51 protein-coding genes and 3 tRNA genes (2 of these 54 cut by a window edge) are annotated in these 57,671 nt (G+C 65.8%); 25 read left to right on the top strand and 29 right to left on the bottom strand.

The features are described from left to right. The 6 genes in view from eccB to M1248_RS05435 are tightly spaced (at most 12 nt apart) and all read right to left on the bottom strand, a layout consistent with a single transcriptional unit that may run on beyond the window. Positions 1 to 169 carry the start of a type VII secretion protein EccB gene (eccB, locus tag M1248_RS05460; protein WP_317147772.1) on the bottom strand. Its footprint begins 1,313 nt before the window's first position, so 169 of the gene's 1,482 nt are visible here — the first part of the coding sequence; it begins with the start codon at positions 167 to 169; its stop codon lies off the left edge, out of view. A gap of 2 nt (positions 170 to 171) precedes the next feature. Then, positions 172 to 1,893: a type VII secretion AAA-ATPase EccA gene (eccA, locus tag M1248_RS05455; protein WP_317147771.1), complete on the bottom strand. Its 1,722-nt coding sequence runs from the start codon at positions 1,891 to 1,893 to the stop codon at positions 172 to 174. Beyond that, positions 1,886 to 2,317, bottom strand: coding sequence for a YbaB/EbfC family DNA-binding protein (locus M1248_RS05450; RefSeq protein ID WP_163732715.1), 432 nt, complete (start codon positions 2,315 to 2,317; stop codon positions 1,886 to 1,888). Before M1248_RS05450 ends, eccA begins: the two co-directional genes overlap by 8 nt. 12 nt (positions 2,318 to 2,329) lie before the next feature. Next, positions 2,330 to 3,190 (bottom strand): ESX secretion-associated protein EspG, encoded by an 861-nt coding sequence (locus M1248_RS05445; RefSeq protein WP_317147770.1) that lies wholly within the window; start codon positions 3,188 to 3,190, stop codon positions 2,330 to 2,332. Beyond that, complete coding sequence (locus M1248_RS05440; protein WP_163732710.1) at positions 3,187 to 3,507, bottom strand: ESX-1 secretion-associated protein; 321 nt, start codon at positions 3,505 to 3,507, stop codon at positions 3,187 to 3,189. The genes M1248_RS05445 and M1248_RS05440 overlap by 4 nt, the downstream gene beginning before the upstream one ends. Further along, entirely contained in the window at positions 3,494 to 4,171 is a 678-nt protein-coding gene (locus M1248_RS05435) for an EspA/EspE family type VII secretion system effector (RefSeq protein WP_163732707.1), read from the bottom strand. Before M1248_RS05435 ends, M1248_RS05440 begins: the two co-directional genes overlap by 14 nt. Positions 4,172 to 4,645: 474 nt before the next feature. Between M1248_RS05435 and M1248_RS05430 the strand changes: the two genes are divergently transcribed. Continuing rightward, positions 4,646 to 6,121, top strand: coding sequence for a MinD/ParA family protein (locus tag M1248_RS05430; RefSeq protein WP_317147769.1), 1,476 nt, complete (start codon positions 4,646 to 4,648; stop codon positions 6,119 to 6,121). Between the two features lie 7 nt (positions 6,122 to 6,128). Here M1248_RS05430 and M1248_RS05425 read toward each other — a convergent pair whose 3' ends face one another. Continuing rightward, entirely contained in the window at positions 6,129 to 6,848 is a 720-nt protein-coding gene (locus M1248_RS05425) for a transcriptional regulator (protein ID WP_163732701.1), read from the bottom strand. Positions 6,849 to 7,206: 358 nt separating this feature from the next. On the opposite strand from M1248_RS05425, the gene M1248_RS05420 reads away from it, so the two are divergent. Beyond that, complete coding sequence (locus M1248_RS05420; RefSeq protein ID WP_163732699.1) at positions 7,207 to 7,500, top strand: WhiB family transcriptional regulator; 294 nt, start codon at positions 7,207 to 7,209, stop codon at positions 7,498 to 7,500. Positions 7,501 to 7,545: 45 nt separating this feature from the next. Here M1248_RS05420 and M1248_RS05415 read toward each other — a convergent pair whose 3' ends face one another. Then, positions 7,546 to 9,114 carry an acyl-CoA carboxylase subunit beta gene (locus M1248_RS05415; protein WP_317147768.1) on the bottom strand — a complete coding sequence of 523 codons (1,569 nt, stop codon included), beginning with the start codon at positions 9,112 to 9,114 and terminating at the stop codon, positions 7,546 to 7,548. Between the two features lie 78 nt (positions 9,115 to 9,192). On the opposite strand from M1248_RS05415, the gene M1248_RS05410 reads away from it, so the two are divergent. Together M1248_RS05410 and M1248_RS05405 are read left to right on the top strand one after the other, a co-directional pair. Continuing rightward, positions 9,193 to 9,690: a MarR family transcriptional regulator gene (locus tag M1248_RS05410; RefSeq protein ID WP_317147767.1), complete on the top strand. Its 498-nt coding sequence runs from the start codon at positions 9,193 to 9,195 to the stop codon at positions 9,688 to 9,690. Positions 9,691 to 9,695: 5 nt separating this feature from the next. Next, positions 9,696 to 10,106, top strand: a complete 411-nt coding sequence (locus M1248_RS05405) for a DUF5313 domain-containing protein (RefSeq protein ID WP_163737983.1) — start codon at positions 9,696 to 9,698, stop codon at positions 10,104 to 10,106. On the opposite strand, the gene M1248_RS05400 is transcribed toward M1248_RS05405, so the two are convergent. Next, positions 10,103 to 10,345, bottom strand: coding sequence for a hypothetical protein (locus tag M1248_RS05400; protein ID WP_083127782.1), 243 nt, complete (start codon positions 10,343 to 10,345; stop codon positions 10,103 to 10,105). The genes M1248_RS05405 and M1248_RS05400 overlap by 4 nt on opposite strands. 83 nt (positions 10,346 to 10,428) lie before the next feature. Between M1248_RS05400 and M1248_RS05395 the strand changes: the two genes are divergently transcribed. Both M1248_RS05395 and M1248_RS05390 read left to right on the top strand, forming a co-directional pair. Continuing rightward, positions 10,429 to 10,857, top strand: coding sequence for an EVE domain-containing protein (locus M1248_RS05395; protein ID WP_317147766.1), 429 nt, complete (start codon positions 10,429 to 10,431; stop codon positions 10,855 to 10,857). 334 nt (positions 10,858 to 11,191) lie between these two features. Beyond that, entirely contained in the window at positions 11,192 to 12,175 is a 984-nt protein-coding gene (locus M1248_RS05390; protein WP_317147765.1) for a pirin family protein, read from the top strand. Here M1248_RS05390 and M1248_RS05385 read toward each other — a convergent pair. After that, the gene (locus tag M1248_RS05385; RefSeq protein ID WP_317147764.1) at positions 12,172 to 13,227 is read right to left on the bottom strand and encodes an MBL fold metallo-hydrolase; all 1,056 of its coding nucleotides are present in this window, start codon (positions 13,225 to 13,227) and stop codon (positions 12,172 to 12,174) included. The two genes, M1248_RS05390 and M1248_RS05385, sit on opposite strands and share 4 nt — an antisense overlap. 35 nt (positions 13,228 to 13,262) lie before the next feature. On the opposite strand from M1248_RS05385, the gene M1248_RS05380 reads away from it, so the two are divergent. Both M1248_RS05380 and M1248_RS05375 read left to right on the top strand, forming a co-directional pair. After that, a complete protein-coding gene (locus M1248_RS05380) occupies positions 13,263 to 13,559 on the top strand; it encodes a GNAT family N-acetyltransferase (RefSeq protein WP_163732681.1) in 297 nt (98 codons plus the stop codon). A 28-nt stretch (positions 13,560 to 13,587) separates the two neighbouring features. Further along, a complete protein-coding gene (locus M1248_RS05375; RefSeq protein ID WP_317147763.1) occupies positions 13,588 to 14,436 on the top strand; it encodes an acyl-CoA thioesterase domain-containing protein in 849 nt (282 codons plus the stop codon). A 4-nt stretch (positions 14,437 to 14,440) separates the two neighbouring features. On the opposite strand, the gene M1248_RS05370 is transcribed toward M1248_RS05375, so the two are convergent. The 5 genes from M1248_RS05370 to M1248_RS05350 form a co-directional block, all read right to left on the bottom strand. Beyond that, entirely contained in the window at positions 14,441 to 16,258 is a 1,818-nt protein-coding gene (locus tag M1248_RS05370) for a serine/threonine-protein kinase PknH/PknJ (RefSeq protein WP_317147762.1), read from the bottom strand. A gap of 108 nt (positions 16,259 to 16,366) precedes the next feature. Continuing rightward, positions 16,367 to 17,329 carry a ferritin-like domain-containing protein gene (locus tag M1248_RS05365; protein ID WP_163732674.1) on the bottom strand — a complete coding sequence of 321 codons (963 nt, stop codon included), beginning with the start codon at positions 17,327 to 17,329 and terminating at the stop codon, positions 16,367 to 16,369. Positions 17,330 to 17,447: 118 nt separating this feature from the next. Beyond that, positions 17,448 to 17,927 carry a nitroreductase family deazaflavin-dependent oxidoreductase gene (locus tag M1248_RS05360; protein ID WP_163732671.1) on the bottom strand — a complete coding sequence of 160 codons (480 nt, stop codon included), beginning with the start codon at positions 17,925 to 17,927 and terminating at the stop codon, positions 17,448 to 17,450. 7 nt (positions 17,928 to 17,934) lie between these two features. Further along, positions 17,935 to 18,432, bottom strand: a complete 498-nt coding sequence (locus M1248_RS05355; protein WP_163732668.1) for a pyridoxamine 5'-phosphate oxidase family protein — start codon at positions 18,430 to 18,432, stop codon at positions 17,935 to 17,937. A gap of 12 nt (positions 18,433 to 18,444) precedes the next feature. Next, entirely contained in the window at positions 18,445 to 20,697 is a 2,253-nt protein-coding gene (locus tag M1248_RS05350) for a molybdopterin-dependent oxidoreductase (RefSeq protein WP_317147761.1), read from the bottom strand. Between the two features lie 137 nt (positions 20,698 to 20,834). Here M1248_RS05350 and M1248_RS05345 point away from each other — a divergent pair, with 137 nt between their 5' ends. Further along, a complete protein-coding gene (locus M1248_RS05345) occupies positions 20,835 to 21,422 on the top strand; it encodes a TetR/AcrR family transcriptional regulator (protein ID WP_317147760.1) in 588 nt (195 codons plus the stop codon). A 331-nt stretch (positions 21,423 to 21,753) separates the two neighbouring features. Here M1248_RS05345 and M1248_RS05340 read toward each other — a convergent pair whose 3' ends face one another. Next, complete coding sequence (locus tag M1248_RS05340; RefSeq protein WP_317147759.1) at positions 21,754 to 23,529, bottom strand: hypothetical protein; 1,776 nt, start codon at positions 23,527 to 23,529, stop codon at positions 21,754 to 21,756. Then, positions 23,526 to 24,302 carry a hypothetical protein gene (locus M1248_RS05335; protein ID WP_317147758.1) on the bottom strand — a complete coding sequence of 259 codons (777 nt, stop codon included), beginning with the start codon at positions 24,300 to 24,302 and terminating at the stop codon, positions 23,526 to 23,528. Before M1248_RS05335 ends, M1248_RS05340 begins: the two co-directional genes overlap by 4 nt. 1,662 nt (positions 24,303 to 25,964) lie before the next feature. Here M1248_RS05335 and M1248_RS05330 point away from each other — a divergent pair. The 3 genes from M1248_RS05330 to M1248_RS05320 all read left to right on the top strand — a co-directional run bounded on the left by M1248_RS05330 (position 25,965) and on the right by M1248_RS05320 (position 29,673). Further along, a complete protein-coding gene (locus M1248_RS05330; protein WP_317147757.1) occupies positions 25,965 to 26,789 on the top strand; it encodes a hypothetical protein in 825 nt (274 codons plus the stop codon). 164 nt (positions 26,790 to 26,953) lie between these two features. Further along, entirely contained in the window at positions 26,954 to 27,121 is a 168-nt protein-coding gene (locus tag M1248_RS05325) for a hypothetical protein (protein ID WP_317147756.1), read from the top strand. Then, the gene (locus M1248_RS05320; protein ID WP_317147755.1) at positions 27,118 to 29,673 is read left to right on the top strand and encodes an AAA family ATPase; all 2,556 of its coding nucleotides are present in this window, start codon (positions 27,118 to 27,120) and stop codon (positions 29,671 to 29,673) included. Before M1248_RS05325 ends, M1248_RS05320 begins: the two co-directional genes overlap by 4 nt. 665 nt (positions 29,674 to 30,338) lie before the next feature. On the opposite strand, the gene M1248_RS05315 is transcribed toward M1248_RS05320, so the two are convergent. After that, on the bottom strand, positions 30,339 to 32,825 hold the full coding sequence (locus M1248_RS05315; protein WP_317147754.1) for a DEAD/DEAH box helicase: 2,487 nt from the start codon (positions 32,823 to 32,825) through the stop codon (positions 30,339 to 30,341). Position 32,826: 1 nt separating this feature from the next. Then, entirely contained in the window at positions 32,827 to 34,563 is a 1,737-nt protein-coding gene (locus M1248_RS05310; protein WP_317147753.1) for a site-specific DNA-methyltransferase, read from the bottom strand. A gap of 491 nt (positions 34,564 to 35,054) precedes the next feature. Here M1248_RS05310 and M1248_RS05305 point away from each other — a divergent pair, with 491 nt between their 5' ends. Genes M1248_RS05305 through M1248_RS05295 form a run of 3 tightly spaced genes read left to right on the top strand, consistent with a single transcriptional unit; the run spans position 35,055 to position 38,101 of the window. Further along, entirely contained in the window at positions 35,055 to 35,756 is a 702-nt protein-coding gene (locus M1248_RS05305) for a hypothetical protein (RefSeq protein ID WP_317147752.1), read from the top strand. Further along, on the top strand, positions 35,725 to 36,849 hold the full coding sequence (locus tag M1248_RS05300) for an XRE family transcriptional regulator (protein WP_317147751.1): 1,125 nt from the start codon (positions 35,725 to 35,727) through the stop codon (positions 36,847 to 36,849). The genes M1248_RS05305 and M1248_RS05300 overlap by 32 nt, the downstream gene beginning before the upstream one ends. Before the next feature lie 46 nt (positions 36,850 to 36,895). Beyond that, complete coding sequence (locus M1248_RS05295; RefSeq protein WP_317147750.1) at positions 36,896 to 38,101, top strand: Shedu immune nuclease family protein; 1,206 nt, start codon at positions 36,896 to 36,898, stop codon at positions 38,099 to 38,101. A 256-nt stretch (positions 38,102 to 38,357) separates the two neighbouring features. Here the strand turns inward: M1248_RS05295 and M1248_RS05290 are convergent. Then, positions 38,358 to 38,440: transfer RNA gene (locus M1248_RS05290), tRNA-Leu, on the bottom strand. Between the two features lie 259 nt (positions 38,441 to 38,699). On the opposite strand from M1248_RS05290, the gene M1248_RS05285 reads away from it, so the two are divergent. From M1248_RS05285 to pknB, 7 genes are all read left to right on the top strand, one after another. After that, the gene (locus M1248_RS05285) at positions 38,700 to 40,142 is read left to right on the top strand and encodes a DUF3662 and FHA domain-containing protein (protein WP_163732660.1); all 1,443 of its coding nucleotides are present in this window, start codon (positions 38,700 to 38,702) and stop codon (positions 40,140 to 40,142) included. A 152-nt stretch (positions 40,143 to 40,294) separates the two neighbouring features. Next, entirely contained in the window at positions 40,295 to 40,762 is a 468-nt protein-coding gene (locus tag M1248_RS05280; protein WP_163732657.1) for an FHA domain-containing protein FhaB, read from the top strand. Then, positions 40,759 to 42,342 (top strand): PP2C family protein-serine/threonine phosphatase, encoded by a 1,584-nt coding sequence (locus tag M1248_RS05275; RefSeq protein ID WP_317147749.1) that lies wholly within the window; start codon positions 40,759 to 40,761, stop codon positions 42,340 to 42,342. The genes M1248_RS05280 and M1248_RS05275 overlap by 4 nt, the downstream gene beginning before the upstream one ends. Then, entirely contained in the window at positions 42,339 to 43,751 is a 1,413-nt protein-coding gene (locus M1248_RS05270; protein WP_317147748.1) for an FtsW/RodA/SpoVE family cell cycle protein, read from the top strand. Before M1248_RS05275 ends, M1248_RS05270 begins: the two co-directional genes overlap by 4 nt. Continuing rightward, positions 43,748 to 45,223: a D,D-transpeptidase PbpA gene (gene pbpA / locus M1248_RS05265; RefSeq protein ID WP_163732648.1), complete on the top strand. Its 1,476-nt coding sequence runs from the start codon at positions 43,748 to 43,750 to the stop codon at positions 45,221 to 45,223. The genes M1248_RS05270 and pbpA overlap by 4 nt, the downstream gene beginning before the upstream one ends. Next, a complete protein-coding gene (locus tag M1248_RS05260) occupies positions 45,220 to 46,569 on the top strand; it encodes a protein kinase domain-containing protein (protein WP_317147747.1) in 1,350 nt (449 codons plus the stop codon). The genes pbpA and M1248_RS05260 overlap by 4 nt, the downstream gene beginning before the upstream one ends. Continuing rightward, positions 46,566 to 48,440 carry a Stk1 family PASTA domain-containing Ser/Thr kinase gene (gene pknB, locus M1248_RS05255; protein WP_163732642.1) on the top strand — a complete coding sequence of 625 codons (1,875 nt, stop codon included), beginning with the start codon at positions 46,566 to 46,568 and terminating at the stop codon, positions 48,438 to 48,440. Before M1248_RS05260 ends, pknB begins: the two co-directional genes overlap by 4 nt. Here the strand turns inward: pknB and M1248_RS05250 are convergent. Then, complete coding sequence (locus M1248_RS05250; protein WP_163732639.1) at positions 48,418 to 49,092, bottom strand: aminodeoxychorismate/anthranilate synthase component II; 675 nt, start codon at positions 49,090 to 49,092, stop codon at positions 48,418 to 48,420. The two genes, pknB and M1248_RS05250, sit on opposite strands and share 23 nt — an antisense overlap. Before the next feature lie 28 nt (positions 49,093 to 49,120). Beyond that, entirely contained in the window at positions 49,121 to 49,870 is a 750-nt protein-coding gene (locus tag M1248_RS05245) for a DUF881 domain-containing protein (RefSeq protein WP_163732636.1), read from the bottom strand. Between the two features lie 82 nt (positions 49,871 to 49,952). On the opposite strand from M1248_RS05245, the gene crgA reads away from it, so the two are divergent. Next, positions 49,953 to 50,216: a cell division protein CrgA gene (gene crgA, locus M1248_RS05240; protein ID WP_163737982.1), complete on the top strand. Its 264-nt coding sequence runs from the start codon at positions 49,953 to 49,955 to the stop codon at positions 50,214 to 50,216. A 155-nt stretch (positions 50,217 to 50,371) separates the two neighbouring features. Next, entirely contained in the window at positions 50,372 to 50,788 is a 417-nt protein-coding gene (locus M1248_RS05235; RefSeq protein WP_317147746.1) for a PH domain-containing protein, read from the top strand. Between the two features lie 3 nt (positions 50,789 to 50,791). Here M1248_RS05235 and M1248_RS05230 read toward each other — a convergent pair whose 3' ends face one another. After that, entirely contained in the window at positions 50,792 to 51,319 is a 528-nt protein-coding gene (locus M1248_RS05230; RefSeq protein WP_163688787.1) for a peptidylprolyl isomerase, read from the bottom strand. A 105-nt stretch (positions 51,320 to 51,424) separates the two neighbouring features. Here M1248_RS05230 and cwsA point away from each other — a divergent pair, with 105 nt between their 5' ends. Then, entirely contained in the window at positions 51,425 to 51,856 is a 432-nt protein-coding gene (gene cwsA / locus M1248_RS05225) for a cell wall synthesis protein CwsA (RefSeq protein ID WP_163732630.1), read from the top strand. A gap of 192 nt (positions 51,857 to 52,048) precedes the next feature. Here cwsA and M1248_RS05220 read toward each other — a convergent pair whose 3' ends face one another. From M1248_RS05220 to gyrB, 6 genes are all read right to left on the bottom strand, one after another. Beyond that, positions 52,049 to 52,996, bottom strand: a complete 948-nt coding sequence (locus tag M1248_RS05220; RefSeq protein ID WP_317147745.1) for a YncE family protein — start codon at positions 52,994 to 52,996, stop codon at positions 52,049 to 52,051. 237 nt (positions 52,997 to 53,233) lie between these two features. Continuing rightward, positions 53,234 to 53,306 (bottom strand) — tRNA-Ala (locus M1248_RS05215). 141 nt (positions 53,307 to 53,447) lie between these two features. After that, a tRNA-Ile gene (locus tag M1248_RS05210) sits at positions 53,448 to 53,521 on the bottom strand. Positions 53,522 to 53,588: 67 nt separating this feature from the next. Continuing rightward, the gene (locus M1248_RS05205; protein ID WP_317147744.1) at positions 53,589 to 54,638 is read right to left on the bottom strand and encodes a DUF3566 domain-containing protein; all 1,050 of its coding nucleotides are present in this window, start codon (positions 54,636 to 54,638) and stop codon (positions 53,589 to 53,591) included. Between the two features lie 41 nt (positions 54,639 to 54,679). Continuing rightward, on the bottom strand, positions 54,680 to 57,187 hold the full coding sequence (gene gyrA / locus M1248_RS05200) for a DNA gyrase subunit A (RefSeq protein ID WP_163732624.1): 2,508 nt from the start codon (positions 57,185 to 57,187) through the stop codon (positions 54,680 to 54,682). Positions 57,188 to 57,220: 33 nt separating this feature from the next. After that, positions 57,221 to 57,671: the 3' portion of a DNA topoisomerase (ATP-hydrolyzing) subunit B gene (gene gyrB / locus M1248_RS05195; protein ID WP_163732621.1), read on the bottom strand. It continues 1,577 nt past the right edge of the window; 451 of the gene's 2,028 nt are visible here — the last part of the coding sequence; its start codon lies beyond the right edge, outside the window — the gene reads right to left on this strand; its stop codon occupies positions 57,221 to 57,223.

Here is a 57,671-nt window from a genome sequence, read left to right as displayed (position 1 = left end):
GGCAGATCAGGACGGCGATCACGATGCCTGCCGAGACCGCGCGGCTGTAGAACTGCAGCGGGTCGTCGAACATGCGGGTGTCCCGTCGCACGATCGCGTGCTCCACCCTGCGCAGCAGGAAGCGCCAGCCGCTGACCTGCACCTTGGTGGTGAGCCGGAAACTCGCCATGCTTACTCGCCGATGCTCAATCGGGCGTGCACAGCGGCGATGGCGGCCGCCATGTCATCGCCGCTGATCTGGCTCAGCTCGTCGACCCCGAGGCTCTCGAAGTCCAACGACCGGGCCAGGCGCATGTCGCGGTTCTGCTCACCGGCCTCGACCAGCTGGCGGGCGTAACGACCGTTGCCCGCGATGTCCAGCGCCGGCTTCCCGTTGAGCGCCCGCTGACTCAGTAGCGTCGCGGCTTCGAGCACCCGCTTGGCGGCCTCGTCGTCGAGGCTCGAATCATTGTTCTGGGCAATCACTTTCGCGATTTCCACGATCTCACTCGGCAGATAGGAGTCGAACTCGATTCGTGTCGCGAAGCGTGAACGTAAGCCGTCGTTGGATTCGAGCAGCCGGTCGATGTCGTTGCTGTATCCGGCGATGATCACGACCAGCCGGTCTCGGTCGTTCTCCATGCGGGCAAGCAGCGTGTCCAGCGCTTCGGTGCCGAACGGGTCCGCCCGGCCGTCGCGCTCTTGCACGAGCGTGTACGCCTCGTCGATGAACAGCACGCCGCCGATGGCGCGGTCGATGGTGCGGCTGGTCTTCACCGCGGACTGACCCTCGTACTCGGCGACGAAATCCTTGCGTGAGGACTCGACCAGCTTCGGTTCGCCGATGACGCCGAGCCCCGCCAGGATGTTGGCCACCACCCGGGCGATGGTCGTCTTACCGGTACCGGGCGGGCCCGCGAAGATCATGTGCTTGGAAGCCTGCGCGACCTTCATGCCGCGGGCCGCCCGGATCCTGGCCATTTGCGTTGCCGCGCGATACGCCTCGATCTGTTCCTTGACGCGGGTGAGCCCGATCTGCCGGTCCAACTCGGCTTCTGCGTCGGCGAGCAGCTTCTCGCGGCCCGAATTGTCCGCCTCGACGCTGGACGCGTCCCACGGATCCTTGCGCGCAGCGATCTTCTCGGCGGTGGTGGTCTCCAGCCGGAAGTTCGGATCCTTGAGCGCCGCGGCGACTTTCGGCTCGGGGTGGGTTGCCTGCAGCCACTCGAGCAGTCCTATTGCCGACTCTTCGTTGCCCTGTCCGCGTCGCGTCATCGCCAGGTACCACGCAATGGCGGGCGCACATGCCTCACCGGCAGGAGACGAATTCGACTCGGTCAGACGTCGTTCGGCCTCGGTGAACAGACCCAAGTTCGCCGCGGCCACGCCGTGGGCGACACCGGCGGCGGCCGCGAGGAATTTGTCCGGCCAGGCACCGGCACCCTTGACCTCGTCGATGACGTGGGTCCAGCGTCCGGCGGCGCCGTAGATCACCGCCTTCACCCAGGACACCAAATGCTCCGCACCGTTTGACGGAACGTCTTCCAGCGCCTCTATGGCGTCGGCGAAGTTGCCGACCGCAGCCTCGTGGACGGCGAAGCCCATCGTGATGGCCAATGGCGAGTTGACCGGGTAGGTGATGTCGCCGAACTGGCCGCCGATCGGCACGCGGGCGTTGATGCTGTTCATCGAGATCTCGGCGGATCCGGCCAACTGCCCGAAGTTCGCGCGTGAGTACCAGGCGCGGAACAGCGTCACGCGGTCGGCGTCACCGCAGCGGATCCGTCCCACCCATGCGTCGCAAGCGGTTTCGTCCATCGCGGTGATCTCGGAGAAGATCTCGAACGATCGCGCGGGTGAGCTGGGCAGCATCCCGACCGCGCTGCTGAAGAGGTTAATTAGGTGTTCAGTCATCGTCGCCCCCGTACCGGGTCGCGAAGATCTGCGCCCGTGCCGCTCTTGCTTCCTCGGGCGACGGCAGGCCCAGGTCGCGGGTGAGGAAGTCGCGGGTCGCCGCATCGTCGTTGCCCTGCCCGCGCATGCCCTCGAGCATCAACGAGTACTGGGCCGACTTCGCTTCCTGCGTGGCAAGGCCCGCGATGACGACGATTTCGTCGGCGAGCTCGGGTTCGGTCATATCGGTGGTCCTCGAAGACAATTCGATCTGCTTGACGCGGCCATCCATGTACGTCGTGACGGTCACGGAGCCCGGTGGATTGGTCACGGTGAAGATCGGCACCGGTACGGCGTCGTCCTCGCCGTGGTCAGGACGGGAGAAATCGAGCGCGTCCAGGTCGTCGCGCTCGTCGGGATCGTATGGCTGATGCTCAGCCGCCATGTGGTGCTTTCCTCACTGCGCTTCGGCTCCACCGGCTTGGTCGGTCGAGGTCTGGTCGAACCACTTACCGGAGGGCAGGAATCCGATCAAACCGTCGAGCGCGCGCGCAAGGTTCTCCGTCGTGCCCGGCAGAAAGCTGCCGTACAGCTCGCCGTTCACGCGACGCGGTATCGACACGATTCGGCCCTGCCGGGAATCGAGCACCCCGGCCGCGACATCGGCCTGTGTGAACGTGCCACCGGGGTGGCGTTCGACCGCGGTGATCTCGACCCAGCTCTCCGGGTTCGCGATGATGTCGGCGTAGGCACGCGCCGACGTGGGTGCGATGCCGTACTTCAGCAACTGGTTCGCGTCACGGCATTCGCCCAGCTGACTCGCGACACCGGTCAACGGTTCGACATCGGCGGGGTTCGCTGCCCCGAGGACCGTGGTCACCATGCCCGCCAGGCCGACCTGAGGGGCGACGCGCTGCAAGACGATCATGTCGCCGTCGCGCGCCGCGATGACATGTCGATCTCCCTTGCGGCACACCACGAAACGGATCATCTTGCCGCCGACGTCGCGACGCCACCAGCGTCCCTCCAGGGTCCGATCGGACCGACTGAGCGTGTCGACCATGGCCGCCACCTCGGGGTGGGGTCGGCCGAACACGTCCAGCACACCCTGCGCAGTCAGGTCACGCGCGACCTGCTCCCAGACGATTTCGCGCAGTTCGGGCTGAGGGATGTTGAGCCGGATGCCCAGCGCCGTCGGAAACTCCGAGTGCCCAAGGCGATCGGCGATGACGAGCATCCCGTCGATCGTCACCTCGACGCCGACCACGTCGTCGATGTGCGTGGCATCGGGATGCGCCGCCTGCGCATTGCGGCTCATCGTGGCTCCACCTGCCCATCCAGCACGCGGCCCATCGCGTCGTCGGCGTGGTCGTAGCGCCGAGCGGCTTCGTGCAATTTGTGCCCGAGGTCGTCGGAGATCGCGGCGATCTTCATGCCCGCGGCGCGACGCGCCGCGACGATGTCGCTGACGGCGCCCGCGGTCGCCGACGCGATGACGCCGTGGGTGGATCGCACCGCGGCGTCCACGCCGTCGACGAGAATGGCCGCGGATCTGGTTTCTGCGGCGGCCCGCACCTGTCGGCCGGCGAGTTCGTCAAGGTGCGCCGTTGTCACGCGCACGTCATCCCCCGACATGGACCCCTTCTCCGAACTCGGTTTCTTGCGGATGCACGCTATCGAGCATCGGAGCCGCGAGCCCAGTCGGCGCCGGCCCGGCATCGTCGGCGACTCCGGCGTATCGGCCGACCGCCTGGGAAAGCTCTGCGGCGTTGGCCGACACGTCGGAGTGCAAGTCCTGCAGCGCCTGAGCGCTGGTGAGAAGCGCGCCCGAGAGTGCAGTGGACTCGAGGGCCAGCCTGGCGGCCTCGCCGTAGCGCGGGATGAACTGCAGGGGGAGGGAAGCGTGGCTCGTCTTGGCGAGAATGTCCGACTGGTCGTCAAGAGTGTCCCGACGCAGCTTGATTTGAACGGCTTCGCGGACCAGAACGGAGAAGACGGCCTGATCGGCATCGGCCATCGTTTCGGTTCGCACTTGTTGCCGGGTGTTCTGGTCGGCGTAGGCGCGCGCTGCGGCGCTGTCCCACCGATCGTCGGCGGCCGCCGACCCTAGCGTCTGGCCGGCCATGCTGAATTTTTTGCGTCCCTTGTCGAACTGCGCGCCGTCGTCGGGCTCACCCTCGCCGGTCGTCGACCTCATGCCCGCGATGATCACCTGGCCGAAATCCAGGAGGTCCGAGCCGACCGCATGGCGCAGCGATGTGTCGGGCGTGTCAGCGGACGCCTGCTTGCCGGGCGTCACTGGCCACCAACCACCGACCATTTGCCACGAACCACACGCATGCCATTCGACCCCTTCTGCCATCCCCTGCGCTGGGTGAAGCGTACCAGCGGTCCGGGGGCGCCGATGTCACCAATTTCTGGCTCGGCGACGGCTTGCACGGGGGCCCTCTCAGACCCGTTCAGCAATGGTTGCACAGTGGATAGCAGCATCTCCAGACAGTTCTGACGCGTCATGGCGAACCGGCAACCCGCTTGGAACGGAGTCCGAACTCTGCCGGTGTCCGGGGCCGGACACGACTCGTCGACGCCGGCCCGATGCGTACCCGACGGCGCCTCCGGACACCGCCGCATGGGGATCGCTGAGCGGATAGTCGGATTTGCTAGCCGCGTCAATAAATCCGGTCGTCGACGCGTCTTCGCTGCAAATCGCGGATTGGTTGATACTTGGAAGGGGCCGCCACACGCATGACACGACATTCCGAGGAGACGCTCAGTGACCGACCGCGATGACGAATTGCGGAGAAAGCTCGGATGGACCGGTCCCGAAGACACCGATTTCGAACCGTCAGCCGACCCGGAACCGACACCACCGTCACGGCCGGCCGCCCCACCCGCGTGGGGGGCGGCGGCGCCGCGCCCTCCCGTCGACTACATCCCTCCATCGTCACCGTCCGACACCAGGAACACCGAGGAGGAGAGCCTCTGGAAGACGACGGAAGTCAGCCGGGCACCGCTCGCGCCGACGGCAGAGGCGAGCGCACCCCCACATTTCAGAGAGCCCGAGCGGCCAGGCGGCAATTTCCGTCAACCCGATCCCCGGTACGGCCCGCCGCCGGGAACGCCACGCGAGACGGGGCCTCTGCCGCCCACCCGCGGCGACACCGCGCCGTGGAACACGCAGCCCCCGCAGCCGGATCGTCAGCCGCCGCACGGCCCACGGCCGCCGGCCCCTGGCGGTCCGCCCGGGCCGCAGTGGACTCCCGGCTACGGCCACGCAACGCCAGGAGCGCAGGCGCCGAGCGGTTCATACGCGGACCGGATCCGCGCCGACGAGCTCGTGCCGCAGCGGCGCACCCCGCCGGGCGGCGGGTGGCGTCTGGCGCTGTACAAGGCCACATTCGGTCTGGTGAACCTCGGCCAGAGCCCCGATGAGATCCGCCAAGCCCAACTCGAGGCCAAGGTCAGGTCGGGACTGCGCGGCCACTTCAAGGTCGGCGTGATGGGCAAGGGCGGCGTCGGGAAGACGACGGTGTCGGCCAGCATCGGATCGGTCTTCGCCGAACTGCGCCAGGACGACCGCGTGGTGGCCATCGACGCCGACACCGCGTTCGGCAAGCTCGGCAGCCGCGTCGACCCCCGGGCGCAGGGCTCCTATTGGGAGCTGGCGGCCGACCAACACCTGGAGACCTTCGCCGACGTCCGCAGCCGCATCGGCAACAACGCAGCGGGGCTGTTCGTCCTCGCCGGCGAGGGAACGCCCGCGCGTCGACGGGTCCTGGATCCGGCAATCTACCGAGAGGCGACCTCGCGGCTCGACCGGTACTTCACCATCTCGATCGTCGATTGCAGCTCCACCATGGACACCCCGGTCACCCAGGAGGTGCTGCGGGACCTCGACGCGTTGGTCGTGGTCTCATCGCCGTGGGTCGACGGTGCGGCGGCGGCCGGCCAGACACTGGACTGGCTGGCGGCCCGCGGGCTCAACAGTCTGCTGCAGCGCACGGTGATCGTTCTCAACGACTCCGACGGGCACGCCGACAAGCGGACGCGTTCGATTCTGGCGCAACAGTTCTCGAGTCAGGGACAGCGGGTTGTCGAGGTGCCCTTCGACGGGCATCTGCGGCCGGGCGGCGTGATCGACCGCACGGGCGAGATGTCACCGGCGACGAGGCGGCGCTTCATCGAGATCGCCGCGGCACTGGCCGACTTCTACCCCACCCACGACGACCGAAACCGCGAACGCTACTGACGCTGCCTCACAGCTGTTCGATCAACGATTCGATTTCCTGGACGGCCGCCGCTGACACGGGCTCTTCCGCCTCCGCGGCTATCACGTCCTCTTCGGAAACCCCTGCCGCTTGGGCAGTTTCGAAGATGGTCAGGTTCGCGCCGCGCCGCGCGGCGTACAGCCGCTGGCCGACGGTGGCTTGCGGCGCGCGGGCGGCCCGGAGCATGAGTTCGTCGTAGCGGGTGCGCACCGCGCTCAACGCCTTGATCAATGCCGGTGACACCTTGCTGATGCGGGCCGCCCGAGCGGCGACGGCCTCGAGCTGACGCAAGTCCGCGAGTATCTTCGTCGCGCGGGGCGTGAACTCCGGATCGTCGACGGGTGGCAGGGCCTCAACCGCGGTGGCGAAGGTGTTGACCGCAGTGACGAGAGCCTGTGCAATCAAGGGAATGTCGTCGCCGGTGTCGGCGCGTGTCTCGACGCGCGGCTCGGCCGCGGCAGGCTCGCCCCGCCGCAGCCGCGCGATGGTCCCCGGCGGCCATTGCAGCACCTCTTCAAGCTTTGCTCGAGTGCGTTCGCGCGGCCAGCTGCGGCCCTTCTCGAACGCGATGAGCGCGCCGGCGTTGATGATCCCGTCGGTCGCCAGGCTGCGCTGGCTGATGTCGAGTTCGCGACGACGGGCCGCCGCGGCCGCACCGGCACGCCGCATCCCCTCGTCGAGCACCTCGATCGACTCCGGGTCGGTCATCAACGGGCATTCCTCGAGAACTCACGGGGCGGAGCGGCGACGCAATCCTATCGGCCGCCGGACGCACCGCTACGACTTGGGGCCGCGTGGTGCGCGTGGATCTGTGGCAAAGCTATGTCTTCAAGACCACCCGCACCGCCCTGCCGCTACGGTTTTGCGACGGTCCGGTCCAGCGATCGTAACGTGTTTCTACGCTGATCAGATCGTGTTCTGCAAGGCGGGCGCGCATCGCTCCGCGGGCGCCAAACACCGCGCCAACAACCTAGTCGTAGCGCTAACTGTTGCATCGCTACGGTTTCTACGCTAGCTTGGCGACATCGCGGTGCAGCAGCCGCAGAGCGGACAAGGAGGGGTTCGGATGAACTCAACACACTGGGACGAGACACCCGTCGGCGCCTGCACGCGGGACCCCGAGCGGTGGACGACGTCAGCCGACGAAGAGGCGAAGGCGATCTGCAGGGCATGCCCCAGACGCTGGCTCTGCGCCCGTGAAGCGTGCGAGCTGCCGCGGGCAGAAGGTCTGTGGGCGGGCATCGTCATTCCCGAGAGCGGGCGCGGCCGGACGTTTGCCCTGCGCCAGCTGAAGTCACTCGCCGAGCGCAACGGAGAAGTGGTGCGGCCCCGCCGCTATTACTACGCGGAGATCGCCTGACCGCTGATCTCCCGCTGCCGCGTTCGTGGGGTCGGCAGGGGGCGATCACCAGGTGTCGACGAAACGTCGATCCGTCCGGCGCGGTTCATGCATGGTGGCGGCGTTCAGCGTGTCGATGATGAGCCTGCGAGTGTCAGCCGGGTCGATGACGTCGTCGATCTCGAAGAGCTGAGCGGCGTTGAGCGCCTTGGCATTCTCCTGGGCCGCCGCGGTGGCCTGGCGCACCCGTGCTTCTCGTTCCTCTTCGTCGGCGATCGCCTCGAGTTCCTTGCGGAGCCCCAACCGGACCGCACCTTCGAGGCCCATCGGCCCGAGATGTGCTCCCGCCCAAGCCATTGTGAGCACCGGTTCGTGCAGGCTGCCGCCCAGCATCGCCTGAGCGCCGAGGCCATAGCCGCGGCGCAGCACGACGGCCACGAGGGGCACGCTCAGCGCGGCCCCGGCGACCAGCATGCGCGACGCACGGCGCACCAGCGCTTCGGCCTCGGCCGCCGGGCCCACCATGTAGCCCGGGCAGTCGATCAACGAGACGACGGGCAGTCCGAACGCATCGCACAGTTGCAGGAAGCGCGCTGCCTTGTCCGATGCGGCTGCCGTGATGGCGCCGGCCATCACCATGCTGTTGTTCGCTACGACACCCACCGCTCGACCGTTGATGCGTGCCAACGCCGTGACCATCTCGGCGGCGAAGCGTGGCCGAAGGAACGTCACCGACCCTTCGTCGGCCAGCGTCTCGATGACCGGCGCCACTGGAAACGCGCGACGGGCCCGCTCGGGAACCATTGTGCGCAAGGCTGTTTGGTCGCTCTCGGCACCCGGCGCCGTCGCGCCCTGGAAGTAGGAGAGCAGGCGTTTGGTCACGGCCACGGCTTCGGCCTCGTCGGCGACGACGACATCGACCACGCCGTTTGGCTCCTGCATGCTGATCGGGCCGACCTCGTCGGGGTGGACGTCGCCGAGTCCACCGCCCGCGATCATCGCCGGCCCGCCCATTCCCAGCGAGGTGTCCTCGGTGGCGACGATCAGGTCCGAGCTGCCCGCGATGACGGCGTTGCCCGCGAAGCAGCGGCCCTTGACGACCGCGATGCGCGGCACCAGACCCGACAGCGCCGCCCACAGCTTGAATGCGCGGGCGTCGAGCGCGGAGACGGTCGGGTAGTCGGTGTCACCGGGACGCCCGCCGCCGCCCTCGGCGAAGAAGACGGTAGGTAGCCGCATGCGCGCGATGAGTTCGAAGAGGCGGTCCTTCTTGCGGTGGCCCAGCGCGCCTTGGGTACCCGCGAGAACCGTGTAGTCATACGACAGCACGGCGCAGGCGGCGCGCTCGGCGCCGAATAGGTCGCCGTTGATGCGGGCCGTGCCCGCCACGAGTCCGTCGCCGGGGGTGCGGGCGATCAGGTCGGCGACGTCACGACGGTGGCGCTGGGCGGCGATCGCGAAGCGGCCGTATTCGACGAACGAGTCCGCGTCGACGAGGTCGGCGATGTTTTCCCTGGCGGTGCGGCCGTTGCGGGCGCGCCTGCGCTCGACGGCGTCCGGGCGTGCAGCGTCCTCGGTCAGGGCGCGGCGCTGCAACAACTCCGCATGGTCGGCGCGGATCGGCTCGTCAGACATGGCGTGGTGATGCTAACAAGCTGTGATATGTCGCACCCGATTAGTTAGTGGCCTATCTAATAGGCGTATGGTGGGGGCATGACGGTCGTCGACGCAGACATCGATCCCCTGGCCCTCGAACGGCAGGTGTGCTTCGCGCTGGCCGTGACCAACCGCGCGGTGCTGGCCGTGTACCGCCCGCTGCTCGAACCGCTGGGCCTCACCCATCCGCAGTACCTCGTGATGCTCGCCCTGTGGGACAACCACAAGTCCGATGCCGATCGGCCGATGTCGGTCAAGGCGATTGCCACTGCGCTACAACTGGATTCGGCGACCCTCTCACCGATGCTGAAGCGGCTGGAAGCGCTGGGGTTGATCACCCGCACGCGCAGCGCGGCCGATGAACGCGCGACCGACGTCGGCCTGACAAAAGCGGGGATTCAGCTGCGCCGGCGAGCCCTGAAGATTCCGCCGGCGGTCGTGGAGCGGCTCGGGGTCGGGCTCGACGAGCTCGAGCGGCTGCACGACGTACTGACCCGGGTCAACGCCGCGGCGCTGGCGGCGGGCGCGCTCGACGAAGGGAAGGAATCCCGATGACCCCGATGAAGAAGCCTGGCCCTCTGCAGTACATCGCGTACTGCTACGGGAAGCGGCTGCCGGACTCCATGCGCGAGTGGGTGGCTCACGATCTCGCCGACCACGGCGCAGTCCGCCGACACATGATCCGCATGGCGATCCCGCCGCTGCTGGTGCTCGGTCCGTTCTGGCTGCTGCCCGCTTCGCTGTATGTGCATATGGAGATGACGGCGCCGATCTACATCTGGGCGATCCTGATGTCGCTGGCGCTGAACAAGGTGTGGCGCAGACACCGGCTCGCGCAGCACAATCTGGACCCCAACCTCGTCGACCAGATCAAGCGCAAGAGGGACGCCGCCATGCACGAGGCCTACGCCCGCAAGTACGGGCCGCGCCCGGAAGAGGCACGCTGGCAGTCCAACAGCAGCCCGTTCTAGGCGTACAGCGCCTCGACAGCGCGGGTAGCGGTGGCCAGATCGACGTTCATCTCTTCCCGGTAGGCCTTGATGGCACCGATCTTGTTCCCGGCCGCGACCAGTTCGCGGACACGAGGCGGCGCTTCGTTACGGGCGATCGCCGCAGGGTTGGGCATCGGCACGCCCGTCTGCTCGTAGAGGTGCTTGACAAGCTGCTCGAGTACGCCGAGGCGCTCGTAGATGTCGTTGGTCGTGGTCACCGGCACAGTGTGTCACCGCAGTTATCCACAGGCAGCGCAAACCAGTACCGGATCTGTCAGCACCCGCACTTAGCGTGCAAGTCATGACGAACTGGATAAACACGGTCAGCCGTGGCCACGTCGAGCGCGGGGTGCGCGGGCGCTTCACGCAGGCCAATCACGGCAGGCCGCACATGTTGCGCAAGGTGGCACGCGGCGACTGGATCATCTTCTACTCGCCGAAGACGGACTATCCGGAGGGCGATCCACTGCAGGCCTTCACCGCGATCGGGCAAGTCGTCGACGACGAGCCGTATCAAACCGAAGTGACGCCGGACCTCCAGCCGTGGCGCCGCAACGTCGACTTCCTCGAATGCACCGAGATCCCCATCCGGCCCCTGCTCGAAAAGCTCAACTTCATCGAGGACACCTCGCGGTGGGGCTACAAGTTCCGAGCAGGGGTGTTCACCATCGACGATCACGACTTCGCGGTGCTCCGATCGGCGATGACCAGCCCGAATGGCCTCGGCTGACGCCCTCGACAAAAATCTCGGTTTGATGACGTCGCTGCCGGGTACATACAGGTAGCAATTGGGGGACGCTGTTCGGACGACTGCTTCGCTGGTCGTGCGCGCGACGGGGGTCCCGGACCGGGAGAAGGACGATATGGGCACCAGCGCCGACATAAGTAGTGGACGTTTCACCATTTGTCCGGCATGCGGATACCCGAGCGCCGGCCTGTGCGCCCCCTGCAGCCAGATAGGTTCGGCCATCCAGATCGGTCTGCACCGCACTGTTCCTGTTGTGACGCAAGCCAATCCAGCTGCCTAACTGGGCAACGGTTGAGGTGCGGCCTACTCTGGTCTGGTGAGCAACACCGACCCGGCCCCCGCCGAAGTCGCCTGTGCGCCATCGCCATTCACCGGAGTACTCCATTCGCGCGAGGTTCCGCTCGGTGGACCGCGCGCGATCCGGGTCCGGCGCACCCTCCCGCAGCGCGAACGCTCGCTCATCGGTGCGTGGTGCTTCGCCGACCATTACGGTCCGCACGACCTCCGCGGGAATCCCAGGGGGACCGACATGGACGTTCCTCCGCATCCGCACACCGGGCTGCAGACCGTCAGCTGGCTGTTCACCGGCGAGATCGAGCACCGGGATAGCGCAGGCGTGCACGCGATCGTGCGGCCCGGTGAGCTGAACCTGATGACCGCGGGCGCAGGCATCTGCCACTCCGAGGTCTCGGTGATCTCGGGGCCGGCGTCCACCGTCCTGCACGGGGTACAACTGTGGGTCGCGCTGCCTGATGCGGATCGCGACACCGACCGCGACTTCGCGCACTACGCCCCGCCGCCGCAGTCCCTCGGCGACAGCACCATACGGGTCTTCCTCGGCGAGCTCGCCGACGCGCGCTCACCCGTGCACACCTTCACGCCGCTGCTCGGCGCGCAACTCGACCTCGACCCCGGCGCCGAGCTCACGCTGGACGTCGACCGCACCTTTGAACACGGCGTGCTGCTCGACCAGGGCAGCGTCGACGTCGCCGGGACCACACTGGACGTCGCAGACCTCGCGTTCCAGGCTGCCGGCTGCGACCAGCTGAGCATCGTCAACCGTGGCAGCGGGCCTGCCCGCGTCCTATTGCTCGGCGGCACACCGTTTCCCGAGCAGCTGGTCATGTGGTGGAACTTCGTCGGCCGGAGCCACGACGACATCGCGACCTACCGCCGGCAGTGGCAGGACCACGACAACCGCTTCGGTTCCGTCGTGGGCTACACCGGCGCGACCACCCGGCTGCCGGCTCCTCCCTTACCGCACGCGACGCTGCGGCCGCGGCCGAACCAGGCGCTCTAAGCCGCGGCAAACGTGAATGCGGTGCCCACCGCGTTGGGCACGAACGCGTCGGGCAGCACCGCCGCCAGCCGGTGCTGGGCCTTCCATCCCGTGCAGTGCGCGGGCACCAGGGTGTCGGGGCTCAACTCCAGAAACGCATCGACGGTCGGTTCGATGATCGGCTCGAAGACCTTGCCCGTGAGGTGGAACCCGCCGAGCAGCGCATGCAGACGGTCTACCCCCGTCAGCCGAAGGGCGTGCCGCGCGATGTTCACCGCGCCCGCATGCCCGCAGCCGGTGAGAACGACCAGCCCCTTGCCACGGACGTTCACCACCAGCGCCTGCTCGTCCAGTAGCAGCGGGTCGGGCTCCCAGCGGCCGTCGCGCCACGCCTCGTGGTTGGGCAGTCCGCGCTCGAACTCCGTCGTGCGGTCGACCTCGCCGGTGATCAGCACCGAGCCGTCCAACAGCAGCGACGGCTGCCGCCGCTCGATCACCTCGAAACCCTCGGCCTCGATCGCCGCGCGGCTCAGCGTCGGCAGCTCCATCGGCGTTGCGTTCGGCAGCGCGAACCGGCGCCTGCTGAACACCAGGGGATGCACGGCCAGCGGCAACCCGCTTCGACCACGCAGCCGGACCAACCCGGGAAATCCTCCGTCGTGATCGGGATGGCCGTGACTGAGCACAACGACCTCGATGGCCGACGCATCCAGACCCATGCGTTCGAAGTTGGTCGCCATACCATCCGGCGAGATACCGGTGTCGAAAAGCACTGTGTGTGTTCGGTTCCCGCGGCGCGTCGTCACCAGCGCGGAGAAGCCGTGCTCGGCGATCAGTCCCGGCGAGGCCTTGCCGCCCTCGAACTGCGGCGCCTCGACCGGGGGCACGGTTCCCATCCCCCTGCGACGGGCCGGCCCGACGTCGCCCATCAGCGCGTCGTAGCTGTTGTCCACCAGCGTGGTGATGGTGATCTCGTCGACCGGTTCGAGCGTGATCGGATCAACCGCCGTGCCCTCCGCCTGCCGCGGTGTGGACGCCAACGCCTCTGCGGCGGTGCCGCCTTCATCACACATGACTCCATCTTGCGCCCTCCGGGTATAGAGGAGGCATGGCAACCGACAAGACCGGCGCGACGACCACCGTCAACAAGGAGGCCGACCGCTTCACCATTTCGGTGGACGGCACCGTGGCCGGTTTCACCGAGATCTCCGACAGCGACGGCCAGCGCACGTTCCCGCATACCGAGGTGGACGACGCATTCCAAGGCCGCGGCCTGGCGTCCATCCTGATCGGCGAGGCGCTGCAGCAGACCAAGGATGAAGGCCTGCGGATCGTGCCGGTGTGCTCAATGGTTCGGTCGTACGTCGAGAAGCACCCCGAGTTCGACGACGTGGTCGACGCCTAGCCAACCAGGGCCGATATCGTCAGATCCGATGACGACTCAGGACAGTGCTGCCGACACAGCGCAGCGCGGCGGCACCCCGACGGCGTTCTTCACCCTCGACGGTGACCGGTTCGTCCCGGCGTCGATCGCACGCGGACCGTGGGGTCAGACGATCAGCGGCAACTACCTCGGCGGGCTGCTCGGCCACGTTCTCGAACGCGATGCGGGCGAACCGGATCTCCAGCCGGCACGCCTGACCGTCGACCTGTTCCGTCCCGCGGCGCTCGCACCCGTGCGCGTTGAAACCAGCGTGGCGCGGCAGGGACGGCGCCTGAAGTTGGTCGACGCCGTCGTCACCCAGGGCGAGACCGTTGTCGCCCGCGCCACCGGATTGTTCCTGCGCCGTGGCGAACAACCGGCGGACGAAATCTGGAGCTCGCCGGTGAACATGCCGCCGATCCCGCCGACACCCGACCCGATTCCGCGCGGGCTGACCACGCTGGTGTGGACCTACGGCAAGGAAGACCACACGCCCGGGCCCGGCTTCGGTCTGTCCGCGTGGGAACACGCCGGCCCGAAGTACATCTGGGTACGCGACATCCGCCCACTCGTCGCAGGCGAACCGCTCACCGCGTTCACCCGCGCCGCGATGGCCGGCGACATGGCGAGCTCGCTAACCCATTACGGCGCACAAGGTTTGCAGTTCATCAACGCCGACTACACGTTGACGCTGAGCCGGCTACCCGAAGGTCCGTACCTCGGCCTGGCCGCGCTGACCCACTACAGCCACGCCGGGGTGGCGACCGGCGTCGCCACCCTCGTCGACGAATCCGGTCCGATCGGCAGCGCCACGGCGACGGCGCTCTCGAACCCCGGCTTCAATCCGCCGCATCCGTAGCCGCCTACTTGATCTTGTCGGCGATGGCGCTGGCAATCGACAACCCTGAGCTTCCGACCGTTGGTGAGCAAGCGCGCACGTCGACAATGACATTGGCGCGCAACGCCATATTGCGTTCGCACTGCTGCCCCGCCGTCGCCGACGTAGTCGGAGTGAGCTTCATCGTCATGACGCCCGCGGTGGTCGACGGCGCGCCGAGATCGGCCTCCGTCGACGCGCCCTGGTACTCGAACCTGATGTGACTGTCCTTGCAGGCGTTCCAGTCGGCGGCCTGCCGGTCGTAGAACATCTTGGCGGCGTTGGCATCTGGGAAGGCCGTGACCGCCTGCACCAGCTTGTGCGTCGGATCTGAGAACACGCCCTGGATCACCATGGACGTGAAGCCGGATCCGTCGTAGGTGGCTTGATAGGCGGGGCCCCACGCCCCGGTGCAGTTGGGTGGTGTGACCGAGCCGGCGAGCGGTGCGTATTCCGTTGGCATCGCGGTCATTCCGGGCTTGTTCATCCGCCCGCTGACGTCGTTGGCCGATAAAAGAAGTCCGGGCAGCGCGTCGTCGGGGATGTTGGCCTGCGCGGGGGGAGCCGGGGCGGGTTCCGACGTCGCCGGAGCACGTGAAGTGGTGGTGCGCGCCGCCGTTGTCTCCGTAGAGGCTGCCGTCGACCCGGAATCGTCGCCGCCGGAGAGGGCCAGGACGAGCACCACGATCACCGCGATGGCTGCCGCGGCCGCCGCGCCAATGCCCAATATGCGTCCCTTACCCCCGAACCTGTCGGGGCGCCCCTGCGGCACGACTGACGGAGGGGCGCTTGGCTGTGGTTGGGGCCGGTAGGCCTGCTGGCCCCCTGGGAAACTCGGCCCGGTGAGCTGAGCATTGGGCCGTACGGCGGGACGGGCGTAGGGCGGTGGTCCCGTCGGCGGCGCCGCCCGCGGCGGGTCCGGCCACGGCCGAGGCGCCTGCCTCGTCGGGGCCGGACGCAGCGCGACCGTCTGCTCGTCGATCGCTCGTTCGGCGGCGGCGGCGAAGTCACGCGCCGACTGATAGCGGTCATCGGGGTTCTTGGCCATAGCCCTGGCGATCACGTGGTCGATGGCCGCAGGCAGCGCAGGCACCAGATCGGTGGCGCGCGGGGGCGGGTCGTTCAAGTGCGCGGCCATCGTCGCCGCCATGCCTCCGGAATTGCCGAACGGCGAGCGCTGGGTGAGAAGGTCGAACAACGAGCAGCCGAGTGAATAGATGTCGGCGCGGCCGTCGACCGTGTAGCCCGAGAGACTTTCCGGCGCGGCGTAGGCAATGGTGGCCACGACCATGCCCGTGGCGGTCAGGTTCGTCGCGTCGTCGAGTGCGCGGGCGATTCCGAAGTCCGCCAGGAAGACTCGCTCGTCGTCGGAGGAGAGCAGAAAGTTGGCCGGCTTGACGTCCCGGTGCAGCAGCTGACGACGGTGCGCATAATCGAGTGCCTTGGCGACCTCGCCCACGATGTGGACGGCGCGCGGCGGCGTCATCCGGCGTGCGCGGGTTTCCTTCTCCGCGTCGCTGCCGTCGACGTACTGCATCGCGATCCAGAGCTGGCCGTCCTCGGTCTCACCCCGGGTGTAGACGGTGACGATGTTGGGGTGATCGAGCGTCGCCGCCAGATCGGCCTCGCGGAGGAACCGGGCGCGGAAATGGTCGTCTCGAGACAAGCCCTCGGAGAGCACCTTCAGCGCGTCGCTGCGGGGCAGGGCGGGGTTTCGGGCCTTGTAGACCGTGCCCATTCCGCCCGCACCCAGTACCGCCTCGATGGTGTAGCCGGCCACCGTCATGCCCGGACTCAACGCCACACTGCCCCCTCATCTCGACCTCGTCTGTCCTAGCATGCCGTGCTGGGCAGCGCGAACACCCCGCGACTTCTCAGTCGCGGGGTGTCCGGTTGAGCGATGGATCGTCGGCTAGCTCAGGCCGACAACCTCCTGCGCGATCTCGGCAACGCGCGTCTGCGCTGCCGACACCAGCTTCTGACGGTTCTTGTTCATTTCCTCGTAGGCGATGATCGTCCGGATGTCAGACGGTGCCTCGAGGTCCTTCACAGCGGCGACGGCCTCGTTGAGGTTCAGCTCGTCGTAATCGGCGATCGGCAGCTCCTCGGCATCGAGAATGCCGCCCGCGGCGCGCGCGTTGTGCAGCGCGTCGGCGGTCTTCTCTGCGCCTTCGTCACGGACCACGGCCTCGGCGCTCTGCAGCGCCGCGTCACGCGAGGCACCGATCGCCTTGAGCGCGACCTCACCGGCGCGCTGCGCGCGACGGACCAGGTCGTCGACGGCCGGGCCGGTGGAACGCACCAGCTCGGCGACGCGCTCGGCGGATTGTGCCGACCACTGACCGGGGAGATTCACGATCTTCACGGCGGTGCCCGCAGCCGCTTGCAGCGGCGTGCGACGCAGGGCCGCCGGCCCGCCGAGAGCGTCCTCGGCCAGCACCGTGGTGAGCCAGTTGACCGTCGCCGAGTGCGCAGTGATCAAGCGATCGGCAAGGGCCTGGACGTCGGTGTTCTTGGCCGAGACCGCGAGCGCCTTGATGTAGCGCGAACGGTCCAGCAGCTGATCCTCCAACGCGAGATCGCCGAGTAACGCCTCGTCGAACGGCTGGGCCTGCTCGGTGAGCGCCTTCACCGCGGCGGCGGCGCGACCGAGGAACGGGCCGATGGTGTCGGGAAATCCGCCGAGGTCACGAATGGCCTTCTCGATGGCCTCCGCGCGGATACGGCCGTTGTTGGCGTTCTTGGTCAGCTCATCACGGACAGCGTCGGTTCGTGCCTGCGCGATCCGGGTCTCGGCGACCTGAATTTCGGTATGAGTGAGGTCGAGAACGGTTCGTAGTTGGTTGATCAATGTCGTTTCAGTGGCATTAGCCATCAGTAATCGCCCCTTAAGCGTTGACGGTTTTGGTCGGCGCTGGGGTGCACCTGCCGGTTGGCTACCCGACACTCCGGGCTAGCCAACATTCAGGACTGTGAGATAGATCGCATCAGGCTCAGCGGGGCTTGAGCACGATCACGGGGATATCGCGGTCGGCCCAGCTCTGGTACGTGTCGAAGTCGGCGTAGGCATCGACCAGCTTCGGCCAGAGCCTCGCCTTTTCTTCCGGCGACGCGGTCTCGGCGCGCACGGCGCGGCGATCGGTGCCGATCTCGATATAGGCGTCCGGGATCGCCACCAGATTGTGGTACCACTGCGGGTGGGTGTCGCTACCACCCTTCGACGCCACCACGATCACGTCCTGACCGTCCTCGATGAACACCAGCGGCGAGACGAACGTCTTGCCGGATTTGCGGCCGGTGTGCTCGAGCAGCAACGTGGGCACCGGTTTCTTCAGCCCCGCACCGATGCGCCAGTTGGCGCCGATCTTCCCGCCAGACTTCCGGTACACCCACACATGCGCCTTGCCGGCATACTTCATCACCTTCGTGACGAGCGGCGAATTCAGTTGTGCCGGTTTCTTGTTCGGGTCCATCTCTCCCCTAAAGATACTGGGCGGTGCTGCCGCCGACGGGCATGTCGCCCATGCCGAGCTTGCGGTGATCCCAACTGCGCATCCGGCCGGGTACCACTCGCACGCAGATCCGGTTGTTCATCATCTGGTCGACGAACGGACGCATCTCGTCGGTGTACGGACCGGTATAGCGCTCCCACACGCTGATGCCAACGCGCAGATTGGTTTCCGGATCATCGATGATTTCCGCGGTGCCGTCGATCGACACCCCGCGGAGCGTGGTGTAACTCTGCCCGTCCTCGATCATGACGGTGATCGTCGGGTCGCGTCGCAGGTTGACCGCCTTCTGCGACTTGGCCTTCGTCTCGAACCAGATCTCTCCGTCGAGCACGGCGTACCACATCGCCACCAGATGCGGCCGTCCGTTGGGGAGCACGGTCGCCATCGTCGCGGTGCGGCTGCGCTCGATGAACTCGGCGATCTCCTCGTCGCTCATGACGATTTTTGAACGTTCGTTCTTGCCCACGCGTCGATACTTTCAGGTCGCCGCTGCGGTCACCGTCACCGGGATGCCGTTCAGCGCCCCGTTGCCCGACGGCTCATCGACGAAGTTCGGTGGGGACAGGACATTGGTGTTCACGCCTGGGGAATCGTTGGCGATCGACATCCGGGTGCCCGACTTGCCGTGGCCCCAGCCATGCGGCATCGAGACCACGCCCGGCATGATCGCGGCGGTCACCTCGATGGGCACCTCGATGCTGCCTCCCTCCGATGTCACCGTGACCACGTCGCCGGTCACGACACCGTGCTTTACAGCGTCATCGGTGTGCATCAGCAGCGTGCACCGGTCTTTGCCCTTCATCAGCGGACCGACGTTGTGCAGCCAGGAGTTGTTGGATCGCAGATGACGTCGGCTCACGAGCACCAGCTCGTCGGGCGCGCGGTCGAGACGCCGGGCCAGACGGGGCAGGTCGTCGAGCAGATACTGCGGCGCCAGCCGGATCTTCTTGTCGGCGGTCCCCAGGATGTCGGGGACCTGCGGCACCATCGGGCCGAAGTTGATGCCGTTGGGTTCGGCTTTCAACCTTTCCAGCGTCAGGCCGTCTGGGTTTTCGCCGTACCTGTCACCGAACGGGCCGGTGCGCAGGGTGAGGTCCAGGATGCGTTCGGGGCCGCCGTGTTTGTAGTGCTTGCGGATCTCCGCGCCGTCAAGGCCCTGGGTGAACGCCATGTAGTCGAAGAAGCCGTCGTCGATCGCGGCGACGTCGACGTCCTCGGCGGGCACGCCGGTGCACAGCCCGGTGAGCCTGACCAGGATTTCCCACTCGTGGGGGCGGTCCGGTTGGTCGGGCTCGAAGACCGGCGCCGAGTAGTTGGCGATGCTGTTGACCGCGAAGTTGAGGATCAGGTCGTCGTGGTGGGGCTGCTCCAGCGGCGACAGGCCGGGCAGGATGACGTCGGCGTGCCGTGTCGTTTCGTTCAGCCACAGGTCGACTGAGATCATCGCGTCCAGTTGCGGCAACACCTCATCGAGTTTGTGGCCGGCCGGAGTGGACAGCACCGGATTGCCTGCGACCGTGATGAGGGCCTTGATCTGCCCCTCCCCCGGCGTCGCGATCTCCTCGGCCAGGCACGACACCGGTACCTGTCCCAATACCTCTTTGGCGCCGCGCACGCGGGTGCGAAAGCGGCCGAATTCGGCGGCGCCGTCTTCGAGGCCGGGGATCGGCTGCACGGTCACCGACCACGCGGTGGCGCGCGGGAACATCGAGCCGCCCGGCTTGTCGAAGTGTCCGGTGAGGATGTTGACGACGTCGACGAGCCAGCTGGCCAGGCTGCCGAATTCCTGGTTGCACGTCCCGATTCGGCCGTACACGACGGCTCGTTCGGTGCTGACGAGCTCGCGCGCGAGCTCCCTGATGCGCTGCGCCTCGATGCCTGTGACACCGGCGACCCGCTCCGGGGACCAGTCCGCGGCAACCTCCCGCAACTGGTCGAGTCCGTCGATGTGAGGCGCGAGGTCTCCGAGGGCGACCAGGTCTTCGTCGAACAGCGTGTGGGTGACACCCATCAGCAACGCGGCGTCGGTACCAGGTGTGATCGGCAGCCACTCGCTGGCCCGCGCAGCGGTCTGGGTGCGGACGGGGTCGATCACAATCACCTTGCCGCGCTTGCGAATTCCGTCGATGATGCCCATGACGTCGGGTGCGGCCAGCAGCGAGCCCTGGGAGGCGGCCGGGTTGGCGCCCATCACCACCAGCAGATCGGTGCGCTCGATGTCGGGCACCGGGAACGTCCACCATCCCCCGTACATCAGGTGCGACGAGAGGTTCTTCGGCCACTGGTCGACGGTTCCGGGCGAGTAGGACAGCGGAATGCCCGACATGCCGAGCAGCACGCCGGTGTAGCGGCCGAGGGAGAACGAGTGCGCGAGCGGGTTTCCGGTGTAGCAGGTCACCGCGCCGATGCCGTGCTTCTCGATCACCGGTGCGAGCAGCTCGGTGCAGCGGCGGAAGGCGGCGTCCCAGCTGACCTCCTGCCACTGGCCGTCGACTTTGATCATCGGCCGGCGGATCCGGTCGGGGTCGTGGTGGACCACGCCCAGGCTGGCGCCCTTGGGGCAGATGTGGCCGCGGCTCCAGACGTCGTCGCGGTTGCCGCGGATGCCGGCGACCTGCCCGTTTTCAACCTGAATCTCCAAGCCGCACATGGCTTCACACAGCGGGCAGGTGTACAGATGTCGGCCGTCCTCGCCGGTACCCGCCAGCAGGTTCTTTTGTCCGGTGGTCACATTCGCCCTCCGCTGCTTCCGCCGAACGTGGGTTACCCGCACACCTAAGGGCTGGAATGCGTGCGGGTAACCCACGTTCGCCACGGTCTTGTTGTGACACACTGTAACGACAAACGGGTGAAGGCAGGGCGCGATTCATGGAGACCGTCGAACGCCGCCACCGGCGTCAAGGTTCACGCCGCGACCCGTCGATCGACGCGGCGGTGCTCGCCGCGACCCGGCGCCTGCTCGTCGACCGCGGCTATACGGCGACGACCATCGACCTGATCGCCTCCACGGCGCAGGTGAGCCGTCCGGCCGTGTACCGGCGGTGGAGTTCCAAGGCGCAGCTCGTGCACGAAGCGCTGTTTCCCGACCTCGGGCCCGAACCTCCCGCGGACGACTTCGTCGCCGAGATCACCCGGCTGTGCCGCGGGGCCCTGGCCATGTACGAGGATCCGGCCGTACGTGAGGCACTTCCCGGTCTGCTCAACGACTTACGGTCCGACCGCAGGATGCGCCGCGTCATCAGCGACCGCCTGGAGGCCGCGGCCCGCAACCAGCTGGCCGGCCGGATCGACGCCGCGGTCGCCGAGGGAACGGCCCGCCCCGGGATCGACGCCGACACCGTCATGGACGTCATCGCCGGCGGTGCCTGGTACGCCGTCTGCGTGCGTCACGTCAACGACATCGATGCCGCAGCGGCAGCGCTCAGCGAGCTGGTCCTGCGCGGAGTGCTCGTCTGAGTCGGTTCAAGAATTGTGTGTGGTTCGCAGTTGCTGGTGAGGCGGCATTCTCGGACGTCCGTTCCACCGCTTTTCCGTGAAAATTCCACAGTCTTTCCAGCGCTTGGGGCTCAGATGTGGGGGTACCTAGACCCGATTGTGCTCATCTGTGGCAGCCAACACGCGCAAACCGTCGCGCCGTGGGCTGAGCATGATTTCTTGCTGCTCAGTGGCGGTGAGTGTATGTGCCTGATCGAGAACCACGAATTTCCACAGCCTTTCGCTGGCCAAGAGCTCAAGAGGCGGGCTGGACCGTTGTGGTCCAGCCCGCCTTTTGTCTGTGTAGGGGTTGTCAGCTACGCCGGGGCATCGGGGTGGGTGGGTGGCCCAGGTCGGCAGCGAGTTGGCGTAGCCGGATGTCGATGGCCTCTGTGCGGAGCCGCTTGGGGTCGTGATTCTGTTGGGCCCGGATATTGGCAGCAGCCGCGGCGAGTGCGATGGCGATCTTGACCATCGGTGTTCTCCGTGGTCCTGTGGTCATCACGTCAAGACCGCCGACATGGCGGGATTTGAGTTGGCTGAATCGTTGTTCGGTGAGCGCTCGGGCGGCCTCAAAGTACAGGGTGTGCTCCCACGAGCCGGGGATCAGGTCCCATTGGGCCATCCTGAGCTGGTCGGGGGTGAGGTAGACGGTGATGCTGGAATTGCTGCAGCACGCCATGTCCTCAGCAGACCAGTCCGGTTCGGCCATCGGCAGGCCGAGGACTTCAGTGTGTAGCGACTCGGGCCGTAGCGGGCACATGACGGTGCCCAACGCGGCGGGGCAGACCTGTCGGATCTTGACCCGCTTCGCGGGTTTGTGGTTCAGGCGTGGCCGGCCGAACCGGCACTCGGCCATCGCTGGTCGCGAGTGCAGCCCCATCAGGAAGGGGTAGATGGCCTGCAGAGCCCGATCATGGGCCCCGAACCCGTCCCGGCTCAGCATTTCTGTGGTGCTCGGGGTGCGATGATCTTCGATCCGCTTGTTAACCGCCGGGCAGTAAAACGCGCCGGCGTGCTGCACGGGTCCAGGTGGGGGGCCGTCCGGGGCGCCCGGCGGCAAAGCGCTGGGCTGCTTAACTTGCCAGTGCTTCGGGTAGCGCACGACCGGTGAATAGCCGGTGGTGAGCATGAGCTCGGCGAATCCCTTTTTAGGGTTGTATCCCATGTCTGCGGTTAATAGGGGTCGGCGGGTGCGGCCACCAATTCGTCGGCAGTCCACACCGGTGCGGCGCGCGTGCGCCAATGCCGTTGCTAGCCCTTCGACGCTGCCGCTGGTTGGTGTGTGCACATCCATGCCGATAAACAAGGCGGGTTCGGCATGCAAGGCATCACGTCGGGCGATCCGGGAGACGAAGGTGGCACCGATTCCGAATCCGCTGGATTTCTTGTCACCGCCCCCTTGCTTGTTGACCTGGTTACGTTTGTCACGCGCCCAGTAGCCCGAGGCCGACGACGCGCCGCGGTAGCGGTCCGATCGGCTTCCCAGCATGCCGTCGGGTCCAGCGGTGTTAATGATCGTCTCGTCCACGACCACATCGCCTTCGCAGCCCGCTGGCGCCTCGATATAGATCGATCCGTACAACAGATCGTTGATTACCGTGGTCAGCCGCTGGTTAGCTAACTGGCTGCGAGTGCGGTCTTCCTCGGAGCGGGCCAGCAAGCGGGCCGTGTGTTCAGCGTTGGTCGTGCGCTGGGCCCGTTGGTCGAAGTCGGGATCCAGCGTAGCCAGGCGGGTGGCCCAGAACCTGTGGAGGCGCTTGTACTCGGCGCCAGCGTTGCCATGGATGGTCCGGCAGTCCTGGCCCTCCATACCGACAGCCGCCAGGTGGTCGGGGGTGAATTCTGCGATGGTGTCCATCGCGCCGCGCAGACTGTACGGCCGTCCCGCCAGGAAACGCACCAGCAGCGCCACCAAGATTGCGGTGCTCGTGTATACGATGCCTGAAGGTGTGCGGCCACCGCCGTGGACTGATTCGCGGTGATAGTGCTCGATGATTTGTGCTGCAGCCGATTTCACGATGACGGCGTGTGCGGTGGTGAAGAATTCATCGGTGATGGTGTACATCTGCTGGCGGGGTCGGATCATCGGTGGGCCTCTTCCAGAATTGTGATGGCGTGTCGGAGTTTGTAGTGCTGGATCCGGGCGCGTTCGTCGGCCAGGATCCGCAATTCGCAGAGGTCGGCGAGCTGTTGGAGCAGCACTGCGGGAACTTTTTCGGCCATATCGAGGATCCAGCGGTTACGGAGCGCGTTGGCATCAATGCTGGCGTGACCGTGATCGCGGAGCTGCTCACTCACCCGGTTCACGACATTGCGTTCAGCGACCGTGGCGTGGGGCGCCAACACCAACTTGTCTCCCAAAGTGGCCGCGATACCCAGCAGGCGTGCACCGATGTCGGGATCGAGTACCGGGACTTGTCGAACGCCGACACCGAGATTGGGCAGCGACACCACGGGGATCGCCCGACCGCCCACCACACTGCTCGAGATCGCCGTGGCGCGCAGCGTGCGCAGATCCGCCGGACGCGCCCCAGCCCCGTAACTTAGATCGAGCAGGGCCTGGGCTCGCTGACCGAGTCGGGCGGGCAGTCTTGGTATGACCGTCTGCAGCCGCCGTATGTCGGCGTGGTTGGCCACCGGATGACGTGGACTGATCGGTGCCCGCTTGATCAACCCAGCGGGGAACTGGTGTGGGTGCAGCCGGCGCCCCACGGTGTAGAGGACCCAGCGGCGTTGCTCCAGGGAGCGTTGGCTGCGGCTGAGTGTTGCTGCCAAGTGCTCATCGACACTGGCTTTGGTGAAGGCCCGCACCGGGTCCACCACGCCGTCGAATGAGGACCACACCAAGAACCGGGCCACATGGCCGACCGTTTTGCGGTCCTGCTCAGCGGTGGTAAACGGCACCTGACAGCGCAGCCGCGCTGCCGCCTCAACGGCCGCCCGGCCAACCTCGGCATTGTCTGCGCCAACCCTCTGACCCAGCAATGCTGCTAGCCGGTCATTCTCCGAGGGAGGCAGCGCCGGCAACTCCCGCACCGAATCCCGAGCAACCGTATAGGCACTTCGTTGAGTTGCGTCTGCATCCAACGTGCTCCGAGAGCTCACTTCAGCACATCGAGGTGCGGAGCCGGCGATCGTCATCTTCTTCTTAAACCGCGCCATCAGCGGCCGCCGCCGACTGCTGGCGCGGCGCACCGTCGCCTCCAATGCAGGTGAGCCGTCTGCCGGGTCTTGCCGCGCACAGTGCGGGTACGTGCACCACACCTGACCTGCAGTGGCTCGGGGCGCAGGGCCGGTGGCGCTACACGCTGAGACAACTCGCGGGACGTGGATCGTTGACAACGTCTTTCAAACACGGTGGAATACACCTATCCCTCCTTGAGGGGTGTGAGAGAGCGTGAAGACTCTTGAAGTGAATGCTGAAAGCCGGGTGACAGCCCGGCTTTTCGGCATTTAAGCCCGGTCTGAGGTGGACCGGGGTGAATGATTCGCGTGACGCCGCGATCAGCGATTACGCACTACGTAAGGCGACCTCCTCGGTGTTCATGCGGCCCGTCGGCAGATTCCGGCGAGTCCGCGTGGGTTAGTCCGGCAGCAAGTAGCCGTTCGCCGGCTTGCGAGAGGGTCAGATCCTGTGACTTGGCGTACTCGTAGACGATGTTCGCCAGAGCCGGTGTGAGACTGAACTCCACACGCACACGCTCACGCGAGCCCATCACTGGTCTGGCCACGGAGTACCCCCTCATCGGGATGGTTTTCCCCGGATGAAGCCGAGGACTCCCGGCAAGGTACCGCGAACCTCAATGGGCAATCCGCATTAGTTGCGACGGTGTGTCCACGTCGAGATCAACTGCTCAACAACATATTTCAGGAACTCCGGAGTGCTTACAGAGCGCGCTGGCGCTGGTGCGTTCAGCCGCGGAGGCCACACCGGACCGTCGATCGTATCGCGGCGAGCGACGCGCTCGACAGGACGACGAGAACGCGATGACTGACCGACTCCCCCATGGCGGCAGGGCAGGGACATTGACATGCCACCGGACTTCTAGCGGCGACTCTGCGAGTTTCCAGTAACACTGAGACACACACCCTTAGGTTCGCGGTAGCGACCAATTGCGTTTGATGACAAAATATTTCGACCGTACGTATCGGTCAGCAGGTTTCCCGATGCCTGTCTTGGTGCGCTGGCATGACTATCTCCGAACCACCGCGCGCCGCACATTGGACACCTCAAGAAGGACGCCGCTGCGCTTCCGGCTGACGAGCCAACTTCTTGGCCGGCCTGGCCCCTGCCCCTTAGACAACGTCGCCTGAACCCTTTGCCGGCGTAGGAATCCCTGCGATCGGCGCGGGTTACCGACCAGCGAAACTGTGATCTGTTTCAAGGTGATTGACGCTCCCGCCGTACGCAGCTCACTACCGCCCACCTCCTATAATGTGATCTGAGTCACGCTCTGCGTGTACGGTGAAGCGAGTAAATCGCGCGCCGCCACCGCGCGTGTCATGCCACCCTGGACGCCAATGAACGATGCCCTCGACCACCCCCCAAACAACGGCGATCAAGACCTTGATGACCACGCCCGCGGCCAAACTCATGCGCGATATCGCACGTACCTGGCCGAGGTACTCGGCCGCAGCGGCGTCGGCGATCCCATTATGGTGGCCGACGTCGCGCTAAATGCGCTGACCCAGTGGCGCGACATCAACACCGGTGGACTGTGCAGGTGCTCGTGCCATCCGCAGCTGCCCGATCACGCCCGGCATGACTTCGGCTTCGACTGCTACTGCACCCGCCCGCCCGATCAACAACGCGACGCCTTTCGTCAGGTCCTCAACGAGCTCGACGAGTACTGGCAGACCCCGGCCGGCCTGCAGTCTCGCGCGGCGACCGCTGCTGCCGAGCAGGAGCTGCACGCCTGGCTGGACCAACATCCGGGCGTGAGCGTGCACAGCCACGGCGGTTGCGCGCCTGAGCAATGGGAAGGCGAAGTCGACGGGCACACCTTCTATTACCGCGAACGCGGCGGTGACTGGGACCTTGAGATCGATCTACGCCCCACCGGACAATTCGTCCGTGTGGTCGACGGCCGCAATGATGACGGCACCGCCCGATACCGCCAACAGGCCACCGAGCAAGGCGACACCATCGCCACCGGCACCTTCGACGCCGCGGACTACGCAACCACCCCCGCACAGCGGGCCGAATTCATCGTCGCCACCATCCGCGATTACCTCACCCGAAAATCGTGCACGCACCATGTCGACAAGCTCGGCAGCATCAGGGAAGTTATCGGAACTTCCGTGCAGTGGTGTCCTACCTGCGGGGCCCGCCTGCCAGGGAGGTGACGGGCACCCGAGTTTCCAGGCGGCCCAGAGCCGGCCGAGGACGAGGGCGATTTACACGACCCGCGGCCACACGGTGACCGATTCGTCGACGCGGCACTGGGCGAGTTTCTCAACAAGATGAAACGGTTCCGGCTGACGGTGGTGGTCAGTAGGCTGCCGTTTCGATGAGCGACCTTCTGCCCAACCTTGATGCCTTGCGCAGCCAACTCACTGGTGACGCGGCCGGTCAGCAGGACGCCCGCGTCCTGGCCGACGCAATCGCTCATGCCACGACCGAGACGGATCTCGACGACGCCCTTGATGCGGTCATCGCCACCTGGCGGCAGCCATGACTCACGCCAAATCTGCGACGACTCGACTGGTGTCGCTGGAGATCCGCGGGTTCAGAGCGTTTGGTACGGAGCCCCGCACGCTCGACCTCGACGCCGGACTGGTGGTCATCCACGCCGGAAACAGCCAAGGTAAGACCAGCCTCGCGGAGGCCATCGAGTTTTTGATCAGCGGCCGCAGTAGCCGCCGGGAACTACTTGGCGGCGCGAAGGCGGAATACAACGACAGCCTGCGCAACGCCCACCTGGCCGAAAGCGATACCGACGTCTACGTCCAGGCCGTCATCCGCGACGCTGCGGGAAACACCCACCAGGTGCGCCGGGAATTGCTCTGCGACTTTAGTCAGGGCACCGAGTGCGAAAGCCGACTGCTCATCGATGGCGCCGAGGCCGCCGACCTCGCCGGCGTAGGCCTGGCGCTGGCCGACCCACCGGTACGTGCGCCCGTTCTGCTGCAGCACATCTTGCGCCACGTCCTATCGACCGAACCTAAGCAGCGCGTCGGCTACTTCAAGGCGCTGCTATCGCTGACCGACCTGGACTCCTTCCGCGAACGCGTCCGGTCAGCACGCGGCCGGGTGGAAGCCGAACGACCCGGCGCGGCGTTGCAACGCGTCAACGCTCTCACCGACACGCCTGCAGCGTCAGCGGGCACCGCCATCAGCGCGTTGATTAAGAAGCCGCTTACCTCCGATGCCGCGCGCACCTCTGTCGACAAGGCGCTGCGCGCCGCGGGGGGTGCGATCCTGGCCGATGCTGAAGGTGTCGAACCCGCCTTCGAGACTGTCGACGATCTTGCCGTCGCCCTCAGGGAGGCGCTCGACGCGCAGCGCGAGCGCGCATTCCCACTCTCGGCGTTCGCAGTGACTGAGCTATCCGAAAGTCCGGTCAGTCCAGACCTGGAGCCGTACGCCACCGCATTGGCTGAGTTCGACCAGCACACTGCTCGGCTCACGCCGGTCCTCGACGCGCTGATGGGCATCGAGGAGTACGCGCAGCTCGATCACGCTGCGACTTGTCCGGTGTGCGGCACCAACGACGCGTTGACCCCTGATCGGATCGACGTCCTCCGCGATCACTTACGCCGTACCCGAAGCCTTGGCGATGTGGCCAAGTCCGCCGCCGAGGCGCTCGCTACCAAACGTCACGAACTTGATCAGTTCACCGCCGCGGCTGCCGCGGCAACACCTGCGGTCGCGACGTGGACAGACGAACAGTTGGCCGTCGCCGACGACGCATTGCGCAGCTTGCGAGTCGACGCCGCATTACTGACCGCCACAAGAACCGCCACAGCGCCCGTGGCCACAGCCGCCAACGACCTGACCACCGCCGTGGCTGCAGCCCGCAGCACCGTTGAAGAGACCAGCGACGCCGTGGGCTCGCGCCAACCGCTCCCTGAGGGGCTCGCCGCCCGCTACCTGGGCATCGACAGCGCAGCCCGTCGACTCCGCGAAGCCAGCGCGGACTACTCCACCCACGCCGCGGCGCTGCGCAGTGCCGTCGAAGACGCCGCCCGTGAACGCATCACCATCAGCGGGTTGACCGAACTAGCCGATCTGGTGGCAGTGCGGACCGAACTGATTACCGATGTCGTCACCGAAGCCATCCGCCAACGCACCATTCGACGACTCACTGCTGCCGACAAAGCCCTCCGCGACGGTGCCGGAGCGGTCCTCGACGGCCGGTTTGCCCAGATGAGCGACACCATCACCAAATGGTGGTCCACCATCCGCCCCGAAGAACTCGTTGGCTTCGGTGGCATCAAGCGCCGAGCTGCCGGCGCGCTGTTCGTCAACCTGATCGCTGATCTCCGCGTCGACGCCACCAGTACCCCTGTAGAACGAGAAGCCCTTGGCGTCTATAGCGATTCGCAGCTCAACGCGTTGGGACTGTCCATCTTCTTGGCACGCACCGAACTGCTCGGCGCTCCGATCGTCGTCCTCGACGACCCGATCCCCGGCAGCGACGCCGGCCATCGACTGACGTTCGTCCAGTACACCCTGGGCGCCCTGCTGGAGGCCGGCACGCAAGTCATTTTGACCACGTTCGATAGCAAGCTCGCTGAATGGTCGTACACCAACCACGGCAGTGCGGACTTCCTGGCCTACAAGCTCGACCTCATCGACATCCGGGCGGGCACCGAGCCCACCCAGACCACCGACACCTTCGGACAGCTCATGCTCGACGCTGAGGAAAATCTGCACGCCCCCACGGCGAAGGGCCGTCGCTCGGCGTGCAACACCATGCGCTCGGCTGCTGAACGGCTCGCCAAGCAGATCATCGCCACCGGTCTGACCGACGCCGGCACCCCCACGACGATCACCGATGTCGAGGCCAAGACCACCAAATTCGCTGACCTGCTCACCTTGCTGTATCCCTTTGTTGTTGAGGGAAATTCAGAGAAGGGCCAGTGGAAGACCCTGCCCAAGGTGCTCAATCCCGGCAGTCACGACGACGACGTACCGTCCACCACGGACCTCAAGGTCATCTTTGGTAACCTCCGCCGTATTAACAAGACCCACCAGAAGCATTGGCCTGGCGGGCTCATCAAGTGAGCCGGCCGCTGACGCTCCCCTAGACTTGCGTTCAGATTCATGCCTGGTAGGCGGATGCAATGGCTTTGGACACAGCTCCTCTGCGTCTTCGAGACGGCCTAGACAAATGGACCCGAGCGCTGACGGCGACGAAACCGGAATGGTATAGAGCAGGTTGGCCAGGCAACGGCCAGTACGCCGGTCAGGGGTGTCGCGGTAGGGGACCGCCCTGCTGCGCGGTCCACTGCCGTGAGACCGAATGATGCCGAGTGGCTAAGGGGACACCAGCACCCTCCGGACAGGACGAACACTCTGGGACGAACACTGCGACGATTCTATCGGGGGAAGTCCGGTACGCATCAGTGAACCACCAATCGACGGAGCCGCCGCAGCGCGGGCACGTCAGCTCCCAGTCGCGGTGATCGATCCCCATGTACTGCGGCATACGCCCAGTTTAGTAGTGCGCTCCTAAGTCGGCCGGAGCTGCTTGGTGCAGCACTTCGTTGCGTCTCCTCGATTCAAAGAATTACGGACGTTCAATCGCGATCACCTCAGCCCCAGGGTCGAACTCTGAGGGCACGCGTCCTGCCGGTTCTCGTCGTACCTTCCGTCCCAAAACGCTCGTTATCGAGACGCTTTCACACGACGCCACCACCGTGAAGAGATGTGGGGGGCCTTGAGCAAAGCTACTCGGGATCGGTCACGACTTTGAGCGCCACCCACGACCCGGCGGCCTTGATGGCCGACTCCGTGGCGAACATGTAATGCCATTCACCGCAATCCTTTTCATAGTCGCGGACCTGCCGCGCCCAGGTCTCCGCCGTCTCCTTCTTGCGGAGGACGTCCGCGTCGTTCGCCGACCGGTCGGCCTTGCCCTCGATCAGCCAATACGACCCGGCTGTGTCGATGGCGATAAAGTCCGGGAAATAGTTCCCGTCCTGTGTTGTCGGGATGAACGCGGGACCGTTTGTATACAGCCGCAGCCACCATGCGATGTCCGGGTCTCGATCGAGTAGGTGAGCGATTTTCCACTCTGTCGTTCCGGCGTCGAACTCAGCTGTGGGCATGATATTGCGCTGCCATCCCCTGAAATGGACGCGCTTGACGAACTGGTCGTTGTGAGCGTCGAGCGGCGATTCGACGATGACAGGCTCGATCGGAAGTGTCACCGGGACAAGGTCATACTTCATTTCCCGCGCACGCCGACCGTATGCGGTGCGGATCAGCGCACTCATGCCGCTGATCGCCTGCTGTCGGCGGTTCTCACCCCACTCTGCGGTCTCAGTCCCGTCCACGACGCCGGCGCCTTTGAGGAAAGCATCGGTAATGCGGCGAGCAGCGCGCTTCTCGGAGGCGGTCTCCGCGGCCTGCCTGAATATGGCCGTTGTAAGGTCCTCCCGAATGGTGTCCATACCAGTCAGGGCCTGTTGAGCCTCGACGTTGTCCTGCGGCTGAATCGTGATAACTATGTCGTCATCCGTGCGCTCGGCCACCAAGGCGTCTAGCGATAAGAACGTCGGCACCTCGGCGACGAACCGGGCTCCGGCGGCCCGTGCATCCCCATCCGGGATATCGGACAGCGAGAACGCGGCATAAGTCATCCTCGATTGCCGCCGCGGGAACACTACCTGCGGCGCTCCGTCACAGCGATACATCGGCTGCGGCGTCGGAGTGCCTGTTCGTTCCTCGGTCTGGATGACGAACAGCGCAGCCTCGCCGTCGTCGCCCTCGCCGAGGATGATCAGCGGACGCGGTATTCCAGGGGCGGCTTCGTCTGACTCGTCGTCGCCGCGGATCTTCTCCGGGCCAGACTCCTCGGCTCCGTCGGGCGAGATACGCGGCATTGCGTCATCGAGCGGGTTCAGGACCCCAGCCGTGGTGGCGGCGCCATGCTCGTCGACCTCAATCTGAGCTGGTGGAGTTTCTATGCGCTCGCGCAACACGTCCTTCTGTGCAAGTAACTGCTGATAGGAGTCGTGGGCGACTAGGTCGATCTGGTCGACCGTGGACAGCCCAGTCAGAGAACCGAACGGCAGGCGTAGGCCCCGGCCGAGGATCTGCTCGGTCAACCCCTGGGAAGCGAGTCGTCGAAGCGCAACGATGACCGCGATGTTGCGGACGTCCCAACCTTCCCGGAGCATGTTCACACTCACGATGGCGCGGATCGGTGAGTCCTGTGATTCGCAGGCCGCCAACGCAGTAAGCGCTTCGTCGGAGGACTGCGAGGTGATCGTGAGAACTGCGCCGCCATTGCCGATAAAACCGTCTTGGGCGAGGAGCTGCGAGACCTCGTTGGCATGGTCGATCGAGGTGGACACGACGAACAGGATCGGCCTGACCGGCGGCAAGTCCGGCCGGGTTTGCAGGAAGCTCAGATAGGCGTCTTCCTTCTTCCTCAGTAAGTGGCATGCATCGGCAAGTTGAGTCCGTTCGTCCTTTGTGCCGTCCGTCCGGTGCACGATCACCGGGGTCTTGACGTAACCGTCGGCGATAGCTGCGCCGAGGGTGTACTGGAAGCACACCTTGCCGAGATCGGAGGTGGCCGGGGTGGCGGTTAGGCCTATTAGCGCGCGAGGGTTCAACTCGCGGATCGCCGCCGAGAACGCCGCGGCTCTCTCGTGGTAAATGTGGTGCTCGTCGGCAATAACGAGCAGGTCGTCTGCCCCTTCTAGGTACGCGTAGAGGTCATCCCCGAGGTTCTCGTCGGTCGCCCGAATTCTCCGCGATACTCTGTCCGTTGGCCGGATTAGCTGCTGGACGTTGAACACGAACACCTTTAGTTCCGCGTTGTCACGCAAGGCAGCGGCGATGCTCGCAGACCGGTAGTTGTCGGGCGTGATGACCACGGGTGCGTGCTCGGCGCCGGCGACGTACTTCGTGCTTGCGGCGTCGAAATTTGCGAGCGTTTTGTTCTGGATGACGCTGCCTGGGGTGACCACGAGGACATGGCGGACTCCCTGCGCTGCGGCGTAGTCCACTAGCGACGACATCAGGTAGGTCTTTCCCACGCCGGTGGCGAGGTCGGCCACCAACTCGGGAAACTGGTCGGTGCAGCCATCCGCGGCGAGTGCCTGGACGACCGCTTCGAGCGCGTGTCGATTGGGGTCCCGCAGATCGAAACGCGCCGATATTTCGTCGATCAGCGCATCGTCGAAGGTGAAGTTCACAGCCATCTCATTTCACCACCCTTCGCGGGAATAGGTCCCGGGGTGCCTTCTTCATCCGCGAGCCCGGTGACAACTCGGCAAGTAGGGCTTGAGCATCAGGCAGTACCACCTTCGCCACCAGGACCGCCCTCTCCTTGTCCTGCAGGTGCTCGACCACCGTACGCACCACAACCTCATCGGCCACACCGTCGATCACTGCGAGACGTTGGCGCCCACGGATTCCGCAGAAGACTGGGTGGTCAGGGGTCAGCGTGAACTTGAGCTGCGCTGCAACCGCCTTCGACCATTCGCCGTTGACGGCCGCCGCCGACATGTAGGTGTCGCCGTCGTCATCGTCGACCTCATACATCGACGGACCAACGACGAGATGGGTGAACCCGCCACCTCCAACCCAATTCATGGTCTTCTTATCCCGTGTCTTCGTCGCAGCTTTGAGGGCTCGGACCGTCGGGACGTGGAGGTCATCGCGGTCCTTGATCACCTTTCCGAGCAGTCGATTGAACTCCTGAGCCTCCTTCGGAGTCATGCCTGGAAGGCCATCCGCAGTCGCATCCACACGTTCCACTGACACGGTGACACCGCCTGGGTCGGTGCCGGCCACTACGCGCACCAATCGCCGCTTCGTGAACGTCTCCATGGTTGCGGGCAGCAGCTCGCTGGTCACCCAGCGGCGGCCCATCTTGTGCGCCACGGCAGCTGTCGTTCCTGAACCGGCGTAGCAGTCGAGCACGAGGTCTCCGGGGCGTGTCCCGATGGTAAGAATCCGTTCAAGCAGCCGTTCCGGCTTGGGGGTAGGGAAAGGGTTGACTTCGGAGAACATCGCTTTGATCTCGGCCTTTGCTTCACGGTTGTGCCCGACAGCACCGTTCGACCACCATGTCGACGGTGCGAGCCCCTGATTCGGCACATATGCTTTGCGTCCGAACCCGCCCTCGCCACCGGAGCGCAACACGATGGCTGGCCAGGTTCCCGCGTTGTACCGTGCAAGCGCGCGCTCCCGTGCGATCTCAAGCGGCTCGGCGAGCATGACACCACAAACGCCAGATCGAACTTCGTCCACCGGGACACCGCAGAGGTCCGCGCGCTTGGCTGAATCGTCGATGTCACGCAGCTCGTATGCCGCGTACTCGCTCACAGCTGCGAGGATCTGGGCTTGTTCCGTCCACCAACACCGACCACGAGCTGGATATACAAGCTCACCCGTTATCGGATGCTGTACCGCGTAGACCATTCCTTGGTGCGTTCGGGCGCCCGGAGCAGACGGGTTGTCGTCGAACCACGGCAACGGGTCTCCGTCTGGTGAGCTGAAGCGCGCATCCGACTCGGGTGTCCGGGGGAGCCGTTCGGGCCGCCACTCCGCGGACGCCCGATAGACGAGGATTGTGTCGTGATCCACCGACAGTTGCGCGGCGTCGTTTCGGGTGGAATCCGCTTTCTGCCATACGACTTCGGCGACGAAGTTGTCCGAACCGAAGACCTCGTCAAGAACGCTGCGGCAGCGGTGCACTTCCACGTCGTCCAAGTGAACCCAAATGGACCCATTCTTCGCGAGCAACGGTTTCATCTGCAGCAGCCGATCGCGGATCATGGTCAGCCAGATCGAGTGCTCGATGTTGTCCTCGTAGTGCGAACTTGGGAATGCCTGTTGCGTGTTGAATGGCGGATCGATGTACACCAGCTTCACCGAACCGAGGTACTTGGCTGCCCACTCAGGTGTCTTTGCGAGCGCGTCGAGTGCGTGCATAGCGTCGCCCGTAATGAGGAGGTTGTCAGTTGTAGGCGGTGGGAGGTCATCCGGCCGGCCATCTGCAGCGGAACCACCATCTACGCGCTCTATTTCGTGGAGGAGCCGAACCTCACGCACGCGGGGGTCGTCGCGATCGGTAAATGTGTAGTCGTATCGCCCGTCGCCCGCGGATAGCAGGGCCTTATCCTTATCGGTCCAGGTCAGTTCCAGCCGGCCGGTGTGCTTCGCCACGGTCCTCCATCTCGTGTCCTGATCCGCTGGTGAGCCTAGTCATTGCACCCGGCGGCAGCCGGCAGCGCCGCCGAAAAGTTCAATCAGGCCGGCTGGCACGTGCACGAGTAGCGACTCCGCGAGGTTGTGGTCCGGTGACGGTTGTGAGCTCGCGTTTCATCACTGGCCGCGACACGCCGAGATGATTGTTCTGACCTCTATATTGTCTGGTTTTGTGCAAGAATGTGAGGGCCGTCCGCCGTCGTTAGGACACCTTCGTGACATATCCGACGCCCGCATTGTCCACTTTGATCGTGCCGCCTGAACTGGCTGACGAGTACCTGCTCCTTCTCGGAATTCCGACCAGCGTGATTCGTCAGGCGGTCTCACTAGGCGACCTGCGGGCAGCGGATATCGATACGTTTCATCCGCGCGGTGCAGCCGGTGTGACCAGATGGATTGGGACCGTTGGTGGACTTCGTCGCGGCATGGTGGGCGGTCAGGACTGGAAATCCAAGGACGCGCTCAACCGTCCCACTGTGGAGCGCGCCGATGGGAAAGTGACACTGTCGGTGGTCGGCTGCGACGAGGCAACAGGGGACGTGGATTCGCTGGAAGGACCTCGCGCCTCCTACCGTCGGGGACCGGCCACGATTGCCGCAATCCGCGGCCAACTGGAGTTGATTAGCGTCGCAGCATTGATACCCGGCGAGCCGGTTGCACCCTTATCAATCGATGATGCGCCGCCTTTGGGGCAGTGGTTCTTGCTCTATCACCGAGCCGAAGACGGCGTACGGTCGGAAGTGTCATTCGCGGCCGGCATTGATGAGCAGGGTGAGGAGCGCAAGACGGGTCAGTTCACCGGCTGGAATGTCCGCGTGATTCTTGACCCGTTCCAGCCCGACTCGACCGAGCCCATAAAGCGGCCTCTTGACGTGGGGGGCGACGATGTCGACTTCACGATCGTCCGTGCTTCCTGACAGGTTTCTCGATCCCGATCGCATCCGCATCGCCCGCGCTCGCCGTGGCTTCACTAAAGCCGATCTTGCTCGGCTTTTAGGGGTGACGCCACGCACAATCACGAGGTATGAATCTGGTGATGCGCCGAGGGAATCCGTGGATGCGTTGGCACGTCTGTTGGAGTTTCCAGCGTCGTTTTTCACAGCTGCCAACGCGCCTGAGATCGAGGTAGCGTCGGTCAGCTTTCGCGCTGCACGACGGGCCACGGCGAGGAGCCGCAATGCGGCGGTAGCAGCTGGTGCAATCGGGATCGAGGTCGATCGCTGGATCTCCCAGCGGTTTGTTCTTCCCACGGTTGACGTGCCGGCGCACCCGGAGATGGATCCGCGATTGGCAGCGCGGCTGGTGCGTGCTCAGTGGGGACTGGGAACCCGGCCACTTCCAAATGCGGTGCAGTTGGCCGAATCACGCGGAGTGCGGGTATACACGCTGCCGCCGATCGCCGAAGAAGTCGATGCTTACTCGGCATGGCACACCGCGCGGCCGTACATTTTCTTGTCTCGACGGCGGTCGCCTGAGCGAATGCGATTCGACGTTGCGCACGAGCTGGGGCATTTGGTCCTGCACCCGGCTGCCGCATGCGACGACGCCGCGCAGGAACGTGAGGCTGATGCGTTCGCATCGGAGTTCCTCGTTCCTCTTGATGCGATCCCTGAGTACCTGCGAAGTAATCCGTCTCTGGCCGAGTTGCTGCGGGTGCGAGACCAGTTCAAGGTGTCGGCGATGGCTCTGGCTTACGCGACACACGCCGCAGGCCGGATGACCGATTGGGCCTATCGGAATACATGTATTGAGTTGTCCGCGCGGGGATTTCGTAGCAGTGAGCCGGGTGGAATGGCTGCCCACGAGATGTCTCGGGTGTTCCCGCAGATATTGGGTTCGCCGAGCAACGTTTTCGCTCGGCACATTGCCGCGGACCTACACGTGCCGGTCGAGGAAGTGCGCGCATTGACGTTTGGCGTTGAACTGGGCTGTGCGACGCCAGCCACAGATGTACCGGCCGCGCAGGCGACGGCTGATGTCGGCTATCAGCGTCTGCAGGTGGTCCGATGATCGCTTCGCCGCCGTGTCGCGGAGGCACTGAAGGGTTGGGTCGCCGATGTACGAATTTGTAACCCCTGCGGACCCCAACGAAGTGACCTACGCCGAAGGCCGCTTGCCGACACGGACCTACGCAACGCGTAGCTTCCTTGCGCAGTTCGGCCGCGACGCCGGCCATCCGTCCCGGTACATCTATCGCGTGTTCGATGAGGTCGCTGCAGCCGACGATGATCAATGGGAATGGACGAACGACGTGGTTTTCACAACGCCTGCTGGCCGCAAGCAACTCCAGCTGCAAATTGCCCGCGATCGGGGGGCGGTGCGCAAGCTTCGCGTCCAGAAGGTCCCCACCAATGGCGATGCCACCAAACTCGAGACTGTGCTTGAGCTCGATCGCGACCAGGCCACCCGCCTGATCGACATGCTGCGCGCCGTCGACGCGATCCCGGTGGAAGGTGACGCATCCGTCTACGTCGACGATCAACTCCTGCGTGACCTATTTGCCGACCCCACCGCTGTCAGCAGCCTCTATTCGCAGGATCCGGAGAAGTTCCGGGCCCTCATCGAAACCGATGCGGAGGCCGACGACGTCATCGCGCTTCAGCGTCGCAAGCTGGTAGCTGAGATGATGCGCCGCTGGCTCACCGATGACGAAGAATTCGCTGTGGCCGCGGCCGAGGCACGCGGGCCGGAACGGGCATGGCAGCGTCTTCTAGAAGAGAACCCCTGGGTTCTCGGCATCGGGTTGGGTGGTCAGCTCCTGACAGCCTGGGATAGCCGGCAGCTCGAACAGACCGTCGTCGGGCGCAGTATCAGCGGCGTGGGCAAGCGAACCGATGCGCTCCTGCGTACGGCCGGCGTCATTCGCTCCCTCGCCTTTGCAGAGATCAAGCACCATCACACCCCGTTGGTTGACAGCGAGTATCGGTCGGGTTGCTGGACGCCGTCGACCGAACTGTCTGGGGCGGTCATTCAGATCCAACAGACAGTTCATCTGGCGTGCCGCGATATCGGCGACTACTTGCAGGACACCTCCAAAGACGGGGAAATATTGCAGTCCGGCGCGTTCCTGCTCCACCCCCGCTCCTTCGTAATCGCAGGCAGGCTGGACCAACTCACCGGTTCTGCCGGCGGCCCCATCGCAGACAAGTTTCGAAGTTTCGAGCTGTTTCGACGCAACCTCCACGAACCAGAGATCGTCACCTTCGATGAGCTCGTCGCACGTGCCGAATGGCAAGTCGAAGCGGCAGCTCGTCCGGCGTAGGGGATTGCCAGGTTCAGGAGGCGCAGGTGGTGACGCACAAGCCCGGACCGCGGATGGTGTTGTCCGGATGCAGACCGCGGTTACTTCTCGCCCGCGGCTTCAGGCGAGCTGTTACCGGTTTCCGGGATTCAGTCGGGTAAGTCCCCCCGCAGGGCCCGATTTACCGAGAAATAAGGCGAGTCCCGACAAACACAAAGGTCACGAACCATTTCTGGTTCGTGACCTTTGTGGTCGCAGTTCGTAGAACCGCTCATTGTGGGCGAAGGGGGACTTGAACCCCCACGTCCCGAAGGACACTGGCACCTGAAGCCAGCGCGTCTGCCATTCCGCCACTCGCCCCAACAACCGGGGAAGACTATCACGCACAACACCGTGCTCCCCAACCGTGCCGATGCGGTGCTCGGGGCCGGGACGTCTTCCGGACAAACGCCGCTGACCTGCTGGGTTTCAATTCTCAGAATTCCATTGGTCACGCGCCGACGTGCCGGGCCGATACCATGCAGACAAGGGTGGTGGCCAGGCGACACGCGTGTGAACAGCAGGGTGCGCACCCCGGTCACCGGCAAGGCGACCGACAACAAATGAGGTAGGCGGTGATATGGGTCTGGTCGACCGTTTTGAGCGAAAGCTCGAGTCGACCGTTGGCGACGCATTCGCCCGGGTATTCGGCGGATCGATCGTTCCGCAAGAGGTCGAGGCGATGCTTCGGCGCGAGGCAGAGACCGGTGCGCGTGAATTGGCCGCCGGGCGAGTTTTGGCGCCAAACGACTACGTCATTACCCTCAGTGTGCCTGACTATCAGAAGGTGAGTGCCGACCCGGACCTCACACCAACGACTTTTGCCAAGCACTTGGAGGGATACATCCATGAGCAGGGATGGCAAACGTATGGTGATGTGGTCGTCAGGTTCGAACAATCATCCAGCCTGCACACCGGACAATTTCGCGCGCGGGGGGCGGTCAATCCCGACTCCACCAGTGGCGATCCCGCCTCACCACCCCGAGACCTTTCGTCCAACGCAGAATCAGGAGTACCGATGAGCGACAACCCGACGCAATATGGCGGCCAGGCTCAGGGGCGGCCCGGCGACGAGTACTACGACGACCGATACGGCCGGCCAGACGACCGCGGACAGGATCCCCGCGGCCCCTACCCGCCGCAGGAGCAGGGCGGCTACCCGCCCCAGCGCGACGCGGGCTACCCACCGCGCCAGGGCGGCTATCCCGACCAAGGTGGATATCCCGACCAGGGCGGCTACCCCGACCAGGGCGGCTACCCGGACCAGGGGGGCTACCCACCGCCGTCATACGAGCAGCGGCCGCCTGCCGGCTACGGCCCACCCCAGGGCGGCGGCGGATACCCGGATCAGGGCTACCGTCAAGCACCCGCACCCGGCGGCTACGGCCCGCCCCCAGGTGGCCAGCAGCAGGGCTACCAGCCGCCCGCGAGTGATTACGACTACGGCCGTCCGCCTGCGCCATCGCGGCCCGACGACGGTGGCTACGGCCGCCCGTCCTATCCCGATCAGGGCGGTTACCCCGACCAAGGCGGCTATCCCGATCAGGGCGGCTACGGCGGGCAGGCCTACGGCCGTCAGGACCAGGGCTACGGAGGCCAGCCCGACTACGGGCGCTACGACCAGGGCGGTGCCGGCTACGCCGAGCCCGGCTACGGCGAAGCCCAGGGCGGATACGACTACGGCCAGCCCGCGGGCGGCGGCTACGGCTACGGGCAGAGTGACTACCCCGCTGCCGGCGCCACCGTCACGCTGCAGCTCGACGACGGCAGCGGCCGGACCTATCAGCTGCGTGAAGGCGCGAACGTGATCGGTCGCGGACAGGACGCTCAGTTCCGCCTGCCCGACACCGGCGTCTCCCGCCGGCACCTGGAGATCCGCTGGGACGGCCAGGTCGCCCTGCTCGCCGACCTCAACTCGACCAACGGCACGACGGTCAACAACGCACCGGTCCAGGAGTGGCAGCTCGCCGACGGCGATGTCATCCGGCTGGGCCATTCGGAGATCGTCGTTCGCGTGCACTGAGGCTCGGCCGATGCGGCCGGCCCTCAACCGGGAGAAGCTGTCGGCTTCTCCCCATGCAGCTGGCCGTCCAAGTATCGTGACGTTGCCGAAGGTGGCGACTTCGATTTGGTTGTCGATGCGACGGAAACGAATGGGGACGGAGAGGACGTCAGATGCAGGGGTTGGTACTGCAACTGACACGCGTCGGCTTCCTGTTGCTTCTGTGGTTGTTCATCTGGTCGGTGCTGCGGATCCTGAGGACCGACATCTATGCACCGACCGGAGCAGTCATGGTGCGACGGGGACTGCCGTTGCGGGGCTCGCTGCTGCCCAACCGCGGCCGCCGGAACGTGGCACGGCAGCTGGTGGTCACCGAGGGAGCGCTCGCGGGAACGCGCATCACCTTGGGCACCCAGCCGGTGCTGATCGGCCGCGCCGACGACTCAACTCTGGTTCTCACCGACGATTACGCCTCGACACGGCACGCAAGGCTGTCCCGTCGAGGTTCGGAATGGTACGTAGAAGACCTAGGATCGACCAACGGCACATACCTCGACAGGGCCAAGGTGACGACTGCGGTACGCGTTTCGATGGGGACGCCGGTTCGAATCGGCAAGACGGTAATTGAGCTGCGCCCGTGACACTGGTGCTTCGATACGCCGCGCGCAGCGACCGCGGCCTGGTCCGCGCTAACAACGAGGACTCCGTTTACGCGGGTGCGCGGCTGCTCGCGCTGGCCGACGGCATGGGTGGTCACGCGGCCGGCGAGGTCGCCTCGCAGCTGGTGATCGCGGCGCTGGCCCATCTCGACGACGACGAACCCGGCGGCGACCTGCTGAGCAAGCTCGACACCGCGGTCCGGGAGGGGAACTCCGCCATCGCCGCGCAGGTCGAGGCGGACCCCGAGCTCGAAGGCATGGGCACCACGTTGACCGCGATCCTGTTCGCGGGCAATCGTCTTGGCCTTGTCCACATCGGCGACTCCCGCGGCTATCTGCTGCGCGACGGTGAACTGACCCAGATCACCAAGGACGACACTTTCGTCCAGACACTGGTCGACGAGGGCCGCATCACGCTCGAGGAGGCGCACAGCCATCCGCAGCGGTCGCTGATCATGCGCGCGCTCACCGGTCACGAGGTCGAGCCCACCCTGATCATGCGCGAGGCCAGGGCCGGGGACCGTTACCTGCTGTGCTCCGACGGGCTGTCCGATCCGGTCAGCCACGACACCATCCTCGAAGCGCTGCAGATCCCCGACACGGCCGAAAGTGCGGACCGCCTAATCGAATTGGCCCTGCGGGGCGGCGGACCCGACAACGTGACGGTCGTGGTGGCCGACGTCGTCGACTACGACTACGGCCAGACCCAGCCGATTCTCGCCGGCGCGGTCTCCGGTGATGACGATCAGACCGCGCCGCCCAACACGGCAGCGGGCCGCGCGTCGGCATTCAACCCGCGCCGCAATGTGGCCAAGCGGGTGGAACCCCCTCCAGAGGAGCCGGTTCGTGCACCGAGATCGCGGCGGCGAATGTTCATCGCCGCCGCGCTTTTGATTTTGGTGGTCGTAGCCGGTCTGGTCATCGGCCGCGAGGTCGTGCGCAGCAACTACTACGTCGCCGCGCACGACGGCACCGTGTCGATCATGCGCGGCATACCCGGGTCGATCCTCGGCGTCGCGATGCAGGAAACCTACCGGCACGGTTGCCTGACCGCCCGCAACGATCTCAACCTCATCGCACCGGGCCAATCGCCGTCAGGCTGCCAGCTTTTTCGCGTCACAGACCTGAAGCAGGCCGACCGGGCTCAGGTGGAAGCGGGTCTGCCCACCGGTTCCGAAGACGACGCCATCGGCCAGATCAACAAGCTCGCCCAGGGTTCGGTGTTGCCGGTCTGCCCGCCGCCGCCCACCACTCCGTCGCCGTCACCGCGCACCACGGCTGTCCCGCATTCGCCGGATCCGTCGAATTCTCCTGGGCTGCCTAACAATCCACCAACTAGCACGACCGCAGGCCAGCCGAGCGAACGCAGCTCGACACCGGCGCCGGAAACCCCGCGGACGGTTTCGAAGCCGCCTCCCGCTCCCGGATCGGACACTCCCCAGTCGCCCGAAACGTCGTCCCCTGCCCCACCGCCCACCCCTCCACCCCCACCGTCTCCGACCGTCACCGCGCTCCCCCCGCCACCGCAGGTACCCGGGACGGACTGCCGGGAATTGTCATGACCACCCAGCCGCAGTCACCGGTGGCCGTCACTCCCCCGCTTCCGAACAGGCGCAACGCCGAGTTGTTCCTGCTCGGCTTCGCCGCGGTCATCACCACGGTCGCGCTGCTGCTCGTCGAGGCCAATCAGGAACAGGGCCTGCGTTGGGATCTGGCGCAGTACGCCGTCGCGTATCTGGCGCTGTTCGCCGGTGCGCATCTCGCGGTGCGACGGTTCGCGCCGTACGCCGACCCACTGCTCCTCCCCGTCGTCGCGCTGCTGAATGGGTTGGGGCTGGTGATGATTCACCGTCTGGACCTCGCCGAAGGCGTGCAGATCCAGCGCGGCCTCGGCGGTACCGCCGACCAGCAAATGCTGTGGACCCTCCTGGGCGTCGTCGGCTTCTCGCTCATCGTGATCTTTCTGCGGGACCATCGCATGCTCGCGCGCTACGGCTACGTGTGTGGGCTCACCGGTCTGGTCCTGCTGATCATCCCGGCGGTCCTGCCCAGCTCGATGTCCGAGCAGAATGGCGCGAAGATCTGGATTCGGTTGCCGGGCTTCTCCATTCAGCCGGCCGAGTTCTCGAAGATCCTGCTGCTCGTCTTCTTCGCCTCGGTCCTCGTGTCCAAGCGCAGCGTGTTCACCAGCGCGGGCAAGCACTTCCTCGGCATGGACCTGCCCCGGCCCCGCGACCTCGCGCCACTGCTGGCGGCATGGATCGCGTCGATCGGCGTGATGATCTTCGAGAAGGACCTGGGCACCTCGCTCCTGCTGTTCGCGTCCTTCCTGGTGATGGTTTACATCGCAACCGACCGGCTGAGCTGGGTGGTCATCGGCCTGGCACTGTTCGCCGCGGGAAGCGTTGCGGCATATCACCTTTTCGGTCACGTCCAGGTTCGCGTACAAAACTGGCTGGACCCGTTCGCCGACCCCGAGGGCGCCGGCTACCAGATGGTGCAGGCGATGTTCAGCTTCGCCACGGGCGGGATCTTCGGTACCGGTCTGGGCAACGGGCAGCCTGGCACGGTGCCGGCCGCGTCGACCGATTTCATCATCGCAGCCATCGGTGAGGAACTCGGTCTGGTGGGCCTGGCAGCCGTCCTGATGCTCTACACCATCCTGATCATCCGCGGCCTTCGCACGGCGATCGCGGTGCGCGACAGCTTTGGCAAGCTGCTGGCCGCCGGGTTGGCATCCACGCTGGCGATCCAGCTGTTCATCGTCGTGGGCGGCGTGACGAAGCTGATCCCGTTGACCGGTCTCACCACACCGTGGTTGTCCTACGGCGGGTCGTCACTGCTGGCCAACTATCTGCTGCTGGCGATCCTGGTCCGGATATCCCATTCCGCACGGCGCCCCATCGTCACCAGCCCGCAGTCCGCGACCCCGATCGCGGCGGTGAGCACCGAGGTGATCGAGAAGGTATGAACACCTCACTGCGCCGCATCGCCGTCTCGGTCATGGTCCTCGTCGTGCTGCTGCTGGCCAACGCCACGCTCACCCAGGTATTCACCGCGGACGGCCTGCGGTCGGATCCGCGCAACCAGCGGGTGCTGCTCGACGAGTACTCGCGTCAGCGCGGCCAGATCTCGGCGGGCGGCCAGCTGCTGGCGTATTCGGTGTCGACCAACGGCCGGTTCCGCTTCCTTCGCGTGTATCCCAATCCGTACGCCTACGCGCCCGTCACCGGGTTCTACTCACTGCAGTACTCGAGCACCGGACTCGAGCGCGCCGAGGACACCGTGCTCAACGGGTCGGATCAACGCCTGTTCGGGCGGCGGCTCGCCGACTTCTTCACCGGCCGTGACCCGCGCGGCGGGAACGTCGACACCACCATCAAACCCCAAGTGCAACAAGCGGCCTGGGACGCGATGAAGGACGGCTGCGACGGCCCGTGCAAGGGCTCGGTGGTAGCACTCGAGCCGTCCACCGGCAAGATCCTCGCAATGGTGTCGTCGCCGTCCTACGATCCCAATCTGCTGGCCACCCATAACCTGGAGGAACAGTCGGCCGCCTGGCAACGGCTGCGCGACGATCCCGAAGCACCGCTGCTGAACCGTGCGATCTCCGAAACCTATCCGCCCGGATCGACATTCAAGGTCATCACCACCGCGGCGGCACTCGAAACCGGCGCGAACGAGAACACCCAGGTGACGACCGCGGCGCGAATCCCGTTGCCGGACAGCACCGCGACCCTGGAGAACTTCGACGGCTCCACGTGTGGTCCCGGCCCGACGACCACGCTGCGTCAGGCCTTCGCAAAGTCGTGCAACACGGCATTCGTCGAGCTCGGCTTGGACGCGGGAACGGATGCCGTGCGATCCGCGGCGCAGTCCTTCGGGATGGACACCCCGCCCCCGATGATTCCGCTGCAGGTCGCCGAGTCGACCGTGGGACCGATTCCCGACGACGCCGCGCTGGGCATGTCGAGCATCGGGCAGAAGGACGTCGCGGTGACGCCGTTGCAGAACGCATTGGTGGCCGCGACCATCGCGAACGACGGGGTGACGATGCGTCCGTACCTGGTCGATAGCCTTAAGGGACCCGACCTTGCCAATATCGGTTCAGCGGCGCCGCAGGAAGAGCGGCGGGCGGTGTCGCAGGAGGTCGCCGATACACTGACGGATCTGATGGTCGCCGCTGAGCAGGTCACGCAGCAGAAGGGAGCCATCGCCGGCGTGCAGATCGCTTCGAAGACCGGCACGGCGGAGCACGGTACCGATCCGCGCAACACCCCACCGCATGCCTGGTACATCGCATTCGCCCCGGCGCAGGCACCCAAGGTCGCCGTCGCCGTGCTGGTCGAGGACGGGGGCGACCGCTTGTCCGCCACCGGAGGGGCGCTGGCCGCGCCGATCGGGCGGGCCACGATCGCCGCAGCTCTGCGGGAGGGAACATGAGCCCGCGCGTTGGAGTGACGCTGTCCGGCCGTTACCGGCTGCAGCGGCTCATCGCCACCGGCGGCATGGGCCAGGTCTGGGAAGGTATCGACTCCCGGCTGGGCCGCCGCGTCGCGGTCAAGGTCCTCAAGGCCGAGTACTCCGAGGACGCGGAGTTCGTCGAACGGTTCCGCGCCGAGGCGCGCACCGTGGCGATGCTCAACCACCCCGGTATCGCCAGCGTGTACGACTACGGCGAAACCGACATGGACGGTGAGGGCCGGACCGCCTACCTGGTGATGGAACTCGTCAACGGCGAGCCACTGAACTCGGTGCTCAAGCGGACCGGCCGGCTCTCGCTGCGCCATGCGCTGGACATGCTCGAGCAGACCGGCCGGGCGCTGCAGGTCGCCCACACCGCGGGGCTGGTACATCGTGACGTCAAGCCGGGCAACATCCTGATCACGCCGACCGGTCAGGTGAAACTCACCGACTTCGGCATCGCGAAGGCCGTCGACGCCGCCCCGGTCACCCAGACCGGCATGGTGATGGGCACTGCCCAGTACATCGCCCCCGAGCAGGCGCTCGGCCATGACGCCACCGCGGCCAGCGACGTGTACTCACTGGGAGTCGTTGGCTACGAGTCTGTTTCGGGCAAGCGGCCCTTCACCGGAGACGGTGCGCTGACCGTCGCGATGAAGCACATCAAGGAGACGCCTCCGCCGCTGCCCGCCGATCTGCCGCCCAACGTGCGCGAGCTGATCGAGATCACCCTGGTCAAGAATCCGGGTATGCGGTATCGGTCCGGCGGGCTGTTCGCCGACGCGGTCGCCGCGGTCCGCTCGGGGCGGCGTCCCCCGCGGCCGAACCAGGCGCCGGCACTCGGCCGGGCCACCCCCGCGGCCGTGCCCTCGGCCGCGCAGGCTCGCGCCGCCGCGGATCTGAGCACGCGTTCCCCGGTCACCGCCGCCCGGCCCCGTCCGGCCACCGGAAGCCATCGCCCTCCCCCGGCGCCGTCTCGCGGCACGTTCTCCTCGGGCCAGCGGGCGCTGCTGTGGGCGGCCGGCGTGCTCGGTGCGCTGGCCATCGTCATCGCGATTCTGATCGTGCTCAACGCTCAGGACCGCAAGGACCAGGAGCAGACACCGCCGCCGACGATCACCGACACGATCACCGAGACCACGCCCTTCTCGCCGACAGCGATGCCGGAACGGCCCGGGCAGGCAGGTGTCGGCGATGGTGGGGCAGAATTCGGGGTAACCCGACTCAATGCGATCGCGTCCCCGGCAACGGTGCAGGTGATGCCTCCGCTCTCCGAGCCGCAGGGCACACGGTCCTCATCAACGCCAGAACAGACATTGCAATGACAACCCCGCAACACCTGTCCGACCGGTACGAACTCGGCGACATCCTGGGCTTCGGCGGCATGTCCGAAGTCCATTTGGCGCGCGATCAGCGGTTGCACCGCGACGTCGCCGTCAAGGTGCTGCGCGCAGACCTCGCCCGCGATCCGAGCTTCTATCTCCGGTTCCGACGGGAGGCGCAGAACGCCGCCGCGCTGAACCACCCCGCCATTGTCGCGGTCTACGACACCGGTGAGGCGGAGACGCCCAACGGCCCGCTCCCCTACATCGTGATGGAGTATGTCGAGGGCGTCACGCTGCGCGACATCGTGCACACCGAGGGGCCGATGGAGCCGCGTCGGGCCATCGAGGTGATCGCCGATGCGTGCCAGGCGCTGAACTTCAGCCACCAGCACGGGATCATTCACCGCGACGTCAAGCCCGCAAATATCATGATCAGCAACACCGGCGCGGTGAAGGTGATGGACTTCGGCATCGCGCGCGCGCTCGCTGACGCCAACAACGTCACCCAGACCGCCGCCGTGATCGGCACCGCGCAGTACCTGTCCCCCGAGCAGGCGCGCGGCGAGAAGGTCGACGCCCGCTCCGACGTGTACTCGCTGGGCTGCGTCCTGTACGAAATCCTTACCGGCGAACCACCTTTCGTCGGTGATTCACCGGTCGCCGTGGCCTATCAACACGTCCGCGAGGACCCGATACCCCCGTCACAGCGCCACGAAGGCATCTCCCCCGAGTTGGACGCCGTCGTCCTCAAGGCCCTCGCAAAGAACCCTGACAACCGGTACCAGACGGCGGCGGAGATGCGCACCGATCTGGTGAAGGTGCACAGCGGCGAGCAGCCCGACGCACCCAAGGTGTTCACCGACGCCGAGCGCAGCTCGTTGATGTCAGCCGCGCCGGGCGACCACCAGACCGAGCCGATCGACCCCGTCGGGCGAGCGCAGCCCCGGTACATCGAGCGGGAGCGGCGCGGCTCGGTCGGCCGCTGGCTGATCGCGGTGGCAGTGCTCGCCGTGCTAACCGTACTGGTGACGCTGGCGATCAACACCTTCGGCGGCAGCACCCGCGCCGTCCAGGTGCCCGACGTCAGCGGCAAGGTGTCCGCCGACGCGATCGCCGAGTTGCAGAACCGCGGGTTCAGAACCCGCACGCTGCAGAAGCCCGACTCCAACGTGCCTCCCGACCATGTCATCGGCACCGACCCAGCCGCCAACGCGTCGGTCGACGCCGGCGACGAGATCACCATCAATGTGTCCACCGGCCCCGAGCAGCGTGAGATCCCCGACGTCAGGAACCTCAGCTACGACGACGCCGTCGAGAAGCTCGCCGACGCGGGCTTCGAGAACTTCAGGCCGTCGTCGTCGCCGTCGACACCGGAGATGAAGGACAAGGTGCTCGGCACCAATCCGCCGGTCAACCAGACGTCGGCGATCACCAACGAGATCACGATCGTGCTGGGCGCGGGCCCCGAGACGCGTCCCGTCCCTGACGTGAAAGACCAATCGCAGGACAGCGCGGTACAGATCCTCACCGCGTCGGGCTTCACCACTACCGTCCCGGTTCAGGTGGACAGCACCCTTCCGGCCGGTCAATTGATCGGCACCAATCCGCCTGCGGGACAAACCGTTCCGGTCGATACGGTGATCCAGCTGCAGGTCTCGCGCGGCAACCAGTTCATCATGCCGGACCTACGCGGCCAGTTCTGGACCGACGCCGAGCCGCGAATGCGTGCCCTCGGCTGGACGGGCGTGCTGGACCGCGGCGGCGACGTGCAGAACAGCGGTCAGCGCACCAACGCCGTGGTGACCCAGAGCCCGTCCGCGGGGACCGCTGTGAACTACGACAGCCGGATCACGCTGAGCTTCGCGTCGTAGCGGCGGCGACGGCGGTCGCAACTTCGTCCTCCAGCCGACGGACGAGGGTCTCGGACGGCGCGGCGCCGCAGTAGCCCAACCAGTTGGCCAGCATGCGGTGCCCGCCCTCGGTCAGGATCGACTCGGGGTGGAATTGCACACCGTGAATGGGCAATTCGACGTGCCGCACGCCCATGACCACGCCACCCTCGGTGCGGGCGATCACTTCGAGTTCGGCCGGCATCGTCTCGGGGAGAATGGTCAGCGAGTGATAGCGCGTGGCGGTGAAAGGATCCGGAAGACCTTGCAGCACACCGCTATTGGAGTGGTGCACCGTGCTGGTCTTGCCATGCAGCAGTTCGGGCGCACGGTCGACGGTGCCACCGAACGCCACGCCGATCGCTTGGTGGCCCAGGCACACGCCGAGCAGCGGCGTCGCGGCCGCCGCGCAGGCCTTCACGAGGGGGATCGACGCGCCCGCACGTTCGGGGGTACCGGGGCCGGGGGAGAGGAGCACCCCGTCGTACGTCGCCGCCACCTTGGCGATGTCGTCCTCGGTGCCCAGCCGGTCGTCGTCGTTGCGCCAGACTTCGGCGTCCACCCCGAGCTGGCCCAGGTACTGGACGAGGTTGAACACGAAGCTGTCGTAGTTGTCGACGACGAGGACACGCATAAGGCCAGGTTACCGGTCTTTCGCCGGGTCAGTAGCCGACGGGTCCCGCGGGCTTGGCGAACTTCATCCGCACCGGCTCGCGGTAGCCCACCAGGTCGACCTGCGTCCGTGGCTCCTCGGTGTAGCCGAGCCCGAACCGGACCACGTACTGGCGGTACAGCGTGACCAACGGCGCGGCGGCCAGGGCGTCCTGCATGACTTCCGCGTCGCCGATCGCGGTGATGACGTACGGCGGGCTGTAGGTCCGTCCGTTGAGGAGCAGCGTGTTGCCCACACAACGCGGCGCCGAGGTGCCGATGATCCGCTGGTCCTGCATCTGGATGCCTTCGGCGCCCGCACTCCACAGCGCGTTGAGCACGGCGTCGATGTCCTGCTGGTGCACGACGAGGTCGTCCGGGGTTGCGTCGCGGGGGAAGCGGCCCTCAGCGTCGCGCTGCGCGTCGTTCAGCGTCACCACCAGGCCGGGCCCGCGCATCGGTTCCAGGCCGGCCTCGACGGCCAGTTGGGCCGACCGCTTGGTGATCGCGGCCAATGCCGCGTCTGCCCCTGGCGAGCCGCCGTGATGGGTGTCCAGGGTGCTCGCCAGCGAGTCACGTTCTGCGGTCAGTCGATCCACCGACTGTTGTGCTTCGCGCACGAGGTCGACCAACCGGGGCGCATCGCTGCGTCTGATCTCGCCACCGTCGGACACATTGTGGGTCGCAGCCAGCAGAAGCCCGGCCAGGAGGCAGACCACGGGCACGCCGAACCGCCACACGGACTTCGACCTGGGCGCCATTGGCGTGTCTCCTGGAGGTGGTGCCTGCGATAGGCTAGGTACATCGTCGCACCGTGTGACGCCGTCTGTCCCGAAGGTACGCATGCCCAAGTCCAAGGTTCGCAAGAAGAACGACTTCACGATCAGCCCGGTGAGCCGGACCCCGGTCAAGGTGAAGGCCGGACCGTCCAGCACCTGGTTCGTGGTGTTCTTCGTCGGCCTGATGCTCATCGGTCTGATCTGGCTGCTGGTGTTCCAGCTGGCGTCCTCCGCGATCCCCTTCCTCGCGGATCTCGGCCCGTGGAACTACGCGATCGCGTTTGCCTTCATGATCAGTGGGCTCTTGCTCACCATGCGCTGGCGCTGAGTAATACAACGAGCGGTATGAATTCATCCACGCTTCCGCGCGTTACCCGTTTAGCAACCTCCCGGTCACCAGATCACACCGTTGTTATTCATCCCCATTGGGGATAGCACTTGTGGATAACGTCATTAGCAACGGTAAAAGGGTGTTAGCGAGCCGTGCAGCAAACTGAGTGGAGTCCACCCACGCTCGGCATCGCGGCCCTCGGCGTAGGCGGCCTTATCTTGGCTGTGGGCGCTGTGACGCTGATCACAGACCCGCCGGGACGTGTCCTAGTTGGCATTGCCGCGGTCGGGTTAATTGTGTTTGCAAGCTTGTCGTGGCGTGCGCGACCCAAGCTGGCAATCAAGAATGACGTCCTCGTCAGCCGCGGTCGGATGGGAGAAACCGAGCTGCGGCACGCCGATATCAAGCTCATCCGGATCACCGAGTTCCGCCGCATCGGGCGAAAGACGCGGCTGCTGGAGATCGACACCGTCGATGACCGGCTACTTGTGTTCACCCGATGGGATCTGGGCACAGACCCACTGCACGTGCTGGACGCGCTGACCGCGGCCGGCTTCGCCGGCTCCTGAAACTCAGGCGATGGTGATGGACTCCACGACCACTGGATCGGTCGGCCGGTCGCGCTGATCGGTAGCTGTCGTCGCGATCGCGTCGACCACCTTCTGCGACTCCGGGTCCACGACCTCACCGAAGATGGTGTGCTTGCGATTCAGGTGCGGCGTCTTGCCGACCGTGATGAAAAACTGCGAGCCGTTGGTCCCCGGACCCCGGTTCGCCATGGCGAGCAGGTACGGCTTGTCGAACTGCAACTCGGGGTGAAACTCATCGGCGAACTCGTAGCCCGGGCCGCCGCGGCCGCTGCCCTCCGGATCGCCGCCTTGGATCATGAACCCGTCGATGACCCGGTGGAAGACCATGCCGTCGTAGAACGGGCCCGACGATCCGCCTGAGGCGTTACCGGTGCTGTAGTCCTTCGTGCCCTGCGCCAGTCCCACGAAGTTGGCGACGGTCTTGGGTGCGTGATTTCCGAACAGCGCGATTTTGATGTCACCACGATTGGTGTGCAGCGTCGCGGTCGCTGTCTGTATGGGGCTCGTCACGGGATGCCAGTGTGCCACGCCGCCATGAACGCTCAACGGGCACCGCTGGCTAGCGCTGCGTGGCAGTCTGGTATCGACTCCCGTTGGCCGCCAGAGAGGTGCACTATGCGCGCGAAGACCGAGATCCGCCTGACCCCCGGGCAGCGGTTGTCCCGCGGCCTCAAATATTCGGCAGTGGGTCCGGTCGACGTCACCAGGGGAGCGTTGGGCCTCGGCGTAGACGGAGCACAGTCATCCGCCGCGTGGATCGGCGATGTCTATCGCCGCAGCCGGCTCAAGGATCAGCTCCGCCAAGAGCTGGCGGCCGCGCAAGACACCATCGCGTCCGAACTCGCCGCCGCCCAGGAGGTGGTGGCCAACCTGCCGGAGGCGCTGCAAAAGGCGCGCGGCCGTCGCCGTAGGCGCCCGCTGCTGCTCGCCGTCCTCGGAGTCGGGGTGCTGGCCGGGGGAGCGGTGGCGTTCTCGATCCTGCGGCGTCCACCAACGGAGGAGCCGCCGACGCTGCAGCCGAGTGTGCCAGTCACGCCGAGGCCTTAATTGCTTGCGCGCGTGGGGTATCGAGTGTCTGAGTGGAGCCTACGAGGTTCGAACTCCTTACGTAACCGCCGGGGTTTCTGCCAGTCCCGAAGGCCTCTTCGTCGACCGGAACTCGCACGCGACCATCTGCCCATCTTCGAGGAAAATGCGCCAGCTCAAGAGGCGGAGCGCACTGGTTTGGACCTGCGATCGCTAGTCGATAGCGAAGACACAGATTCGATCTCTAACCTCGGTTGGCGTAGTTGCGCAATACAGCCGTCGGCCGTCGGAGCTGACGGCCATGCCCCCCGCGTGGCCGTCGACATCGACGCGTTGAACAACTTGGTGGGTATGGAGGTCGATGACGATCACGAGACCGCTCGCGCTCGGAAGGTGTCGGTTGTGAGCGACGTACATCTCAGCGCGCCACTCGTTGATGACCAGACTGTGCGGGTCGAACCCGACATCGATCCACTCGGTGGATGTTCCCGTGCTCGTGTCGACGATGTTTACATGCTTGTCCGCCAGCGATGCGACGTACACCAGTATGCCGTTCGGATTCACCGCTACCCCAGTCGGATCGCCTCCCATACCCGTGACGTATCCGGAGAGCTGGTTCGTGTCCGCATCGATGATGGCGAGGCTGCCACGCGCGAAGTTGCAGGACGTGAACACGCGGCGGCCGTCCGGGCTGAGCGCAACCGAGTGCGCGTACTCGCCGACGGCTATCGTCGCGAGTAATAACCAGTCCTCCGTCCGGAAGACGTAGACATTGCCGCCGCCGTGTTCCTCCGTGTCGTAGGTGCTGACGTACCCTCTACTGCCGTCCGGGCTGAATGCGGCGGACCCGGGTGCGTTACCTACGGGCAGTGTGGCGGTCACCCGATGGGTGGTGAGGTCGACGACGTAGACCTTTCCGCGTTCGCCCTCCGGTTCGCGCTGGGTAGCCGGGACCATGGCCGTGCGTTCGTCGGGACTGACGGCGATGGCTGTGGGGCGGCCGGGCAGATCAAAGCTTCCGGTGAAACCGCCGCCGACATCGACACAACCGACCCGTCGATTTTCCCATGTTGGCGCGTAGAGCACAGTGCCGCCGCGACCCAATTCGATGTCTCGGATGGAGTAGTTAACGGCGATAGTCTCCAGTAGACGAAGCGGCATTCCAGAAGATTGGCACAGGTTGTGCAATCACGCTGCGGAACTTCATGGCACTGCTACTGCTTGGGGCGTTAGTCCGCAGTCTGACGTTGGACGGATACATACATCTTTATACGCATCACACTTGGTGGCCGTCGGAGTCGCGATCAACGACCCGCTGACATCAAAACTGTGGGCGCCACGTTTGTCTCGACCACCAGACACAAAGCCATCTAGCGCGTTGACGTGCGTCAAACGAAGTGGAGCCTAGGAGATTCGAACTCCTGACATCTGCCTTGCAAAGGCAGCGCTCTACCAACTGAGCTAAGGCCCCTCGGGGAAACTTCAGGCCGGCACGTCGGCCGCTGCGTGCCACACCTCCACGCCGTGCCGTGACCGCCAGATCGCGACGGCGGCAACCGCGGCGACCGCCGTGGCGAGCATCACCACAACCCTCATGGTGTGAACCTTTCCGTGGGGCTAGGAGGACTCGAACCTCCGACCTCTTCGTTATCAGCGAAGCGCTCTAACCGCCTGAGCTATAGCCCCGTTTGTGCCGGTACGGCCGAGCGACGAGACTACCGCAATCGTAAGCTCCCGCCCAAACCGCGAACGCTCAGTCCCTGTCGGCGAGGGTGACTTCCACACCGCCGACGATGTCGGTGGTCAGGTTGTAGATGAAGGCACCGATGGTCGCCATCGCCGTCAGCAGCACGATGTTGACCAACCCGATCAGTGCCGCGCCGCCGAATATCGTTCCGCTGGAGACGAGCTCGCCGCCGGAGCTACCGCTCGCACTGGTCAGCAGGTCGCCGACGTTGCTGTTCAGCTTGCTCCACACACCCATACCGCCGAGTACCAGGTACAAGAACGCGACCGCGATCATCCACACGAAGAACAGCGCAACCGACAACACCGCGGAGACCTTCAGCACACTCCACGGGTCCACCCGGCGGATCTGCATGCTCGCGCGCACCGGACCCTGGTGGCGGCTGGCCGCCGCCTGAAGCCGCCCGCCTGGGCGAGCGGGACGCCCCGCCGGCTCCTGCCCCGGACGCTCAGGACGTTCCGGACCGCCCGGCTTGCGCGGTCCCGACCTAGGCGCTGCGCCCGACAGATCGGGAATCTCACTGGCGTACTGCTCGGGACGCGGCTGCTGCTCGGTCCGGGGCTGCTCGGTCCGAGGAGGTTCCGGACGGGGCTCGGGCCGTGACGTCGGCTCCGGACGGGGCTCGGGTCGCGGCGCCGGCTCGGGTCGCGAGGTCGGCTCGGGTCGCGGCGCCGGCTCGGGTGGGTCTGCCCAGCCCGACGCGTCGGCCTCCTCGGGCCCTGCCGACGAGCCGCCGGCCAAGAAACGGTTCAGTCGCGCATCGATTCCGGAGGTCTGGCCCGTCGCGCCGCCATTGCCATGCCGCGGTACATCGGGACGGGCGGGCGAATCCGGCCGTCCAGGGGCATCGGACGCCCGGTTCGTCGGCCCGGCCGGCCGGCCCCGCTGCCAGGGCGGGACCTCGGTCGCGTCGGCGACACGTTCCGGCCCGGATCCACTGGTCACCGGGCCCCGTGGCGTCGGTCCGCTCACCGAGCCGCCGTCGGGACCCGTGCCGGAGCCGTTGCCACCCCCATCAGTCGCGCGGGGATACCCGGGCTCGTTCGGTGAAGTCACCTACGGCTCCTAACTGGCCACTACAGGTCACGCCTGCTGAGCTACTCGCCGACGTCGGTGTTGACCTCGTCGGTGCTGTCGCCTTCCTCCGCGTTGCGCGCGATGGCTATCAGTGTCGTGCCCTCACCCAGGTTCATCAACCGAACGCCCTTGGTCTGCCGCCCGGCCTTGCGCACCTGGCGAGCCGCCGTCCGGATGACACCCCCGCCCGAGGTGATGGCGTACAACTCTGTGTCGTCATCGACGATCAACGCTCCGACCAGACTGCCACGTCGCTTGTCGAACTGGATCGTCAACACCCCTTTGCCACCGCGGCCCTGGACCGGATACTCCTCGATGGCGGTGCGCTTGGCATATCCGCCCGCGGTCGCGACCAGCAGATACGTGTCGTCGCGCACGACGTTCAGCGACAGCAGCTCGTCGTCGGTGTTGAACCGCATGCCCTGCACACCGGAGGTGGCGCGGCCCATCGGACGCAGTGCCTCATCGGTTGCTGAGAAGCGGATCGACTGCCCCTTGGCGGAGACCAGCAGCAGGTCGGCTTCCGCCGAGCACAGCACCGCGCCGACCAATTCGTCACCGTCACGCAGGTTGACCGCGACGATGCCGCCGGTGCGGTTGGAGTCGAAGTCGGTGAGCTTGGACTTCTTCACCAGACCGTTGCGCGTGGCCAGCACCAGATACGGCGCATCCTCGTACGTCTTGATCTGAATGACCTGCGCGATGCGCTCCTCCGGCTGGAATGCCAGCAGGTTGGCGACGTGCTGGCCGCGCGCCGTACGCGACGCCTCGGGCAGGTCGTACGCCTTCGCGCGATAGACCCGGCCCTGAGTGGTGAAGAACAGGATCCAGTCGTGCGTGGAGCATACGAAGAAGTGGTTGACGATGTCGTCCTGCTTCAGCCCCGCGCCCTGCACACCCTTGCCGCCGCGCTTCTGGCTGCGGTAGAGGTCGGACTTCGTCCGCTTGGCGTAGCCGGTTTCGGTGATAGTGACGACGACCTCTTCGCGCGCGATCAGGTCCTCGTCGGCGACGTCGCCGTCCGCGGCGATGATGCGCGTCCGGCGGTCGTCGCCGTACTTCTCGACGAGCTCCTTGAGCTCGTCGCGGACGATGGCGCGCTGACGCTCCGGCTTGGCCAGGATGTCCTCGAGGTCGGCGATCTCGGCCTCGATCTTCGCCAGATCGTCGACGATGCGCTGGCGCTCCAGGGCGGCGAGCCGGCGCAGCTGCATGTCGAGGATGGCCTGAGCCTGGATCTCGTCGATGTCGAGCAACTCGATCAGGCCCTGGCGGGCGACCTCGACGGTCTCCGACGCCCGGATCAGCGCAATGACCTCGTCCAGCGCATCGAGCGCCTTGACCAGGCCGCGCAGAATGTGCGCCCGCTCGTTGGCTTTGCGTAGCCGGTAGGTGGTGCGCCGCACGATGACGTCGAGTTGATGATTGACGTAATGCCGGATCAACTGGTCGAGCCGCAGCGTGCGCGGCACGCCGTCGACGATGGACAGCATGTTGGCGCCGAAGCTGGTCTGCAGCTGGGTGTGCTTGTAGAGGTTGTTCAGCACCACCTTCGCGACAGCATCTCGCTTGAGCTCCACCACAATTCGCAGTCCGACGCGGTCGCTGGACTGATCCTCGATGTTTGAGATGCCGGCGAGCTTGCCGTCGCGCACCTGTTCGGCGATCGAGGTGATGAAGTTGTCGTGGTTGACCTGATACGGCAGCTCGGTGATGACGATCCCGGTGCGTCCCCGGCTGTCCTCTTCGATCTCGCAGACTCCGCGCATGCGAACCGACCCCCGGCCGGTCCGGTACGTGTCGGAGATGCCCTGCGATCCGACGATCAGGCCGTAGGTGGGGAAGTCGGGACCCTTGACGCGTTCGCAGACCGCCTCGAGGGTCGCTTCTTCGTCGGCTTCGAAGTTCTCCAGGCACCAGAACACGGCGTCGCCCAGCTCGCGCAGGTTGTGCGGCGGCATGTTGGTGGCCATGCCGACCGCGATGCCGCCCGAGCCGTTGGCCAGCAGGTTGGGGAACCGGCTGGGCAGAACCGTCGGCTCCTGTACGCGGCCGTCGTAGTTCGGGACGAAATCGACTGTCTCCTCGTCGATTTCACGCAACATCTCCATCGCCAGCGGCGTGAGCCGCGCCTCTGTGTAGCGCATGGCGGCCGGGGGATCGTTGCCGGGCGAGCCGAAGTTGCCCTGCCCGTCGACCAACGGGTAGCGCAGCGACCACGGCTGGGCCATCCGGACCAACGTGTCGTAGATCGACGAGTCGCCGTGCGGATGGTAGTTGCCCATCGTCTCGGCAACGGAGCGTGCGGATTTCGCGTGGCCGCGATCCGGGCGGAAGCCGGAGTCGAACATCGCGTACAGCACGCGGCGGTGCACCGGCTTGAGGCCGTCGCGCACCTCTGGCAGCGCACGCCCGACGATGACGCTCATGGCGTAGTCGATGTAGCTGCGCTGCATCTCGTGCTGGATGTCGACCGGCTCGATGCGGTCGCCCGCTTCGCCGCCTGGTGGCAAGGTGGTATCAGTCATGTGTTTCAGCCCTAAACCGTGGTGATAACTTCGCTAAACATCCAGGAAGCGAACGTCTTTGGCGTTACGTGTGATAAAGCTGCGGCGCGCTTCGACGTCTTCGCCCATCAGGATCGAGAACAGTTCGTCGGCGGCGGCCGCGTCGTCCAGGGTCACCTGGCGCAGCACCCGCACCGACGGATCCATGGTGGTCTCCCACAACTCCTTGGCATCCATCTCGCCCAGACCCTTGTAGCGCTGGATGCCGTCGTCGACGTTGATCTTCTTGCCCGCCTTCTTGCCGGCTTCGAGCAATCCGTCGCGCTCACGGTCGGAGTAGGCGAATTCCGGCTCGCTGCGTTGCCACTTCAGCTTGTACAACGGGGGCTGCGCCAGGAAGATGTGGCCGTTTTCGACCAGCGGCTTCATGAACCGGAACAGCAGCGTCAGCAGCAGCGTCGAGATGTGCTGGCCGTCGACGTCGGCGTCGGCCATCAGCACGATC

Origin of the sequence: Mycobacterium sp. 29Ha, from assembly GCF_032883055.1 — a bacterium.
GTDB lineage: Bacteria > Actinomycetota > Actinomycetes > Mycobacteriales > Mycobacteriaceae > Mycobacterium > Mycobacterium gallinarum.
This window is presented reverse-complemented; position numbering and strand designations above follow the sequence as displayed.

Coding starts and splice junctions, on each gene's coding strand:
- eccA (WP_317147771.1), bottom strand. CDS start 1,893: ATGACTGAACACCTAATTAACCTCTTCAGCAGCGCGGTCGGGATGCTG.
- M1248_RS05450 (WP_163732715.1), bottom strand. CDS start 2,317: ATGGCGGCTGAGCATCAGCCATACGATCCCGACGAGCGCGACGACCTG.
- M1248_RS05445 (WP_317147770.1), bottom strand. CDS start 3,190: ATGAGCCGCAATGCGCAGGCGGCGCATCCCGATGCCACGCACATCGAC.
- M1248_RS05440 (WP_163732710.1), bottom strand. CDS start 3,507: ATGTCGGGGGATGACGTGCGCGTGACAACGGCGCACCTTGACGAACTC.
- M1248_RS05425 (WP_163732701.1), bottom strand. CDS start 6,848: ATGACCGACCCGGAGTCGATCGAGGTGCTCGACGAGGGGATGCGGCGT.
- M1248_RS05420 (WP_163732699.1), top strand. CDS start 7,207: ATGAACTCAACACACTGGGACGAGACACCCGTCGGCGCCTGCACGCGG.
- M1248_RS05415 (WP_317147768.1), bottom strand. CDS start 9,114: ATGTCTGACGAGCCGATCCGCGCCGACCATGCGGAGTTGTTGCAGCGC.
- M1248_RS05410 (WP_317147767.1), top strand. CDS start 9,193: ATGACGGTCGTCGACGCAGACATCGATCCCCTGGCCCTCGAACGGCAG.
- M1248_RS05405 (WP_163737983.1), top strand. CDS start 9,696: ATGAAGAAGCCTGGCCCTCTGCAGTACATCGCGTACTGCTACGGGAAG.
- M1248_RS05395 (WP_317147766.1), top strand. CDS start 10,429: ATGACGAACTGGATAAACACGGTCAGCCGTGGCCACGTCGAGCGCGGG.
- M1248_RS05385 (WP_317147764.1), bottom strand. CDS start 13,227: ATGTGTGATGAAGGCGGCACCGCCGCAGAGGCGTTGGCGTCCACACCG.
- M1248_RS05380 (WP_163732681.1), top strand. CDS start 13,263: ATGGCAACCGACAAGACCGGCGCGACGACCACCGTCAACAAGGAGGCC.
- M1248_RS05375 (WP_317147763.1), top strand. CDS start 13,588: ATGACGACTCAGGACAGTGCTGCCGACACAGCGCAGCGCGGCGGCACC.
- M1248_RS05365 (WP_163732674.1), bottom strand. CDS start 17,329: ATGGCTAATGCCACTGAAACGACATTGATCAACCAACTACGAACCGTT.
- M1248_RS05360 (WP_163732671.1), bottom strand. CDS start 17,927: ATGGACCCGAACAAGAAACCGGCACAACTGAATTCGCCGCTCGTCACG.
- M1248_RS05345 (WP_317147760.1), top strand. CDS start 20,835: ATGGAGACCGTCGAACGCCGCCACCGGCGTCAAGGTTCACGCCGCGAC.
- M1248_RS05340 (WP_317147759.1), bottom strand. CDS start 23,529: ATGATCCGACCCCGCCAGCAGATGTACACCATCACCGATGAATTCTTC.
- M1248_RS05330 (WP_317147757.1), top strand. CDS start 25,965: ATGAACGATGCCCTCGACCACCCCCCAAACAACGGCGATCAAGACCTT.
- M1248_RS05325 (WP_317147756.1), top strand. CDS start 26,954: ATGAGCGACCTTCTGCCCAACCTTGATGCCTTGCGCAGCCAACTCACT.
- M1248_RS05320 (WP_317147755.1), top strand. CDS start 27,118: ATGACTCACGCCAAATCTGCGACGACTCGACTGGTGTCGCTGGAGATC.
- M1248_RS05315 (WP_317147754.1), bottom strand. CDS start 32,825: ATGGCTGTGAACTTCACCTTCGACGATGCGCTGATCGACGAAATATCG.
- M1248_RS05310 (WP_317147753.1), bottom strand. CDS start 34,563: ATGCACGCACTCGACGCGCTCGCAAAGACACCTGAGTGGGCAGCCAAG.
- M1248_RS05300 (WP_317147751.1), top strand. CDS start 35,725: ATGTCGACTTCACGATCGTCCGTGCTTCCTGACAGGTTTCTCGATCCC.
- M1248_RS05295 (WP_317147750.1), top strand. CDS start 36,896: ATGTACGAATTTGTAACCCCTGCGGACCCCAACGAAGTGACCTACGCC.
- M1248_RS05285 (WP_163732660.1), top strand. CDS start 38,700: ATGGGTCTGGTCGACCGTTTTGAGCGAAAGCTCGAGTCGACCGTTGGC.
- M1248_RS05280 (WP_163732657.1), top strand. CDS start 40,295: ATGCAGGGGTTGGTACTGCAACTGACACGCGTCGGCTTCCTGTTGCTT.
- M1248_RS05270 (WP_317147748.1), top strand. CDS start 42,339: ATGACCACCCAGCCGCAGTCACCGGTGGCCGTCACTCCCCCGCTTCCG.
- pbpA (WP_163732648.1), top strand. CDS start 43,748: ATGAACACCTCACTGCGCCGCATCGCCGTCTCGGTCATGGTCCTCGTC.
- M1248_RS05260 (WP_317147747.1), top strand. CDS start 45,220: ATGAGCCCGCGCGTTGGAGTGACGCTGTCCGGCCGTTACCGGCTGCAG.
- pknB (WP_163732642.1), top strand. CDS start 46,566: ATGACAACCCCGCAACACCTGTCCGACCGGTACGAACTCGGCGACATC.
- M1248_RS05250 (WP_163732639.1), bottom strand. CDS start 49,092: ATGCGTGTCCTCGTCGTCGACAACTACGACAGCTTCGTGTTCAACCTC.
- M1248_RS05245 (WP_163732636.1), bottom strand. CDS start 49,870: ATGGCGCCCAGGTCGAAGTCCGTGTGGCGGTTCGGCGTGCCCGTGGTC.
- crgA (WP_163737982.1), top strand. CDS start 49,953: ATGCCCAAGTCCAAGGTTCGCAAGAAGAACGACTTCACGATCAGCCCG.
- cwsA (WP_163732630.1), top strand. CDS start 51,425: ATGCGCGCGAAGACCGAGATCCGCCTGACCCCCGGGCAGCGGTTGTCC.
- M1248_RS05220 (WP_317147745.1), bottom strand. CDS start 52,996: ATGCCGCTTCGTCTACTGGAGACTATCGCCGTTAACTACTCCATCCGA.
- gyrA (WP_163732624.1), bottom strand. CDS start 57,187: ATGACTGATACCACCTTGCCACCAGGCGGCGAAGCGGGCGACCGCATC.